45 protein-coding genes, 1 pseudogene and 1 riboswitch (2 of these 47 running past the window's edge) are annotated in these 57,671 nt (G+C 70.9%); of the genes and pseudogenes, 9 read left to right on the forward strand and 37 right to left on the reverse strand.

The features are described 5' to 3' along the window. The 5 genes from V9U70_RS18835 to V9U70_RS18855 form a co-directional block, all read right to left on the reverse strand. Nucleotides 1–138, reverse strand: the beginning of a protein-coding gene (locus tag V9U70_RS18835) for a DUF4073 domain-containing protein (RefSeq protein WP_336676707.1). The gene continues 915 nt to the left of window position 1, outside the view; the window shows 138 of its 1,053 coding nt (coding positions 1–138); its start codon is at nucleotides 136–138; its stop codon lies beyond the left edge, outside the window. A 193-nt stretch (nucleotides 139–331) separates the two neighbouring features. Further along, complete coding sequence (locus V9U70_RS18840) at nucleotides 332–982, reverse strand: thymidine kinase (protein ID WP_336676709.1); 651 nt, start codon at nucleotides 980–982, stop codon at nucleotides 332–334. A gap of 54 nt (nucleotides 983–1,036) precedes the next feature. Next, entirely contained in the window at nucleotides 1,037–2,224 is a 1,188-nt protein-coding gene (locus V9U70_RS18845) for an alkaline phosphatase family protein (RefSeq protein ID WP_336676711.1), read from the reverse strand. Beyond that, nucleotides 2,224–2,817 (reverse strand): DUF5998 family protein, encoded by a 594-nt coding sequence (locus V9U70_RS18850; protein WP_336676712.1) that lies wholly within the window; start codon nucleotides 2,815–2,817, stop codon nucleotides 2,224–2,226. The genes V9U70_RS18845 and V9U70_RS18850 overlap by 1 nt, the downstream gene beginning before the upstream one ends. A 58-nt stretch (nucleotides 2,818–2,875) precedes the next feature. After that, entirely contained in the window at nucleotides 2,876–5,794 is a 2,919-nt protein-coding gene (locus V9U70_RS18855; protein ID WP_336676713.1) for a bifunctional acetate--CoA ligase family protein/GNAT family N-acetyltransferase, read from the reverse strand. A gap of 170 nt (nucleotides 5,795–5,964) precedes the next feature. Between V9U70_RS18855 and V9U70_RS18860 the strand changes: the two genes are divergently transcribed. After that, a complete protein-coding gene (locus V9U70_RS18860) occupies nucleotides 5,965–6,246 on the forward strand; it encodes an HPr family phosphocarrier protein (RefSeq protein WP_336676714.1) in 282 nt (93 codons plus the stop codon). 234 nt (nucleotides 6,247–6,480) lie between these two features. On the opposite strand, the gene V9U70_RS18865 is transcribed toward V9U70_RS18860, so the two are convergent. The 4 genes from V9U70_RS18865 to V9U70_RS18880 all read right to left on the reverse strand — a co-directional run bounded on the left by V9U70_RS18865 (nucleotide 6,481) and on the right by V9U70_RS18880 (nucleotide 11,385). Further along, a complete protein-coding gene (locus V9U70_RS18865; RefSeq protein WP_336676715.1) occupies nucleotides 6,481–7,179 on the reverse strand; it encodes a GntR family transcriptional regulator in 699 nt (232 codons plus the stop codon). A 222-nt stretch (nucleotides 7,180–7,401) separates the two neighbouring features. Then, a complete protein-coding gene (locus V9U70_RS18870; RefSeq protein ID WP_336676716.1) occupies nucleotides 7,402–8,217 on the reverse strand; it encodes a M23 family metallopeptidase in 816 nt (271 codons plus the stop codon). 13 nt (nucleotides 8,218–8,230) lie between these two features. Then, a riboswitch (cyclic di-AMP (ydaO/yuaA leader) is annotated at nucleotides 8,231–8,397 on the reverse strand. A gap of 217 nt (nucleotides 8,398–8,614) precedes the next feature. Continuing rightward, entirely contained in the window at nucleotides 8,615–9,985 is a 1,371-nt protein-coding gene (locus tag V9U70_RS18875) for a M16 family metallopeptidase (protein WP_336676866.1), read from the reverse strand. A 26-nt stretch (nucleotides 9,986–10,011) separates the two neighbouring features. Continuing rightward, on the reverse strand, nucleotides 10,012–11,385 hold the full coding sequence (locus V9U70_RS18880; RefSeq protein ID WP_336676717.1) for a M16 family metallopeptidase: 1,374 nt from the start codon (nucleotides 11,383–11,385) through the stop codon (nucleotides 10,012–10,014). 311 nt (nucleotides 11,386–11,696) lie between these two features. Here V9U70_RS18880 and V9U70_RS18885 point away from each other — a divergent pair, with 311 nt between their 5' ends. Further along, nucleotides 11,697–14,147, forward strand: a complete 2,451-nt coding sequence (locus V9U70_RS18885) for a DNA gyrase/topoisomerase IV subunit A (RefSeq protein WP_336676719.1) — start codon at nucleotides 11,697–11,699, stop codon at nucleotides 14,145–14,147. A gap of 93 nt (nucleotides 14,148–14,240) precedes the next feature. Here the strand turns inward: V9U70_RS18885 and V9U70_RS18890 are convergent, their stop codons facing one another. Both V9U70_RS18890 and V9U70_RS18895 read right to left on the reverse strand, forming a co-directional pair. After that, a complete protein-coding gene (locus V9U70_RS18890) occupies nucleotides 14,241–15,374 on the reverse strand; it encodes a CobW family GTP-binding protein (RefSeq protein WP_336676721.1) in 1,134 nt (377 codons plus the stop codon). 24 nt (nucleotides 15,375–15,398) lie between these two features. Further along, nucleotides 15,399–16,544: a citrate synthase/methylcitrate synthase gene (locus V9U70_RS18895; RefSeq protein WP_336676722.1), complete on the reverse strand. Its 1,146-nt coding sequence runs from the start codon at nucleotides 16,542–16,544 to the stop codon at nucleotides 15,399–15,401. A gap of 135 nt (nucleotides 16,545–16,679) precedes the next feature. Here V9U70_RS18895 and V9U70_RS18900 point away from each other — a divergent pair, with 135 nt between their 5' ends. Further along, on the forward strand, nucleotides 16,680–17,948 hold the full coding sequence (locus V9U70_RS18900) for a citrate synthase (protein ID WP_336676724.1): 1,269 nt from the start codon (nucleotides 16,680–16,682) through the stop codon (nucleotides 17,946–17,948). Nucleotides 17,949–18,718: 770 nt separating this feature from the next. Here V9U70_RS18900 and V9U70_RS18905 read toward each other — a convergent pair. Next, entirely contained in the window at nucleotides 18,719–20,845 is a 2,127-nt protein-coding gene (locus V9U70_RS18905) for a DNA gyrase/topoisomerase IV subunit B (protein WP_336676725.1), read from the reverse strand. 445 nt (nucleotides 20,846–21,290) lie between these two features. On the opposite strand from V9U70_RS18905, the gene V9U70_RS18910 reads away from it, so the two are divergent. Next, the gene (locus V9U70_RS18910) at nucleotides 21,291–21,524 is read left to right on the forward strand and encodes a DUF7455 domain-containing protein (protein ID WP_336676727.1); all 234 of its coding nucleotides are present in this window, start codon (nucleotides 21,291–21,293) and stop codon (nucleotides 21,522–21,524) included. 187 nt (nucleotides 21,525–21,711) lie between these two features. On the opposite strand, the gene V9U70_RS18915 is transcribed toward V9U70_RS18910, so the two are convergent. The 6 genes from V9U70_RS18915 to V9U70_RS18940 form a co-directional block, all read right to left on the reverse strand. Beyond that, nucleotides 21,712–22,542: a S1 family peptidase gene (locus V9U70_RS18915; RefSeq protein WP_336676729.1), complete on the reverse strand. Its 831-nt coding sequence runs from the start codon at nucleotides 22,540–22,542 to the stop codon at nucleotides 21,712–21,714. Nucleotides 22,543–22,766: 224 nt separating this feature from the next. Continuing rightward, nucleotides 22,767–24,317 (reverse strand): RNA polymerase sigma factor, encoded by a 1,551-nt coding sequence (locus V9U70_RS18920; RefSeq protein WP_336676731.1) that lies wholly within the window; start codon nucleotides 24,315–24,317, stop codon nucleotides 22,767–22,769. A 331-nt stretch (nucleotides 24,318–24,648) separates the two neighbouring features. Beyond that, complete coding sequence (locus tag V9U70_RS18925) at nucleotides 24,649–25,536, reverse strand: FadR/GntR family transcriptional regulator (RefSeq protein ID WP_336676732.1); 888 nt, start codon at nucleotides 25,534–25,536, stop codon at nucleotides 24,649–24,651. A 160-nt stretch (nucleotides 25,537–25,696) separates the two neighbouring features. Further along, nucleotides 25,697–27,424, reverse strand: a complete 1,728-nt coding sequence (locus tag V9U70_RS18930) for an ATP-binding cassette domain-containing protein (protein WP_336676733.1) — start codon at nucleotides 27,422–27,424, stop codon at nucleotides 25,697–25,699. Between the two features lie 235 nt (nucleotides 27,425–27,659). Continuing rightward, nucleotides 27,660–28,418 (reverse strand): NUDIX hydrolase, encoded by a 759-nt coding sequence (locus V9U70_RS18935; RefSeq protein ID WP_336676735.1) that lies wholly within the window; start codon nucleotides 28,416–28,418, stop codon nucleotides 27,660–27,662. Nucleotides 28,419–28,929: 511 nt separating this feature from the next. Beyond that, entirely contained in the window at nucleotides 28,930–30,333 is a 1,404-nt protein-coding gene (locus V9U70_RS18940; protein ID WP_336676737.1) for a DUF4192 domain-containing protein, read from the reverse strand. A gap of 110 nt (nucleotides 30,334–30,443) precedes the next feature. On the opposite strand from V9U70_RS18940, the gene V9U70_RS18945 reads away from it, so the two are divergent. Continuing rightward, nucleotides 30,444–32,615, forward strand: coding sequence for a RecQ family ATP-dependent DNA helicase (locus V9U70_RS18945; RefSeq protein WP_336676738.1), 2,172 nt, complete (start codon nucleotides 30,444–30,446; stop codon nucleotides 32,613–32,615). A 215-nt stretch (nucleotides 32,616–32,830) separates the two neighbouring features. Further along, nucleotides 32,831–33,481: a hypothetical protein gene (locus V9U70_RS18950; protein ID WP_336676739.1), complete on the forward strand. Its 651-nt coding sequence runs from the start codon at nucleotides 32,831–32,833 to the stop codon at nucleotides 33,479–33,481. Nucleotides 33,482–33,933: 452 nt separating this feature from the next. Here the strand turns inward: V9U70_RS18950 and V9U70_RS18955 are convergent, their stop codons facing one another. The 6 genes from V9U70_RS18955 to V9U70_RS18980 all read right to left on the reverse strand — a co-directional run bounded on the left by V9U70_RS18955 (nucleotide 33,934) and on the right by V9U70_RS18980 (nucleotide 40,115). Next, nucleotides 33,934–34,569: a hypothetical protein gene (locus tag V9U70_RS18955; protein ID WP_336676868.1), complete on the reverse strand. Its 636-nt coding sequence runs from the start codon at nucleotides 34,567–34,569 to the stop codon at nucleotides 33,934–33,936. 55 nt (nucleotides 34,570–34,624) lie between these two features. Further along, nucleotides 34,625–35,335: a ribonuclease HII gene (locus V9U70_RS18960; RefSeq protein WP_336676740.1), complete on the reverse strand. Its 711-nt coding sequence runs from the start codon at nucleotides 35,333–35,335 to the stop codon at nucleotides 34,625–34,627. A 149-nt stretch (nucleotides 35,336–35,484) separates the two neighbouring features. Further along, the gene (locus V9U70_RS18965; RefSeq protein ID WP_419723999.1) at nucleotides 35,485–37,428 is read right to left on the reverse strand and encodes a DUF4153 domain-containing protein; all 1,944 of its coding nucleotides are present in this window, start codon (nucleotides 37,426–37,428) and stop codon (nucleotides 35,485–35,487) included. A 277-nt stretch (nucleotides 37,429–37,705) separates the two neighbouring features. Continuing rightward, a complete protein-coding gene (locus V9U70_RS18970; protein ID WP_336676741.1) occupies nucleotides 37,706–38,614 on the reverse strand; it encodes an ADP-ribosylglycohydrolase family protein in 909 nt (302 codons plus the stop codon). 12 nt (nucleotides 38,615–38,626) lie between these two features. After that, nucleotides 38,627–39,286, reverse strand: coding sequence for a histidine phosphatase family protein (locus V9U70_RS18975; protein ID WP_336676742.1), 660 nt, complete (start codon nucleotides 39,284–39,286; stop codon nucleotides 38,627–38,629). Nucleotides 39,287–39,509: 223 nt separating this feature from the next. Then, complete coding sequence (locus tag V9U70_RS18980) at nucleotides 39,510–40,115, reverse strand: YdbC family protein (protein ID WP_336676743.1); 606 nt, start codon at nucleotides 40,113–40,115, stop codon at nucleotides 39,510–39,512. 307 nt (nucleotides 40,116–40,422) lie between these two features. Here V9U70_RS18980 and V9U70_RS18985 point away from each other — a divergent pair, with 307 nt between their 5' ends. Continuing rightward, a complete protein-coding gene (locus V9U70_RS18985; protein ID WP_336676744.1) occupies nucleotides 40,423–40,959 on the forward strand; it encodes a TerD family protein in 537 nt (178 codons plus the stop codon). 174 nt (nucleotides 40,960–41,133) lie between these two features. Here V9U70_RS18985 and V9U70_RS18990 read toward each other — a convergent pair whose 3' ends face one another. Beyond that, nucleotides 41,134–41,838: a class I SAM-dependent methyltransferase gene (locus V9U70_RS18990; protein ID WP_336676745.1), complete on the reverse strand. Its 705-nt coding sequence runs from the start codon at nucleotides 41,836–41,838 to the stop codon at nucleotides 41,134–41,136. Between the two features lie 491 nt (nucleotides 41,839–42,329). Here V9U70_RS18990 and V9U70_RS18995 point away from each other — a divergent pair, with 491 nt between their 5' ends. After that, on the forward strand, nucleotides 42,330–42,875 hold the full coding sequence (locus V9U70_RS18995; RefSeq protein ID WP_336676870.1) for a restriction endonuclease: 546 nt from the start codon (nucleotides 42,330–42,332) through the stop codon (nucleotides 42,873–42,875). Here V9U70_RS18995 and V9U70_RS19000 read toward each other — a convergent pair. From V9U70_RS19000 to nrdR, 8 genes and pseudogenes are all read right to left on the reverse strand, one after another. Beyond that, nucleotides 42,866–43,133: pseudogene (locus V9U70_RS19000) on the reverse strand (ISL3 family transposase); the annotation flags it as partial. The gene V9U70_RS18995 and the pseudogene V9U70_RS19000 sit on opposite strands and share 10 nt — an antisense overlap. Before the next feature lie 1,188 nt (nucleotides 43,134–44,321). Next, nucleotides 44,322–44,645, reverse strand: a complete 324-nt coding sequence (locus V9U70_RS19005) for a helix-turn-helix domain-containing protein (RefSeq protein ID WP_336676746.1) — start codon at nucleotides 44,643–44,645, stop codon at nucleotides 44,322–44,324. Then, the gene (locus tag V9U70_RS30710) at nucleotides 44,642–45,034 is read right to left on the reverse strand and encodes a tyrosine-type recombinase/integrase (protein ID WP_473828702.1); all 393 of its coding nucleotides are present in this window, start codon (nucleotides 45,032–45,034) and stop codon (nucleotides 44,642–44,644) included. Before V9U70_RS30710 ends, V9U70_RS19005 begins: the two co-directional genes overlap by 4 nt. 34 nt (nucleotides 45,035–45,068) lie before the next feature. Next, the gene (locus V9U70_RS30715) at nucleotides 45,069–45,767 is read right to left on the reverse strand and encodes a hypothetical protein (RefSeq protein ID WP_473828703.1); all 699 of its coding nucleotides are present in this window, start codon (nucleotides 45,765–45,767) and stop codon (nucleotides 45,069–45,071) included. A gap of 108 nt (nucleotides 45,768–45,875) precedes the next feature. Continuing rightward, nucleotides 45,876–46,013 carry a hypothetical protein gene (locus V9U70_RS19015; protein WP_329268144.1) on the reverse strand — a complete coding sequence of 46 codons (138 nt, stop codon included), beginning with the start codon at nucleotides 46,011–46,013 and terminating at the stop codon, nucleotides 45,876–45,878. A gap of 176 nt (nucleotides 46,014–46,189) precedes the next feature. Further along, the gene (locus V9U70_RS19020; protein ID WP_336676747.1) at nucleotides 46,190–46,987 is read right to left on the reverse strand and encodes a DUF1883 domain-containing protein; all 798 of its coding nucleotides are present in this window, start codon (nucleotides 46,985–46,987) and stop codon (nucleotides 46,190–46,192) included. Between the two features lie 208 nt (nucleotides 46,988–47,195). Further along, a complete protein-coding gene (locus V9U70_RS19025; RefSeq protein WP_336676749.1) occupies nucleotides 47,196–50,093 on the reverse strand; it encodes a vitamin B12-dependent ribonucleotide reductase in 2,898 nt (965 codons plus the stop codon). Between the two features lie 170 nt (nucleotides 50,094–50,263). Next, nucleotides 50,264–50,776, reverse strand: coding sequence for a transcriptional regulator NrdR (gene nrdR / locus V9U70_RS19030; RefSeq protein WP_336676751.1), 513 nt, complete (start codon nucleotides 50,774–50,776; stop codon nucleotides 50,264–50,266). Nucleotides 50,777–51,278: 502 nt separating this feature from the next. Between nrdR and lexA the strand changes: the two genes are divergently transcribed. Then, on the forward strand, nucleotides 51,279–52,076 hold the full coding sequence (lexA, locus tag V9U70_RS19035) for a transcriptional repressor LexA (RefSeq protein WP_336676752.1): 798 nt from the start codon (nucleotides 51,279–51,281) through the stop codon (nucleotides 52,074–52,076). A 166-nt stretch (nucleotides 52,077–52,242) separates the two neighbouring features. Here the strand turns inward: lexA and V9U70_RS19040 are convergent, their stop codons facing one another. The 4 genes from V9U70_RS19040 to V9U70_RS19055 form a co-directional block, all read right to left on the reverse strand. Next, entirely contained in the window at nucleotides 52,243–54,213 is a 1,971-nt protein-coding gene (locus V9U70_RS19040) for an ATP-dependent DNA helicase (protein ID WP_336676753.1), read from the reverse strand. A 38-nt stretch (nucleotides 54,214–54,251) separates the two neighbouring features. Further along, complete coding sequence (locus V9U70_RS19045) at nucleotides 54,252–56,222, reverse strand: IucA/IucC family protein (protein WP_336676755.1); 1,971 nt, start codon at nucleotides 56,220–56,222, stop codon at nucleotides 54,252–54,254. A 60-nt stretch (nucleotides 56,223–56,282) separates the two neighbouring features. Then, nucleotides 56,283–57,056, reverse strand: a complete 774-nt coding sequence (locus V9U70_RS19050) for a GNAT family N-acetyltransferase (protein WP_336676757.1) — start codon at nucleotides 57,054–57,056, stop codon at nucleotides 56,283–56,285. Between the two features lie 78 nt (nucleotides 57,057–57,134). Continuing rightward, nucleotides 57,135–57,671, reverse strand: partial view of an IucA/IucC family protein gene (locus V9U70_RS19055; RefSeq protein ID WP_336676759.1) — the 3' portion only. 1,485 nt of this gene lie beyond the right edge of the window; only the last 537 of its 2,022 coding nucleotides appear in the window; the start codon falls outside the window, past its right edge — the gene reads right to left on this strand; the stop codon is at nucleotides 57,135–57,137.

Raw genomic sequence — 57,671 nt, forward strand, 5'->3', positions numbered from 1 at the left:
CCCGCGGCCGTGGCCGCGCTTCTCGTCCTTCGGGGCGGCCGTGGCCGACGGGTCCGTCAGGACTGCGCCGGCGGTGAGAGCCCCGCCCGCCAGCAGTGAGGCACGGCCCGTCGTGGACATGAACGATCTGCGGTCCATCAGGAGTACGCCCTTCGTCGCGCGGCCCCTGTACGGGGCCGGACGCAGGAAGCGTCGCCGGTCACGGTGGCCTCTCGGCGTAGCGGAGGTGGCTGTGGGCTGAAAGCCCGGGGACCGCCGACGGAGGACCGGCCGGGGCCGCCCAGCCCCGCGCTGCCGGGGCGGCGAGGCGGACGGTGCTCCTCAGTGCTCCTCAGTCGGAGGCCACCGGCAGAACGTCCGGCGAGAGCGCTCCGGCGTGGGCGGAGCCGCTCGTCATGCGGCGACGGTGGTGGCGCCGGCACAGCACCTCGTAGCCGACCTCCGCAGCGGGTCTGCTCACGTCTCCGACGACGACCTGCTCGCCCGCCAGCACCATCTCACCGCCCACCGTCCGGGCGTTGTGCGTGGCACGGGCGCCGCACCAGCACATCGCCTGGACCTGCAACGTCTCCACGCGGTCCGCCAGCTCGATCAGCCGCCGCGAACCGGGAAAGAGCTCCGTGCGGAAGTCGGTGGTGATTCCGAAGGAGAAGACATCCAGCCCCAGATCGTCCACGACCCGCGCCAACTGGTCGATCTGCTCCGGCTCCAGGAACTGCGCCTCGTCCACGATCACGTAGTCGACCCTGCCACCCTGGGTGACCCGGTTGACGACATAGGCGTACAGGTCCATGCCCTGCACCGCCTCGACCGCGTCGGTCACCAGTCCGAGCCGGGACGAGAGCTTCCCCTCCCCCGCGCGGTCGTCCCGGGCGAAGTTCAGACCCTGCAACCCCCTCGCCGACCGGTTGTGGGCGATCTGCAGGGCCAGCGTGCTCTTTCCGCAGTCCATGGTTCCGGAGAAGAACACCAACTCGGGCATGAGGGGTCGAGCACCTTTCACAGGGGATTTTGTTCCCCGGAAGGGGAAACGCGGTTACGAGCGTACTTCGAGCAGCGGGACGAGCTGTTCCACGGGGGTCAGGGAACCGTGTACGCCTGCCATCGCCGACTCGTTCGGCTCGTTGACGGAGGCGGTGATGATCACGTCGTCGTGAGCCGCGGCGACCACGTCGCCGATCCGGCCGTACACCCGCTCGTCGATCCGCGGCCCGAACCAGCCCGCCGCGATGGCCTCGTCCCGGCCCGCCACCCAGAACTGCTCGCCGAGCACCTCGCGCCAGACGGCGAGGACGTCCGCCTGTGCGCCGGGGACGGCGTAGACGTGGCGGGCCCGGCCCTCGCCGCCGAGGAGCGAGACGCCCGCGCGCAGCTCCCAGTCCTCGTCGAAGTCGATCCGGGACTGCTCGTCGAAGGGGATGTCGATCATGCCGTGGTCAGCGGTGATGTAGAGCGCCGAGCGCGGCGGGAGCTGTTCCGCCAGCCGCCGGGCGAGACCGTCGACGTACATCAGCTGGCCGCGCCAGGCATCCGAGTCGACGCCGAAGCGGTGGCCCTTGCCGTCGACCTCGCTGTAGTAGGTGTAGACGAGCGAGCGGTCGCCGGCGGCGAGGCGCTGGGCGGCGACGTCCATCCGGTCCTCGCCGGAGAGCCGGCCGAGGAAGGAGCCGCCGCTGAGCGCCACCTTGGTGAGGGGGGTCCGCTCGAAGGTCGGCGCGGAGACCTGTGCGGTGTGCACGCCCGCGGCGTCCGCGAGCCGGAAAACGGTGGGATACGGCTGCCAGGCCTTCGGCGGGGTCCACGGCTGCCAGCGGAGCTGGTTCATCAGCTCGCCGGTCTCCGGGTTGAGCGCGGTGTAACCGGCCAGTCCGTGCTCGCCGGGGGGCAGCCCCGTGCCGACAGAGGCGAGCGAGGTCGCGGTGGTGGAGGGGAAGCCGGCGGTGATCGGGCGGCCGGTGCCGCCGCGCGAGGTCGGCAGCAGCGAGTGGAGGAAGGGCGCCTCGTCGGGGTGCGCCGTGATCTGCTCCCAGCCGAGGCCGTCGATGAGGAAGACGCAGTTGCGGTCGGCCGGGGCGAGCTCGGGGATCACGGCGGAGAAACCCGGTACCTCCTGGCCGGCGGCGAGCGTCGGCAGCAGGTCGGCCAGCGAGCCGCCGCCGTACTCGGGCACGGGCGCGGTGTCCAGGGGCAGCGGCGCGGGGTCCTGCCAGGCGGGCTGGGCCATCAGCGGCCGGACGCCGTGGCGGCCGTGGCCTCGGAGAGCGACTGGGCGAAGGCGAGGGTCTGCCGGACCGCGTCGGGGCCGTCGCCGGCCTCGCTGACCCGCAGGCTCAGGTCATCGGCGGTGGAGCTGCCCGTGTAACCGTGGTCGGCCTCGCAGTTGGGATCGCCGCAGGCGGCGGGCTCCAGATCGATGCGGGAGACCGCGCCCCAGCCGATGGTCAGGACGACTTCGCGGGGCAGGGAGCCGGGTACGTACTTCTCCGGGTTGGCCACCACCCGGCTGACCACGACGGAGGAGATCCGGTCGAGCTTGACCGACTCGGTGGAGGTGGTGGCCGACGGGGTCGGCGAGCTGGTGTCGGCGGCCTGCTCATCGGTGTGGCTGACGACGAAACGGTGCTCGGTCAGGACGAGGACCGTCACATGACGGCGCACCTCGTTGGAGTCGAAGGTGGTCTCCTGATGCACCAGATACGAAGCGACCGGCTCTCCGCCGACGGCGGCCTCCACCGCCTCGGCCACGAGGGCCGGGTAATAGCCGCTGCGCTCGATCGCCGCACGCAGCCCCTGGGTCGTCGTACCGGTCTTTGCCATGAGCACCATCCTACGGCGGGCCGCTGCCCGCCGGGGACGCCCCTGCGGGGAGCGGCGGTCAGTAGCTCGGGAGACGGCGGGGACCGAGGTCGCCGCGGGCGGGCGGCGGGGCGAGCCGGACGCTCGCACCCAGCACGCTCAGCCCCTGCGGGGCCACCACGACCGGTTCGAGGGCGACGGAGACCACCTCGGGGTGGTCGTCGACCAGCCGGGAGAGCCGCAGCAGCAGCTCTTCGAGCGCCGCCGTGTCCACGGGGGCCGCGCCGCGCCAGCCGAACAGCACCGGGGCCGCCCTGATCGACCGGATCAGCTCGGCGGCGTCGCGGTCGGTGGCCGGAATCAGCCGGTGCGCGGTGTCACCGAGCAGTTCGGAGGGCGCCCCTGCCAGGCCGAAGGAGAGCACCGCTCCGGCGGCCGCGTCGATGGAGGCCCGGACGACGGTGTCGACGCCGCGCGGGGCCATCGCCTGGACGACGGGAAGCAGCTCGGCGGGGGTGCCCAGGAGGTCGGTCAGCTCTCCGTACGCCCGGCGCAGCGCTTCCTCCTCCGCGAGGTCGAGCCGGACCCCTCCCAGGTCGGCGCGGTGGCGCAGGTGAGGCGCGGTGGTCTTGAGCGCCACCGGGTAGCCGAGCGAGTCGGCGGCGGCGACGGCCGCGTCGGCGTCCGGGGCGGGCCGGGTGGGGCGTACGGCGATGCCGTAGCGGCCGAGCAGTTCGCGGGCCTCGTCGTGGGTGAGCGGCCGGCCGCGGGGGTCGGGGGCGTCGGTGAGCTGCGTCTCGATCAGGGCGGCGGCGCCGGGCTCGTCGATGGTGGCGTCGAGCCACTCGGGGATCTTTCCGGGAACGGCCGCCTGACGCTTCCACTGGGCGTACTTCACGGCCTCGGCCAGCGCCCGTACGGCACGTTCGGCTGCGGGGTAGGCGGGGATGCGGCCGGGCTCGGCGGGCTGCTCCGCGTCAGCAGGTCCGGGATGCGTCGGCCCCGCTCCCCGGACGGCCGCGGTCGCTGCCCGGGGCTCCGCGGCCGTCGCCGGGCGGGGGACCGCCTCCTCGCCGGCGGCCGCTGCCGCGTCGGCGGGCGGCGCGGGGCGGGGGCGCGGGGCTGCGGTGCCGGCGGCGGCGGCCAGCGCCTCCGCGAGCCCGCCGATCTCCACGTGGACGACGGCCACCGGCTTGCCCGGCCCGCCGGCCGCGGCTCCGCGCAGGGCGGCGGCCAGCACCTCGCCGTCGCCGCTCTCCGCCTCCCCGTTCTCCCCCACCCACGGGATGGCGGTGACGATCACGGCGTCGCACGTCCCGTCGGCCAGCGCCTCGGCCAGCGCGTCCCGGAAGTCCTGCGGGGACGCGGCGGTCGTGAGGTCGCGCGGCGGGCGCGGGCGCAGCCCTTCGGCCAGGCAGGCGTCGTAAGTGAGAAGGCCGAGCGACTCGGAGTTGCCGAGGATCGCGACCCGGGGGCCGGCCGGGAGCGGCTGGCCGGCCAGGAGGAGTCCGGCGTCGACCATCTCGGTCACGGTGTCGACCCGGATGACGCCGGCCTGGCGCATCAGGGCCGAGACGGTGGCGTCGGGGATGCGGCTGACGGGGACCGCGTGGCCGGGCGGGGCGGAGCCGCTGTGCCGCGCGCCCTTGACCACGACGACGGGCTTCACCGCGGCGGTGCGGCGGGCGAGGCGGGTGAACTTGCGGGGGTTGCCGAGCGATTCGAGGTAGAGCAGGGCGACGTCGGTGTCCGGGTCCTCGAAGGAGTACTGGAGGAAGTCGTTGCCGGACACGTCGGCCCGGTTGCCCGCCGAGATGAACGAGGACAGGCCCGCCCCGCGCCGGTGGAGGCCGGAGAGCAGGGCGATGCCGATCGCGCCGGACTGGGTGAACAGGCCGATCCGGCCGCGGGCGGGCGACTCGGGGGCGAGGGAGGCGTTCAGCCGGACGGCCTCGGCGGTGTTGATGACGCCGAAGGCGTTGGGCCCGATGATCCGCATGCCGTACGAGCGGGCCTGGCGGACCAGTTCGCGCTGGAGCTCGCGGCCCTCCGCGCCGCTTTCGGCGTATCCGGCGGAGAGGACGACGAGTCCCTGGACGCCGTGCTCCCCGCAGTCGGCGACGGCCTCGGGGACCCGGTGGGCGGGGACGGCGATGACCGCGAGGTCGACCTGTTCGTCGATCTCGCCGAGCGAGCGGTGGGCGGGCACCCCGTCGAGCGTGGAGCGGGCCTGGTCGAACGCGCGGTTCACGGCGTACGCGCGGCCGGTGTAGCCGGAGGCGAGGAGGTTGCGCAGGACCGTGCGCCCCACGCCGCCGGGGGTGCGGCCGGTGCCGATGACCGCGACGGAGCCGGGGGCGAGGAGGCGTTGCACCGAGCGGGCCTCGGCGCGCTGCTCACGGCCGCGCTGGACGGCGAGGGACTTCTCGGTGGGTTCGAGGTCCAGGGTGAGGTGGACGGAGCCGTCCTCGAAGCTGCGGCGCTGGGTGTAGCCGGCGTCCCGGAACACCTTGATCATTTTGTTGTTGGCGGGGAGCACCTCCGCCGCGAAGCGCCGGATACCGCGTTCACGGGCGACCGCTGCGATGTGCTCGAGCAGCGCGGAGGCGACTCCGCGGCCTTGGTGGGCGTCCTGGACGAGGAAGGCGACCTCTGCCTCGTCGGCGGGGGCCGAGGCGGGGCGGCCCCGGTCGTCGATGCGGTCGTAGCGGACGGTCCCGACGAACTCTCCGCCGATCGTGACGGCCAGTCCCACCCGGTCGACGTAGTCGTGATGGGTGAAGCGGTGCACGTCCCGGTCGGACAGCCGGGGGTACGGGGCGAAGAAGCGGTAGTACTTCGACTCGTCGGACACCTGCTCGTAGAAGCTGACCAGCCGTTCGGCGTCGTCCGTGGTGATGGGTCTGATGCGCGCGGTGCCGCCGTCCCGGAGCACCACGTCCGCTTCCCAGTGATCGGGGTAGGCGTGGTGCGGGCTCTGCTCCGGCGTGGGCTGCATGGGCAAAGCCTACGGCGGACGCCCCGGTCGCGGAGGGGTCGGCGTCGGGGCAGGCTGAGGAGGTCCGGCCGAGGACGGCCGCGGCACGGGGCCGGGCGGGGACGGGCACAGCACCACGCACTGCATGAGAGACTGGTCTAGACAACCGTTGATATGTGAAGGGCAGAACCATGGCTGAGCGCCGCGTAAACGTCGGTTGGGCCGAGGGCCTGCACGCCCGCCCCGCTTCCATCTTCGTCCGTGCCGCCACGGCGTCCGGCGTCCCGGTGACGATCGCCAAGGCCGACGGCAACCCGGTGAACGCCGCCTCCATGCTCGCCGTGCTCGGGCTGGGCGCGCAGGGCGGCGAGGAGATCGTCCTCGCGTCCGACGCGGACGACGCCGAGGTCGCGCTGGACCGGCTGGCCAAGCTGGTCGCCGAGGGGCTCGACGAGCTGCCCGAGACCGTCTGAACCGCCCGGACCCGCACTGCCGGGCCGGGCTCCCGCGCCGCGGTCGTGCGACCGCTTCGGCCCGGGCCCTTTATGCGAAAGAGCTGCGGCTCCCTTCACCGGGCCGCGGCTCTTTCGCTTTCCCCCGTGGGCGACGCATCGGCCCGCCCCTTTTCCATGGGGAAGCATGGGAAATTCGGGCAGCACGCCATTCCCCCTTCGGCCGCGACCCGTCCCTTTTCTACAAGGCGGTTGTTAATGGCGGACTCCGGCGGTGTTTACGCCATGTTGCGAAAGGCTCACCCGGGGCGGCGGCGCGGTGCGCCGCTCCGGGCGTCGGAGCCGGTGGGCCGTGGCGGCGCGCTCCGCGTGGGAGCGGGCCAGGGCCCTGGCGCGCTCGGCGTCACCGCGCGCCACGGCGTCCACGATCGCGCCGCGTTCGGCCCAGGAGTCGGCCGGCCGGGCCGGCTGCTCGACCGTGTACATCCAGGCGATCTTGTGCCGGAGCTGGGTGAGCAGCGCGATGAGGCCGGGGCTCCCCGAGGCCTGGGCGAGGGTCTCGTGGAACCAGCCGCCCAGGGAGCGCAGGTCCTCCCCCTCGCCCCGGCGGGCCCGCTCGTGTCCGAGCCTGACCAGCCCCCTGAGCACCCTGAGGTGGGCCTCCGTACGCCGTCGGGCGGCGCGCTCCGCACTCAGCGGCTGAAGGAGCGTCCGCGCCTCCAGCAGGTCGGCCGCCTCCTGCTCCGTGGGCTCTGCGACAGCGGCGCCTGCGTGTCTGCGGATGACGACGAAGCCCTCCGACTCCAGCGTGCGCAGCGCCTCGCGGACCGGGACGCGGGAGACCCCGAACCGCCGCGCCACGAGCTCCTCGGTGAGACGACTGCCCGGCTCGTAGACACCGGAGACGATGTCATCACGGATTGCCGTGCATACCGAATGCGCGGGAATGCGCATGTCCGAACCTCCGCCTCGATTTCCGCGAAACGCGGCCTCCGACGTCCATTCCGTTGACTCTATGACAATCCGTCGGGATTTCCGATGGCGAGCAGGAATTCATGGATGTCTTTCGGCCGGGGCCGGACGGTTCGGCATCGTGCCGGAGCACGGGCCGCCCCGGCACGCCGAAGACCCCGGCGGAAGCCGGGGCCTTCGGGAAGCGGGGCGGCGCGAGTGCGGTCAGACGCTCAGGCCGTGCAGGCGCAGATAGCCGACCGGGTCCATGTCGGAGCCGTAGTCGGGGGTGGAGCGGACCTCGAAGTGCAGGTGCGGGCCGGTGGAGTTGCCGGTGGAGCCGGAGAGGCCGATCTGCTGGCCGGAGGAGACGCTCTGGCCCACCGAGACGCCGATCGAGGAGAGGTGGCCGTACTGGGTGTACGTGCCGTCCGTCATCCGGAGCACGATGTTGTTGCCGTACGCGCCGCCCCAGCCGGCCTCGACGACCGTGCCGGCGCCCACCGCGACGACGGAACTGCCGGAGGGGGCGAGGAAGTCGACGCCGGAGTGGCTGCCCGAGGACCAGAGGGAACCGCCGGACCGGTAACCGGTGGTGACGTGGGACCCGGCGACCGGAAGATGGAAGGCGTTGAGCCGGGCGCGCTCGGCGGCACGGGCGGCACGGGCCTTCTCCTCGCGCACCTCCTTGGCGCGGGCCTCGGCCTTGCGCTCGGCCTCGGCCTTCGCCTTGGCCTTCGCGGCCCTGGCCTTGGCTTCGGCCGCGGCCTCCGCCTTGGCAGCGGCGATCGCCTCGGCCTGCTGCCGCTGGGCGTGCGCCTGCGCGTCGATCTGCTCGGCGAGGGTGGCGTCGAGGGCGACGGCCTGGATCAGGCCGGTGTCGGCGACCTGGGCGGCCTCTGTGTCCGCGGCGAGGGCCGGGGAGGCCAGCGAGCCGACGACTCCGGTGGTGGCCAGGGCCGCGAGGCCGACGACCTGGGCGCTGCGGCGCGTGAGGCGGCTCGGGGCACGGTGCTTCCCGGTGGCACGGGTGAACGCCATGGAGGGGCTGGTCCTTTCCTTCCTTCTCGCCTACCGGGTTAGCTGACGGGTTCGGAGCAGGAAGGTCTCCTACGGATTCCCGCGCCAGGCCGTGGCGCGGGGCTCCGATTCACCCCAGGGACTGCGTGGGTCCCCGGCTCCCCAGGCTCGCGCCTGACGGGGACTCGGCGATGGCTGCCCGGCGCCGCGGATGCGGCATACGGGTGGCGGACAGCCTCGCCGACGCTAAGCGGGACGGCGTCCCTCCACCAAACGGGCAGGGGGATTTGTCGTACATCCCACAGGGCATACCGTCAGCTCAGCCACCAAAGTGCGCATATTGCACCAACTACACAAAAGAGAAGGCCCCGGCGAACTTCTGTTCGTCGGGGCCCTCTCCGGAGGCGTCGGGTCCGCGTCACCCGGTGACGACGGACACCTCTCCGATGCCGAGGGCCCTCACGGGCTCCTCGATCCGTGTCGCGTCCCCCACCAGGACCGTGACCAGGCGGTCCACCGGGAAGGCGTTGACCACCGCGGCGGTCGCCTCCACCGTGCCCGTCTCGGCGAGCCGGGCGTAGAGGTGGGCCTGGTAGTCGTCGGGAAGGTGCTGCTCGACCTGGTCGGCCAGTGTGCTCGCGACGGAGGCGGCGGTCTCGAACTTCAGCGGGGCCACGCCCACCAGGTTCTGCACGGCCGTCTCGCGCTCGGCGTCGGTCAGCCCTTCGGCGGCCAGCGTCCGCAGGACCTTCCAGAGGTCCTCCAGCGCCGGTCCGGTGGACTCCGTGTCCACCGAGCCGCTGATCGCGAGCATGGCCGCGCCGCCCGAGTCGGGGCCGCTGGAACGCAGCACCTGGGCGAAGGCGCGCACCCCGTAGGTGTAGCCCTTCTCCTCGCGCAGCACCCGGTCCAGCCGCGAGGTGAGCGTGCCGCCCAGGCAGTAGGTGCCGAGCACCTGCGCGGGCCACACGCTCTCGTGCCGGTCGGCCCCGATGCGGCCGATCAGCAGCTGGGTCTGGACCGCGCTCGGGCGGTGCACGATCACCACGCGGCCGGTGTCGTCGGCGGTGATCGGCGGCACCGGGCGGGCCTGGCCCGCGTCGCCCGACCAGTCGCCGAGAGTGTCGGCGAGCAGGGCGTCCAGATCGACGTCGGTGAGGTCGCCGACGATCACGGCCGTCGCGGTGGAGGGGCGGACATGCGCGTCGAAGAAAGCGCGCACGGCGGCCGCGTCGATCCGGCGGACCGTCTCCTCCGTGCCCAGGCGCGGACGGGACATCCGCGCCGTGGCCGGGAAGAGCTCCTTGGAGAGCTGCTTCGCGGCGCGCCGGGACGGGTTGGCCTTCTCGTGCGGGATCTCGTCCAGCCGGTTGCCCACGAGACGCTCGATCTCGCTCTCGGAGAAGGCCGGGGCCCGCAGCGCTTCGGCGACCAGCCCGAGGGCCTTGGCCAGCCGGGAGGCGGGGACCTCCAGGGAGACCCGGACGCCGGGGTGGTCGGCGTGCGCGTCGAGGGTGGCGCCGCAGCGCTCCAGCTCGGCGGCGAACTCCTCCGCGCTGTGCTTGTCCGTGCCCTCGGAGAGCGCCCGCGACATGATCGTGGCGACGCCGTCCAGCCCCTCGGGCTCGGCCTCCAACGGCGCCTGCAGGAAGATCTCCACCGCGACGACCTGCTGGCCGGGGCGGTGGCAGCGCAGCACGGTCAGCCCGTTGGGCAGGGCGCCCCGCTCAGGCGCCGGAAAGGCCCAGGGGCGGGCCGTCCCGGGGGTGGGCTGCGGGTGGTACTGCATGGCTACTCCAGTCACGGCGGCGTCGCTCACTTGTCCGCCCCCTCGTGCGCCTCGACGCCCGGCGCGTCTTCGGCGCCTTCGGCGGGCTCTTCGGACGGCTCGATCGGCTCGTACACCAGCACCGCCCGGTTGTCGGGGCGCAGCGCCGCCTCCGCGGCCGCGCGCACCTCCTCCGCGGTGACGTCCAGCACCCGGCCCACCGCGCTCAGGGCGAGCTGCGGGTCGCCGAACAGGACCGCGTAGCGGCACAGTTCGTCGGCGCGGCCCGCGACAGTGCCGAGCCGGTCCAGCCACTCGCGCTCCAACTGCGCCTGGGCCCGCTCCATCTCCTCCGGCGTGGGCCCCTCGGCGGCGAACCGGGCCAGCTCCTCGTCGACCGCGGCCTCGATCTGCGCCACCTCGACGCCGCCGGACGTCTTGACGTCCAGCCAGCCCAGCGAGGGTGCTCCGGCGAGCCGCAGCAGCCCGAATCCGGCCGCCACCGCCGTACGGTCGCGGCGGACGAGGCGGTTGTGCAGCCGGGAGGACTCGCCGCCGCCGAGCACGGTCAGCGCCAGGTCCGCGGCGTCGCAGGCCCGGGTGCCGTCGTGCGGCAGCCGGTAGGCGGCCATCAGCGCGCGCGCCGGGACCTCCTCGTGGACCACTTCGCGCAGCTCCTCGCCGATGATCGGAGGCAGGGCGCCGTCGCGCGGCGGCTGCTTGCCGTCGTGGGACGGAATGGAGCCGAAGTACTTCTCGATCCAGGCGAGGGTCTGCTCGGGATCGATGTCGCCGACCACCGAGAGCACCGCGTTGTTGGGGGCGTAGTACGTACGGAAGAAGGCGCGGGCGTCCTCCAGGGTGGCCGCGTCCAGATCGGCCATGGAGCCGATCGGGGTGTGGTGGTACGGGTGGCCCTCGGGGTAGGCCAGGGCGGTCAGCCTCTCGAAGGCGGTGCCGTAGGGCACGTTGTCGTAGCGCTGGCGCCGCTCGTTCTTGACGACGTCGCGCTGGTTCTCCATGGACTCCTCGTCGAGAGCGGCGAGGAGGGAGCCCATACGGTCGGCTTCCAGCCAGAGGGCCAGCTCCACCTGGTGGGTGGGCATGGTCTCGAAATAATTGGTCCGCTCGAAGCTGGTCGTCCCGTTGAGCGAGCCGCCGGCCCCCTGGACGAGCTCGAAGTGGCCGTTCCCCTTGACCTGGCCCGAGCCCTGGAACATCAGGTGCTCGAAAAGGTGAGCCAGACCGGTGCGTCCCTTGACCTCGTGGCGCGAGCCGACGTCGTACCAGAGGCAGACCGCGGCGACCGGGGTCAGATGGTCCTCGGAGAGCACCACACGCAGACCGTTGGCCAGGCGGTGCTCGGTCGCTGTTCTGCCGCCGGAGCCGGCCTGTGCGGTGGCCGTGTGACCCATGGGCATGTACGTCCCTTCGATCGCGATACTGGACTTCCTGCCAGACCTGCCACTCTAGGCAAGCGCGACGCCCCCTGGCGAAGTTCCCGTTCCGACGATGTTCTCGTGGATGGTTCCCTGGTGGGGCGGGATTCGCGCGCCCCGCGGACGGTATCCGTCGATGCTGTCGTAGATGCTGCCGTAAACGTGGCCCGTCATGGGCCGCTCGGGCCGCTACGGACGGGTCGAGGTCGGCGTTGTCAGTGCGGCGGTCCACAATGGTCCGCGTCAGCACCCCAGGTTGTCCGAACAGAATCCGTGAAGGAGTCGCAGCCGCGATGGCCCGCCGTAGCACGAAGACCCCGCCGCCGGATGACTTCGAGGAGAAGATCCTCGACATCGACGTCGTCGACGAAATGCAGGGCTCCTTCCTCGAGTACGCGTACTCGGTGATCTACTCCAGGGCCCTGCCCGACGCCCGCGACGGCATGAAGCCGGTGCACCGCCGCATCGTGTCCCAGATGAACGAGATGGGGCTGCGTCCCGACCGCGGCTATGTGAAGTGCGCCCGCGTCGTCGGCGAGGTGATGGGCAAGCTGCACCCGCACGGCGACGCCTCGATCTACGACGCTCTGGTGCGGATGGCCCAGCCGTTCTCGATGCGGCTGCCCCTGGTCGACGGCCACGGCAACTTCGGTTCCCTCGGCAACGACGACCCGCCCGCGGCGATGCGTTACACCGAGTGCCGGATGGCCGACGCCACGTCGCTGATGACGGAGGCGATCGACGAGGACACCGTCGACTTCCAGTCGAACTACGACGGTCAGGAGCGTGAGCCGGTCGTCCTCCCGGCGGCTTACCCCAACCTGCTGGTCAACGGAGTGTCCGGGATCGCCGTGGGCATGGCGACCAACATGCCTCCGCACAATCTGGGCGAGGTCATCGCCGCCGCCCGGCATCTGATCAAGCACCCCGGCGCCGACGTCGAGACGCTGATGCGTTTCGTCCCGGGCCCCGACCTGCCCACCGGCGGCCGCATCGTCGGGCTCAACGGCATCAAGGACGCGTACACGTCGGGCCGCGGCTCGTTCAAGATCCGCGCCACCGTCTCCGTGGAGAACGTGACGGCCCGCCGCAAGGGCCTCGTCGTCACCGAACTGCCCTTCACCGTCGGCCCGGAGAAGGTGATCGCCAAGATCAAGGACCTGGTCTCGGCGAAGAAGCTCCAGGGCATCGCGGACGTCAAGGACCTCACGGACCGGGCGCACGGCCTGCGTCTGGTCATCGAGGTGAAGAACGGCTTCGTGCCGGAAGCGGTGCTGGAGCAGCTCTACAAGCTGACGCCGATGGAGGAGTCCTTCGGCATCAACAACGTGGCGCTGGTCGACGGCCAGCCGCTCACCCTGGGCCTCAAGGAACTGCTGGAGGTCTACCTCGACCACCGCTTCGAGGTCGTGCGCCGGCGCAGCGAGTTCCGCCGCACCAAGCGCCTGGACCGACTGCACCTGGTCGAGGGCCTGATCGTCGCGCTGCTCGACATCGACGAGGTCATCCGGATCATCCGGGACAGCGACAACTCGGCGCAGGCGAAGGAGCGCCTGATGGCGCACTTCTCACTGAGCGAGATCCAGACGCAGTACATCCTGGACACCCCGCTGCGCCGGCTCACCCGTTTCGACCGGATCGAGCTGGAGAGCGAGCGGGACAAGCTCAGCGGCGAGATCGAGGCGCTGACGGCGATCCTGGAGTCGGACGCGGAGCTGCGCAAGCTGGTCTCCTCCGAGCTGGCCGCGGTGGCGAAGAAGTTCGGCACGGACCGGCGCACGGTGCTGCTGGAGTCGGCCGGCTCTCAGGTCGCCTCCGTGCCCCTGGAAGTGGCGGACGACCCGTGCCGGGTGCTGCTCTCGTCGACGGGGCTGCTGGCCCGTACCGCGAACGCCGATCCGGTGGAGATCTCCGAGGACGCCCGGCGGGCGAAGCACGACGTGATCGTGTCGGCGGTGGCGGCGACGGCGCGCGGCGATGTCGGGGCGGTGACGTCCACAGGCCGGCTGCTGCGGCTGGCGGTGATCGACCTGCCGCAGCTGCCGGACACCCACGCGGAGCCGAATCTCTCGGGCGGGGCGCAGATCTCCGAGTTCCTCACCCTGGAGGCGGGCGAGGAGCTGGTCTGCCTCACCACGCTCGACGAGTCCTCCCCGGGCCTGGCGATCGGCACGCTCCAGGGCGTCGTGAAGCGCGTCGTTCCGGACTACCCGGCCCACAAGGACGAGTTGGAGGTCATCAGCCTCAGGGACGGTGACCGCATCGTGGGGGCGAGAGAGCTGCGGACGGGCGAGGAGGACCTCGTCTTCATCACCTCGGACGCCCAGCTGCTCCGGTACCCGGCGACCCAGGTGCGTCCGCAGGGGCGGCCCGCCGGAGGCATGACGGGCGTCAAGCTGGCGGAAGGGGCCGAGGTGCTGTCGTTCACGGCGGTGGACCCGGCGTCGGACGGGTTCGTCTTCACGGTGGCCGGCTCGCACGGCACGCTGGATGACTCGGCGCTGACGGCCAAGCTCACCCCGTTCGACCAGTACCCGCGCAAGGGCCGCGCCACCGGCGGGGTCCGCTGCCAGCGGTTCCTCAAGGGAGAGGACGTCCTGGTGTTCGCCTGGGCGGGCTCCTCCCCGGCGCGGGCCGCCCAGAACAACGGCGCCCCGGCCGAGCTCCCGGAGCCCGACCCGCGGCGCGACGGTTCGGGCACACCGTTGCTCCAGCCGGTGGCCGTCATCGCCGGACCGTCGTAATCCCGGTTCCTCCGCCCGGACCGTGCGGGGCTCTTCAGCTCCGCACGGTCCGGGCGGAGGGGCGCGGGCAGGACACGCGCCTCCCCCGAGGCCTCAGGCCCCGGGGGAGGCTTCCTCGCCGCTCACGGGGGCCGCTTCTTGCACGTAGCGGAGCACGCCCCACATGGCGCGTTCCGCGTCGCCCGCGTCCGGCCTGTCGGCGGGGCCCGGAGCCGGAGCCCCCGGGGCGGGGTCGGCCCGGCAGGCGGCCAGGGCGTGCCGCAGAGCCTCGGCGTCGAGGCCCGCGCCGATCATGACGAGTTGGGTGAGGCGACGCTCGCTCCCCGCCCACGGTTGCGGCACGAAGCGCAGGAAGCGGCCGACCGCGTGCAGGGCGTACCTGTTCGCCGGGTCCCCGGCGCCGAAGTCGGCGAACCCCTTGATCCGGTAGAGGCCGTCGGGCCGGGAGTCGAGGAACGCGATGAAGCGGCGGGGGTCCAGCGGCACGTCGGAGGTGAAGTCGACGCTCTCGTACGCCGCGTGCAGATGCCCCGCGTGCCCCCCGCCGTCCCTCTCGCGCTCCGACTCCCGCAGCAGGTCCTCGAAGGTGAGCTGGCGGGTCTTCTCCTCCCGGTCGGGCCGCAGGGCCGGGTCGAAGAGGAGCGCCGGGTCGATCCGTCCGTGCGTCACGGAGACGACGGCGGCGGGGCCGCTCAGGGCCGTGACGGTCTCGCGCAGCTCCTTGTGCTCCGCGGCCCCGATCCGGTCGGTCTTGTTGAGGACGACGAGGTCGGCCACGGCGAGATGGCGGTCGATCTCGGGGTGCCGTTCCCGGACGCGGCCGAACTCCGCCGCGTCGACGACCTCGACGAGCCCTCCGTACAGGACGTGCGGGTTGTCGCTGGCCAGGAGCATGCGTACCAGCTCCTGGGGCTCGGCGAGCCCGCTCGCCTCGATGACGATCACGTCCAGCCGTGCCGAGGGCCGGGTCAGCGTCTCCAGGAAGGCGTCCAGTTCGCTCGCGTCCACCGCGCAGCACAGGCAGCCGTTGCCCAGCGAGACTGTCGAGCCGACCTGCCCCGAGACGGTCATGGCGTCGATCTCGATGGCCCCGAAGTCGTTGACGATCACGCCGATCCGGGTGCCTTCACGGTTGCGCAGCAGGTGGTTGAGGAGCGTGGTCTTGCCTGATCCGAGGAACCCCGCGAGAACGACGACCGGGATCTGGGAAGCGCGGGGCGGAGTCAACGGGAGGCCTTTCCGGGGGCGTCGTCAGGGAGCCGGGACCGGCTGCGGCGGGGGTGCGCCGACGTAGCGGGCCGCGGGGCGGATGATCTTCGTGTCCTTTGCCTGTTCCAGGATATTGGCGCTCCAGCCGATCATCCGTGCCGCGCAGAAGGTCGGGGTGAACATCGAGCGCGGCAGCCCGCACAGCTCCATGACCACTCCGGCGTAGAACTCCACGTTGGTGTGCAGCTCGCGGCCCGGCTTGAGCTCGGCGAGGATGGCCTCCACCCGGCGCTCCACCTCCACGGCGAAGTCGACGAGCGGCCCGCCGAAGGCCTGCGCGACGGACTTGAGCATCCGGGAGCGCGGGTCCTCCGTGCGGTAGACGGGGTGACCGAAGCCCATGATGCGGCGGCCGGCGAGGACCTGGTCACGTATCCAGCCGTCGATGCGGTCAGGACTGCCGATGGCGTCCAGGGTGTCCAGGGCCCGGCTGGGCGCTCCACCGTGCAGCGGTCCGGAGAGCGCGCCCACCGCGGCCACCAGGCAGGCGGCCAGGTCCGCTCCCGTGGAGGCCACGACCCGGGCGGTGAAGGTCGAGGCGTTGAAGCCGTGGTCGACGGTCGAGACGAGGTACTGCTCGATGGCCCGGACCCGCGCGGGCTCCGGCTCCGCCCCGGTCAGCATGTAGAGGTAGTTGGCGGCGAAGGGCAGGTCCTCGCGGGGTTCGACCGGTTCGAGGCCTTCGCCCAGGCGGTGGAGGGCGGTGAGGACGGTGGGGACGGCCGCGCAGAGAGCGAGCGCGTCCGACCGGCGGCGCTCGGCCCCGACGTCGTACACCGGGGACAGGCCGGCCGAGGCTCCGAGCAGGGACAGCGCGGTGCGCAGTCCGGCGAGCGGACCGGAGACCCGGCTCGCGCGGGCCACGGCGGGCAGCGCCTCGCGCACCTCGGCCGGCAGCGCGCGCAGGCTCTCCGTGCGGGCGGCGAAGCCGGCGGCGGCGACCCGGTCGGGCAGCTCGCCGTGGAGCATCAGGTACCAGACGTCCTCGAAGCCGCGGGTGCGGGCGAGCTCGATCGCCGAGTACTGGCGGTAGTGGTAGAAGCCCTCGCGGCCTCGGACATCGCCGAGCGCGGTGTCGGTGACGACGACGCCGGCGAGTCCGCGCGGCGTGGCTGGGGTGGTGGTCATGGCAGGCCTCTCTTCCGTGCATGAAACATTGATGTGACTGTCTATGCTTGACGTAATCTCTGTCAATATTGATTGAATCAATACATAAGGGCGGCGGCGGTCGCACAGGATTCGAGGACGGATACGGTGCTCGGCATGACGGATGAACCAGCGCCCGGACCGCGGGATGCGCACCGGCTCACCACCCGGGAGGCGGCCGACCTGCTGGGCGTGAAGCCCGAGACGGTGTACGCCTACGTCAGCCGCGGCCAGTTGAGCAGCGTGCGGGCCGCCGGAGGGCGGGGCAGCACGTTCGACGCCGACGAGGTGCGGTCCCTGGCCCGGCGTTCGGGGCGGCGGGAGGCCTCACAGGGCGGCGGCGACCTGGTGTTCCGCACCGGCATCACGCTCATCGAGGCGGACCGTTGCTACTTCCGGGGGGTCGACGCCGTGGAGCTGGCCCGGCGGCACAGTTACGAGGAGGTCGCCGAGTGGGTGTGGACGGGCGAGCTGCGGCCCGGCGCGCGGTTCACCGCCCCCGGCGGGGCCCTGGCCGCGGCCCGCCGGGCAGTGGGCGCGCTGCCCGCGCACAGCGGGTCCACGGACCGGCTGCGGGTGGCGGTGACGGCTGCCGCGGCCACGGACCCCCTGCGGTTCGATCTCGCGCCGGGGGCCGTGCTGAACAGTGCGCGCAGCCTGGTGCCGACGCTGGTGGGCGCCCTTCCCGTGCTGGGCGGCCCGGACCCGGCGGACGGAGAAGAGCCGGCGCCCCTCGCGCGTGCGCTGTGGTCGCGGCTCACCGCCGAACCGGCCGACGCCCCGTCCCTCGCCGTGCTGGACGCGGCACTGGCCCTGCTGATCGACCATGACCTGGCCGCCTCGACCCTGGCCGCCCGGGTCGCCGCCTCGGCACACGCCCACCCCTACGCCGTGGTCTCGGCGGGCCTCGGCGTCCTGGAGGGGCCGCTGCACGGTGCGGCGAGCGGGGCGGCGCACCGGGTGCTGCGGGAGGCGGTGGACCGGGGCAGCGCCGTCCCCGTGGTGGCCGACCATCTGCGGACCGGTCGCCCTGTGCCGGGCCTTGGCCACCGGCTGTACCGGGGTGAGGACCCCAGGGCGACCGCCCTGTTCGCCCTGCTGGAGGACGTGCCGCAGGCGGCCGGTGCGCTGGCTGCGGCGCGCGAGGTGGTCAGCACCACCGCGCGGCACGCCCCGCTGCACGCCAATGTGGACCTGGCCCTGGCCGTGCTGTCCGTCTCCCGGGGCATGCCGGTGGACGGCGGTGAGACCGTGTTCGCGGTGTCCCGCACGGCGGGCTGGATCGCCCACGCACTGGAGGAGTACGGCGAGCGTCCGCTCCGCATCCGGCCCAGCGGGCAGTACACGGGCCCTCGGCCGCCGCGGCCCTGGCCGTCCACGCCGTGACGGCCACGCCGCCCGCGGGCCGGGGGCTGCGGCGGCCCGGCCGGCGGCGGGTCCTCTCCCAGGCACCGCCGGGCCCGCCGGCCGTCATCGCCGGTGGCCTCGTCCTGGTCGCCGGGCTCTTCCCGGCGCTCTCAGCGCCCAGGTGGAGGACCGGGCGACGTGCCGCGACCGGCCACCGCCCGGGGCGCCGCGCACCCGGCCGCGTCTCGCCACGGGCCTGCGCACCACCGGCCCGGGCCCCGTTCAGTAGGCCGCCGAGCGGGCGAGGAGGGCACCGGGTGCGAAGGATGCCGCCGGCAGGGAGCGGCGGGGCGCCGGGCGCCGTCCCGAGGCCGGCCGGGCCGGCGGGGTGGTCTCCGCAGGTCCCGGCGAGGCGCTGCGCGGCCGCGAGGTGAGGGAATTCGACAACGGGACCCTCGGCCGCTCGGGGCGGGCCCAGGCACCGCTGTCCGATCCTTCGGCGACGTGGTCGGCGCGGTACCGGTGGGCGTCGCCTGCGACAGCGTCCGCGCCCGGTTCCTCGCGGCGCTCCCGAGGCTGCTCCCGTACGCGGGCGCGGTCCCGCCCGGCGGCGCGCCCGCCGCGTGCCCCCTATCCCGCCGCCCGCGACGGCAGGCCCATGACCTCGCGTTCTTTGGGCGCCTCCGCGCTTCCGGCCGAGCGCGAGGCCATGCTGCGCGGTGTCAACGAGGGCGCCGTCGCGGACACCGCCCGGGCCCAGAGCCCCGCTCGGCCCGCGCCCCGGAGAACGCTCACGTACATCCTCACTGTCAGGCGTCGATGCGCGAGCGGTCCAGGGTGGCCGCCGAACTGGTGATGAACTCCTTGCGGGGGGCGACCTCGTTGCCCATCAGCAGGTCGAAGACCTGCTCGGAGGATTCCAGGTCCCCGATGTTGATCCGGCGCAGCGTGCGGTGGCGCGGGTCCATCGTCGTCTCGGCCAGCTGGTCGGCGTCCATCTCGCCCAGGCCCTTGTAGCGCTGGATGGACTCCTTGATCCGGACGTTCTTGCGCCGGAACTCCAGGAGGGTCTGGCGCAGCTCGCTGTCGGAGTAGGTGTAGACGTACTTGTCCTGGCCCTTCTTGGGCTGGACCCGCTCGATCCGGTGCAGCGGCGGCACGGCGGCGAAGACCCGCCCCGCCTCGACCATCGGGCGCATGTAGCGCTGGAAGAGGGTCAGCAGCAGGCAGCGGATGTGAGCGCCGTCGACGTCGGCGTCGACCAGCAGCACGATCTTGCCGTAGCGGGCCGCGTCGAGGTCGAAGGTCCGCCCGGACCCGGCTCCTATGACCTGGATGATCGCCCCGCACTCGGCGTTCTTCAGCATGTCCGACACGGACGACTTCTGGACGTTGAGGATCTTGCCGCGGATCGGCAGCAGCGCCTGGAACTCGCTGTTGCGGGCCAGCTTGGCGGTGCCGAGGGCCGAGTCGCCCTCCACGATGAACAGCTCGCTGCGCTCCACGTCGTCGCTGCGGCAGTCGGCGAGCTTGGCGGGCAGCGAGGAGGACTCCAGCGCGGTCTTGCGCCGCTGGGCGTCCTTGTGCTGGCGGGCCGCGATCCGGGTGCGGGCGGCGGCAACGGCCTTCTCCAGGACGGCCCTGGCCTGCGCCTTGGCGTCCCGCTTCGTCGAGGTCAAAAACGCCTTGAGCTCCTTGGCGACCACGGCGGCGACGATCCGGTTGGCCGCAGAGGTGCCGAGCACCTCCTTGGTCTGCCCCTCGAACTGCGGCTCGGCGAGCCGCACGGTGACCACCGCGGTGAGGCCTTCGAGGGCATCGTCCTTGACGATGTCGTCCTCGGCGACCCGGAGCATCTTGGCGGAGCGCAGCGCCTCGTTCACCGTCTTGGTGAGGGAGCGCTCGAACCCGCTGACGTGGGTGCCGCCCTTGGGGGTGGCGATGATGTTGACGAACGACCTGACGGTGGTGTCGTAGCCGGTGCCCCAGCGCAGCGCGATGTCGACGCCGAGTTCGCGGGTGACCTCGGTCGCCGTCATGTGGCCGCGGTCGTCGAGGACGGGGACGGTCTCCTTGAACGTGCCCGTGCCGCTGAGGCGCTGGACGTCGCAGACCGCCTTGTCCTGGGCCAGGTACTCGCAGAACTCACTGATGCCGCCGTCGAAGCGGAACGTCTCCTCGGTCTTGCCCTCGCCGCCCAGGCCGCGCTCGTCGCGGACGATGATGGTGAGGCCGGGGACGAGGAAGGCCGTCTGCCGGGCCCGCTGGTAGAGCGTCTCCAGGTTGAGTCTGGCGTCCTTCAGGAAGATCTGCTGGTCCGCCCAGTAGCGCACCCTGGTACCCGTACGGGTCTTGGGGACGCGCTTGATCTTGCGCAGCCCGTTGGCCGGGTCGAACGGGCTGTCGGCGCCCCGGTCGGTGAACATGCCCGGGACGCCGCGCCGGAAGCTGATGGAGTGGGTCGCGCTGTTGCGGTCGACCTCGACGTCGAGGCGGGCGGAGAGGGCGTTGACCACGGAGGCGCCGACGCCGTGGAGTCCGCCGGAGGCCGCGTAGGAGCCGCCGCCGAACTTGCCCCCGGCGTGCAGCTTGGTCATGACGACCTCGATGCCGGAGAGTCCCGTCTTGGGCTCGACGTCGACGGGGATGCCCCGGCCGTTGTCGCGGACCTCCACCGAGGCGTCGTCGTGGAGGATGACCTCGATCTGGTCGCAGTGACCGCCGAGGGCCTCGTCGACGGAGTTGTCGATGATCTCCCAGAGGCAGTGCATCAGGCCACGGCTGTCCGTGGACCCGATGTACATCCCGGGGCGCTTGCGTACCGCTTCGAGCCCTTCGAGGACGAGCAGGTGCCGCGCGGTGTAGTTGGAGCTGTCCCGGTCGCCGCCTGCTCCGGTCAGCATCGCGGTGGACGGCACGGACGTTTCGGCGGTCACGCGGTTCGCTCCTCGCTGAATTTCATCTGGGGCCCCGTGGGTACGGGTCTCGGCTTCGGTTGCCGCTGAGAGCCTACAGAGGCCTGGTAGAGCGGTTGTAACGCCACCCTCGGGGAATCCTCATGCTAGTCGAGCCTCATCCGGACTCGCATGAGTGTTCGATCATTCGTTGGAGTGACGTGCACATCACGTTCCCTTCGACGCATGAACCATTTAGGCTCCGGGCACGTCCTCAAGAACAAACCGGCAAGCCGGCCGGCGGGACCCACCCCGAGACAAGCAATGCGAAACCGTGGCGCTCCGCCTACGGCACCTTCGCCGCCAACCGGCAACAGACAGCCACACCGAGAAGAAGTTTCGAATAAAAGCCACGAGCGGGAACGTTTTCGGCCTGGTTGGATGTTGACCCTGGTACGACAGCTCGTCGAGCTAGAGAAGAGGCGACGTGACTACTGTTCTGACCCCCGCGAGCCCGCTGACCGCAGCAGACCGCTGTGACCGTTGCGGCGCCCAGGCCTATCTGCGCGTCGTCCTGATCAGCGGCGGTGAACTGCTCTTCTGCGCCCACCACGGGCGCAAGTTCGAGCCGGAACTCAAGAAGATCGCCGCGGAAATACAGGATGAGACGGATCGGCTCACGGCCGTGCAGACGGCCGGTGCCGACGAGGACCAACACTGATACCTCGCACCCACGACGAGCCAGGGGCCGGTCCTGGACCGGCCGACGGGCGGCTTCCCCTCACCGGGGGAGCCGCCCGTTCTCGTCGTCGCGTACGCGGGCGGCCCTCCGGAGCCGCCTGAGGGGCCCGCGACCCCCTCCCACGGCCCTCGGCCCCGACGGCCCCGCAGAAGCCCAGCAGGCTGCCTCAGACCCGGCCCGCGGCCCATTCCACGGCGGCGGAGACCCGGGTGTACACGCCGGGGCTGCCCGGACGCCCGCAGCCGCTGCCCCAGGACACCAGGCCGATCAGCCGCCCCCGGGCCACCAGCGGTCCTCCGCTGTCCCCCTGGCAGGCGTCCCGGCCGCCCGCCGGATCACCCGCACAGACCATCGCTGAAGCCTCGTACACGCCCTCCCGGCCTCCCGGGTAGGCGTGCTCGCAATCACTGTCCGGCAGCACCTGGACCCGGGCGGAGCGCAGGACGGCGGAGTACGTGCCGCTGCCCGTCGTGTCGCCCCACCCGTAGACGTCCGCGGCGGTCCCGGCCCGGTAGGCGGCGTCCCCGTTTCGGGCCATCGGGACCACGGCGCCCTCGGGCAGCGGCCTCGCCAGAGTGAGCACCGCGAGGTCGCCGGCGTTGGTGCCGGGGTCGTACGCCGGATTCACCCAGATGTGCCGGACCGGGATCTCCTGGCCGTCGGACCCGCTCAGCCGCTCCCGGCCCGCGATGACCAGAAGGTCCTTCACCCGGCTGACGGGGCCGCCGAGCGCCTCGTCACCCAGACAGTGGGCAACGGTGAGAACTTTCGTGGGGGCGACGGCGACCCCACCGCAGAACTGGCCCGCCCGTGCTCCGCCGAACCGGTCACGGCTCGACAGAGCCACCGCCCACGGGCTGTCCGCCACGGTGGCGCGCTGACCGCCGACGACGATGCTGTCCGCCGCCGCCGAAGAGGGCAGGGCGAAAGGCGTCACGGCCGCCGCAGCGGCCAGGGCGAGCAGCCCGGTCAGGACACGGACGAGGGGGCGGGGCATGAGGACTCCTGACGCTGCGGAGGGAATGATTCACCCAGCGTGATCCAGCCCGTCGGCGTACGCACCCGAGGACACGCCGGAGGGCCCGGACGCCCTGGGGGTCATCCGGGCCCTCGGCCGGTGTTGTTCCGCTTCCAGCGCCTCTTCCGGCGAGCTTCGCCCCGTCGCACCGCCCCACACGCTGGGACGACTCTCGGGCCCGGCTCAGAGCCGCCGGTCACCCCCTAGTCCAGGTAGTCGCGCAGTACCTGGGAACGGGACGGGTGACGAAGCTTCGACATCGTCTTCGACTCGATCTGACGGATGCGCTCACGCGTCACGCCGTAGACCTTGCCGATCTCGTCCAGCGTCTTGGGCTGGCCGTCGGTGAGGCCGAAGCGCATCGAGACCACGCCGGCCTCACGCTCGGAGAGCGTGTCCAGCACCGAGTGCAGCTGCTCCTGGAGAAGCGTGAAGCTGACCGCGTCGGCCGGGACCACTGCCTCGGAGTCCTCGATCAGGTCGCCGAACTCGCTGTCGCCGTCCTCACCGAGCGGGGTGTGGAGGGAGATCGGCTCGCGACCGTACTTCTGGACCTCGATGACCTTCTCGGGGGTCATGTCGAGTTCCTTGGCCAGCTCCTCCGGGGTGGGCTCGCGGCCCAGGTCCTGGAGCATCTGGCGCTGCACACGCGCCAGCTTGTTGATGACCTCGACCATGTGCACCGGGATGCGGATGGTGCGGGCCTGGTCGGCCATCGCGCGGGTGATCGCCTGACGAATCCACCAGGTCGCGTACGTCGAGAACTTGTAGCCCTTGGTGTAGTCGAACTTCTCGACCGCGCGGATCAGACCGAGGTTGCCCTCCTGGATCAGGTCCAGGAAGAGCATGCCGCGACCGGTGTAGCGCTTGGCCAGGGAGACCACCAGGCGGAGGTTGGCCTCCAGCAGGTGGTTCTTGGCGCGCCGGCCGTCCTCGGCGATGATCTCCAGTTCACGCTTGAGCTTCGGCGCGAGCTTGTCGGAGTTCGCCAGCTTGTCCTCGGCGAAGAGACCCGCCTCGATGCGCTTGGCGAGCTCGACCTCCTGCTCGGCGTTGAGGAGCGGAACCTTGCCGATCTGCTTCAGGTAGTCCTTGACCGGGTCCGCGGTGGCGCCGGCGACGGCGACCTGCTGAGCAGGTGCGTCGTCCTCGTCGTCGTCGGAGAGGACGAAGCCCTTGTTCTCGCCCTCGCCCTCCTCTTCCTCGCCCTTGCCGGCGGCCTTGACCTCCTCGACCGGCTCATCGCCGTCGAGGAGGTCGTCGTCCTGCTTGCCGGCCTTCTTCGCCACCGTCTTCTTGGCCGCCGTCTTCTTCGCGGCGGTCTTCTTGGCAGCCGTCTTCTTGGCTGCGGTCTTCTTCGCCGGAGCAGCCGCGACGGCGTCGTCCGCCACCGCTTCCGTGCTCTCGGCCGCCGGGACGGCGGGGGCCGCGACGGTCCGCGTCACGGTGGTCTTCGCCGCGGCGGACTTGGTGGCGGTGCGCTTGACCGGGCTCTTCGCTGCGACGCTCTTGCGGGCGCGTTTCGGCGACTCCGCGGCACTGACCATCAGCGTCACACCCTCTTCCTCGAGGATCTGGTTGAGGCTGCGCAGAACGTTCTTCCACTGGGTTGGCGGAATCTGGTCAGCCTCGAAGGCCCGACGCACGTCATCGCCGGCGATCTGCCCATCAGCCTTTCCCCGCTCGATGAGCGCCATCACAGACTCGGACTCGGCGATCTCCGGCGGGAGCGTACGGGATGTGCTGGCCGACACGAACAACCTCTCGGAACGATGGAAACGGCTTCCGGCCCTGCCCTGAAGAGGGCTGGAACCGACGACCGCCGACTGGGGATGTCGTCGACGGCGCGGGTTTGGCCTCAGAACTGCACAGCGCGCTCAAAAGCTGCTGTATTCCTTCCGCGACGGTCACCTCTTAGGTCATCGCGCTGCTTCGAGGAGTGTTACGGCCCATCCACGTGGCCCGAGTCACACCTCATTCGCGACGAACGGTCCAGAGGTGACATACCCCCGCAATTGTGCCGTCGGACCCTGCGGTCCGACGGCACAGGGCCCCGGCGCCCCCGGCCGACCGGCCGCGCTCGGGTCAGTGCTCGCGCGGGGCGGGGACCACGCGTTCGACGTCGGGATGGACGACGAGCAGCTGCCGCATGGCCGCCTCGGCGGCGGAGGCGTCGCCCGAGGCGAGGGCGTCGGCGATGCGCGCATGGTGGGCGAGCGAGGACTCTCCGGGCCGGTCGCAGCCGGTGACCGGACCTCCGGAGATGTGCAGGGCGGCCGAGACGATGCCGGAGAGGTGTTCGAGCATCCGGTTGTCGGCGGCCTGGATGAGCAGGGAGTGGAATTCCGCGTCGGCGCGGGAGAAAGTGATCGTGTCCCCCTGCCCCATCGCGTGCCCCATGATCTCCACCATGTCACCGAGGCGCTGCTGTAGATCGTCCCGGCCGTGCCCGGCGGCGAGGCGGGCCGCGAGCGGTTCGATGGTCCAGCGCAGCTCGGCCAGCTCGCGGCGCTGGTCGTCCCGCTGCGGGCCGAAGGCCCGCCATTCGATGATGTCGGGGTCCAGCAGATTCCAGTCGCTGACGGGACGGACCCGGGTGCCCACATTGGGGCGCGCGCTCACCAGCCCCTTGGCTTCGAGGACGCGCAGGGACTCGCGTACGACGGTGCGGGAGACCTCGAACCGCTGGCCGATCTCCTCCGGAACGAGAGGGCGGTCCGCGCCGAGGTCCCCGGAAACGATCATCTGCCCCAACTGCTGGACGAGTTGGCCGTGGAGACCGCGCCCGCGGCTGGCAGCCCCCCGTCGGCTCGCCCGCCCCAGCTCGGAATCGGAACCGCCCCAGGCCCGGGCCGCGGCACGCTCGCCGGCCGGCGCCTCCGTATAGGGGTAGCGGTCGCGTTCGCCCGGGGCGGCCAGGCCGGAGTCGGCGGAGCGGGCGGCGGTCATCATGGTGTGCGCAAGGGTACTCACGCATCCTTTGTCGGCGCGGCTCGCCCGGCCCTTGAGGTCTTTGGTGAAAAGCACACGAAAGGGTGATCGCCGCTCGCTCAGCAATTGACGTCATATACCTACAAATCAGCCATTTTTTAGAGAGTCGCCGTCCTCTCTCCTGGGCGCGAGGTCGCAGCGGTCACCAACGCACCTTCCCTCGAAGGCTGGTGAACAGATACGCGCAGACCAACGCGGACAACGACAGGGCGAGAGCGCTGCCCACGGGGTGCGCCACCATCCGCCCGACGGCCAGAACCCACCGGTCCGCCTCCTGTGGGAACTGCCACCAGACCAGATCCCGCAGTCGGCCGGGGAGCCCGGCGACCGACCGTGCGGACGGCGCGGCGAAGACCTTCTGCACGAGCGGAACGACCAGGACCGGCACGGCCAGCACCGCGGCGACACCGGCGCCGGCCACCCGGAAGACCCCGGCCGCCAGCAGCCCGGCCCAGGCGCAGCCGACCGTGAGGCCGAACCAACTCGCCCCGAGCGCCGGCAGGTTTTCCGGCACCGTGACCAACTCCGGCCCGTACACGAGACGGAGGCTCTGGGCGTCGCACACGACCACGAGGCCCGCGAGCAGGAGCGCGAAGCCCGCGGTCACGACGAGTTTTGCCAGCAACAGCCCGATCCTCCGAGGCACGGTGCCCCGGCCGGCGGCCAGCGCCGGGTAGCGGAACTCGTCCCCGAAGGACAGCGCACCGAGCAGACCCGCCCCCAGAGCGGCCGGGGGCAGGGGCAGCAGTGTGGGCCAGGCTGCGAGCAGGTGGGGCAGCGCGGTGCCGTCCGTACGTGCGAGCAGGAGGGAGAGCGCCACGGACAGCAGAACAACGGCCGCCGCGATCAGGACGGTTGTGCGCACACCGAGAGAACGCCGCAGTTCGTAGCGGAGCGGACGCAGCGGGCCGCGCGCGGGGCGCGCCCTGGTCGGGGGCGGCAGCTCGGAGAGGCCGACAGCTGCGGCCGGCCGCGCCGCTCCCGTAAGGGACTCCGGCCCGGTGTCGCCGGTCTCTTCGGCGAGCCGGTGCACCGGGATGCCGTGCCGGTGGGCGGTGTCGCCGATCTCCGCGCAGTTGCTGCCGTAGACCGTCAGCCGGCCGCTCGCCTCTTCGACCACCTCGACGGAGCGCCGGGCGGCGCGCGCCTCCCTGCCGACGACGGCGGCCAGCCGGGCGGCGTGCGGCGTGCGGACGGCGACCCTGGGCCTCAGTCGGGTACGGGCGAAGTCGGCGACGTCCTGGTCGGCGACGAGGCGTCCGTCATGGAGGGTGATGACACGGTCGGCGGTACGGGCCGCCTCCTTGGGGTCGGCAGTGGTGCACAGGACCGTGCCGCCCTGGGCGGCGTGGGCACGCAGCAGCCCGTACAGCCAGGCGTTCTCACGCGGAGAGAGCCCTTCGGCGGGCTCGTCGAGGACCAGGGTGTGCGGATCGCCGAGCAGAGCGGAGGCGAGGCCGAGCCGCCGGTCCATGCCCACCGAGAGGACGCCCAGGCGCTGGTCCCCGAGCCCGGCGAGCCCGACGACCTCGAGCACCTCGTCGGCCCGGGTCGCCGGCACGCCCACCGCCGCGCAGAGCATGCGGAGCTGCCCGCGGGCCGTCCGCGAGGGGTGCCCCGGAACGTCGCCGAGCAGCACGCCGACCTCTCGCGCCGGGTGGGCGATGCGGTGCAGCGGGCGCCCCCGGAAGTAGGCGACGCCGCGTCCCGCGTCGAGTTCGAGCATGAGGCGCAGGGCCGCGGTCTTGCCCGAACCCGTGGCGCCGAGCAGTGCGGTGACCTGACCGGGCGGAGCCTCGAAGGTCAGATCGTGCACGGCGGGCGGAGCGTCGCGACGGGGGGTGCTGGTGAGTCCGATGGCCTGGAGCATCGCTTCTCTCGCGTCTCTCGCGGAAGGTGAGACCGCTCGGCGGCAGGGGTACCGCAGCAACATAACGCGACATTTAGGACTTTTTGCGCAGGGGTGGTTCAACGGGCGTTCCGGGGACCATCACCTCGGGGCACCCGGCTTCTCCGAGAGGCCCGGATCTCGGGGTGCCGACGCCTTCACAGGGCCCGGCGTCTTCGCAGTGCCCGGCGTCTTCGCAGTGCCCGGTTCGGCGACCTCAGACCTCGGGCCGCAGCATGGGCGGATTGAGCACCGTGGCGGCCCCGGCCCGGAACAACTGCGCGGGCCGCCCGCCCTGCCGCGTGGTCGTCCCTCCTGAGGGCACCAGGAAACCAGGGGTGCCGGTGACCTTGCGGTGGAAGTTGCGGGGGTCGAGGACCACGCCCCACACCGCCTCGTACACCCGGCGCAGCTCGCCGACCGTGAACTCGGGCGGGCAGAACGCCGTGGCCAGCGAGGAGTACTCGATCTTCGATCGGGCTCGCTCCACTCCGTCGGCCAGAATCCTCGCATGGTCGAAGGCCAGCGGTGCCGCCTGCTCGCCGTCCCGCCCCGCGCCCGGACGCAGCAGGTCCTCGACCGGTGCCCACCGTGCGCTGTTGGCATCGCCGCCTGCCCGGGGCGCGGGCAGGTCGGGCGCGAGGGCGAGGTGCGCGACGCTGACCACCCGCATCCGGGGGTCGCGGGCGGGGTCGCCGTAGGTCGCCAGCTGCTCCAGATGCGCACCGTTGCCGAGGGACGGCCTCGCCGGGTCGTGCGCGCAGAGGCCGGTCTCCTCGACGAGTTCACGCGCAGCCGCCGAACCGAGGTCCTCGTCGGCCCTGACGAAGCCACCGGGCAGCGCCCAACGGCCCTGGAACGGAGTCTCTCCTCGCCGGACGACCAGCGCGCAGAGCGCGTGACGACGCACCGTGAGCACGACCAGATCAACGGTGACAGCGAAGGGCGGGAAGGTCGACGGGTCGTAGGGCGGCATGCCGCGATCATAGTCGTCTGCCTGACGATAAACACTCCCTTCAGCATCCTGACGATCGGTCGTCCGCCCGGTGTGGCAAGATCCGGGCGGTCCCGCACGGCCGCTCGGCCAAGCACCCGCCTTTCGCCGCTCCTCGCCCTCCCCGCTCCCCCTCGCGGCTCCCCGGTCACCCCCGTCCCACTCGCCCCCCTCGCTCCCTTCCCTCTCGGGTTGCCTGCCCGCCTTCGCCGTCTCCCCCGGCTCCCCGCCCTTGGGAGCGGGCCCCCTCCAGTCGCCCGGGAGCGACCGCCCCGTGTTCGCGGGCACTCCCTGGGACGCCGGGCCGGCGGCGACGGAGGGCCGAGGCCTGCGGGACCGGTCGCCCCTGGCCGGTCGTGTCACCGGCTACGCGATCGGGAACCCGGGCACTCCTCCTCCCCGCTCCGGGCGGCGGGGTCCGCCGTGACACCAGCCGTACGGCTACCGCGCCGACACCGCGGGAACGCCTCCGCACGGCGTGTGCTCACGCTCGTCACCGGCGGGTCCTCGTCCCGCGTCGGCCGTAGCGCCGGGCCTCCCGCATCCGCCGCCGGGTGGCGGCCCCGGGCGGGACGGGGCCGTGGGGCGGGGCCCCCTGCCCGGTGCCTGCCGGCCGGAGGACACCGCCTCGTCGCCGCCCCCCGCTCGGCAGCGGACGGGCCTTGCGGACGCGCGGGGCCACCGCCCTGCCGGCGACCGCGCCGGCCACTGCTCCGCTGGCCGCCGCTCCGGTGGCCGGGGCCCCAGTGGCCGGAGGTTGCGGGCCCGCCTCTTCCGTCAGCGCTTCGCGCAGGCAGCGGCGCAGGGCTTCGGGGTCGAGCCCTTCATTGCAGGCCCGGTGCAGCAGTTGGGCGAACGTGTAGGCCGGGTCGGCACGCAGGGCCAGCGTCAGAGCGACTCGCGCGCCCGGCTCGTCTCCCGTGGACCAGGACACCCAGCCCGCCAGGGTGAGCGGAGCGGCGGCGTGCTCCCCGTATGCTCCGACGCAGCGCCGCGCCAGCGTCCGCCACAGACGCAGTGCCGACTGCGCTGTCGGTCCTTCCATCCATGCGGCGGCCTTGTCCCGCGTCTCCCGGTCCTGGAGCCCGAGGATGACGGCGGCGGCCTCGCCCGGGCCGATCAGCTGGTCGTCCCCCGCGTCCGCCAGGGCCGGTGGCGCGGGCTGCGCCTCCGCGATGCGGCTCATGAGCGCACGTGCCAGCTCCAAGGTCTCGGCTGCGACCTGCTGCCTGGCCCGGTCGTCGAGCATTCTGGCCACCAGGGACGGCCCGGCCTCGTCGAGCGCCCTCTCCTGCACGGACACCGCTGACGGCGCCCGCCAGGGCTGGAGCCGCGCTTCCATGTCGCGCAGCGTGCCCCGCACATGGACTCCGGCGTAGGCGGCCGCCGCCGCCATGACCGTGGTGCCGGGCATGGCCAGCGGTGTGCCCTGGTCCGGGCAACACCGGGCGTCGGGGCAGCAGTAGGACCAGTAGCGCCCGTCGGAGATGCAGAGCGCTTCGAGGACCGGGACGTCGAGCGCTCCGCACGCCGTGCGCAGGCGCTGGGCGAACGGACGGAGGCGCTCCATGGTGCGCTGGCCGCCCGCCCCGTCCGGCGAGTCCTGGCAGAGGAAGAGCAAGATCGCGTCGGGCCGCCCCTCGCGGCGCTCGCTCCCCGAGACCAGGCACTCCGCGAGCTGGTCGGCGACCGGCCCCCACTCGCCCGGCGCCTGCGGAATCCCGAGCCGGAGCCGGCCGCCGAAGCGGCCGCGGCCTCCGTGCAGGGCCACCATCACGACGCTGTCGTTGGGGTAGAACCCCATGAGGTAGGGGAGGGCGTCGGCGAGCTCGGCGGGACCGCGCAGGGTGACCTGCTGCCCGTCGGCCGGGCCAGTGGATTCTCGGTGCTTGTTCATGGCTCGACGGTCCCGCGCTCCGCCGAATCCCGCGACCCCTGTGGATAACGTTATCCACAGGCTCGCCCCGTCGTTCGCGGTTTGCCGTGGCCATCGGGTTGCATGGGGGGATGACCAACACAGATCGTGCGGCGCTCAGAGCTACGGCCGACTCCGTCCTCGCCCGTCTCGTCGGCGACGCCACCGGCAGGGCCAAGCTGCGCGAGGACCAGTGGGTGGCCATCGAAGCCCTCGTCGCCGACAAGCGCAGAGCGCTGGTGGTCCAGCGCACCGGGTGGGGCAAGTCCGCGGTCTACTTCGTGGCGACATCCCTGCTCCGCGCCCAGGGCAGCGGGCCGACCGTGATCGTCTCCCCTCTGCTCGCCCTGATGCGCAACCAGGTGGCGGCGGCGGCCCGTGCCGGTATCAGCGCCCGGACGATCAACTCGTCCAACACGGAGGAGTGGGAGAGCGTCCAGGAGGAGGTGGCGGCCGGCGAGGTGGACGTGCTGCTGGTCAGCCCCGAGCGGCTGAACAACCCCGACTTCCGCGACCAGGTTCTTCCGAAGCTCTCCGCCGCGACCGGGCTGTTGGTGGTCGACGAGGCGCACTGCATCTCCGACTGGGGCCATGACTTCCGGCCCGACTACCGACGGCTGCGGACCATGCTCGCCGATCTGCCGAGCGGAGTGCCGGTGCTCGCGACCACTGCCACAGCCAACGCGCGGGTGACGGCGGACGTGGCGGAGCAGTTGGGCACCGGCGTGGGCACCGACGCTCTGGTCCTGCGGGGGCCCCTGGACCGGGAGAGCCTGAGCCTGAGCGTGCTGCGACTGCCCAACGCGGCTCACCGGCTGGCCTGGCTGGGCGATCACCTCGGCGAGCTTCCCGGCTCCGGCATCATCTACACCCTGACGGTCGCGGCGGCCGAGGAGGTCACGGCCTACCTGCGGCAGAACGGGCACCAGGTCGCCTCCTACACCGGACGGACCGAGAACGCCGAGCGGCAGCAGGCCGAGGACGATCTGCTGGCCAACCGGGTCAAGGCGCTGGTCGCCACCTCCGCGCTGGGCATGGGTTTCGACAAGCCCGACCTCGGCTTCGTCGTGCATCTGGGCTCGCCCTCCTCCCCCATCGCCTACTACCAGCAGGTCGGACGTGCGGGCCGTGGCGTCGAGCACGCGGAGGTGCTGCTTCTGCCGGGGAAGGAGGACGAGGCGATCTGGCAGTACTTCGCCTCCGTCGCCTTCCCTCCCGAGGAGCAGGTGCGGCGCACCCTGGATGTGCTGGCCGGCTCGGAGCGGCCGGTCTCCCTCCCGGCGCTGGAGCCGCTGGTCGATCTGCGGCGGACCCGGCTGGAGACGATGCTCAAGGTGCTGGACGTCGACGGTGCGGTGAAGAGGGTCAAGGGCGGGTGGACCTCCACCGGCGAGCCCTGGGTCTACGACGCCGAGCGCTATGCATGGGTCGCCCGGCAGCGGGAGGCCGAGCAGCAGGCCATGCGGGATTACGCCTCGACGACGGCGTGCAGGATGGAGTTCCTGCGCCTGCGGCTCGACGACGAGGAGGCCACGGCCTGCGGACGCTGCGACAACTGCGCGGGGGCCCGGTTCGACGACAAGGTCTCCACCGCCGCCCTCGACGGGGCACGTCACGAGTTGGGGCGGCCGGGCGTCGAGGTGGACCCCCGCAAGATGTGGCCGACCGGGCTGCCTGCCGTGGGCATCGACCTCAAGGGGCGCATCCCCGCGAGTGAGCTGGCCTTCACCGGCCGGGCGCTCGGCCGCCTCTCCGACATCGGCTGGGGCAACCGGTTGCGTCCCATGCTCGCGGCCCAGGCCCCGGACACCCCGGTGCCGGACGACGTGACGGACGCCGTGGTCACCGTGCTCACCGACTGGGCGAAGGGACCGGGCGGTTGGGCCTCGGGCTCGGCGGACTCGGCTCCGCGCCCGGCCGGTGTGGTGACCGTCGCCTCGCGCCGCAGACCGCAACTGGTCCAGTCGCTCGGCGGCCGTATCGCCGAGATAGGTCGGATGCCGCTGCTGGGGACGGTCTCCTACGCACCGGGGTCCGAGGACGTACGGATGTCGCAGACCAACAGCGCTCAGCGGGTACGAGCCCTGCACGACACCCTGGTCGTCGAGCCCGCCCTGGCCCAGGCACTGGCCGCGACGGACGGCCCCGTCCTGCTGGTGGACGACCTGTCCGACACCGGCTGGACCCTTGCCGTCGCCGCGAGGTTGCTGCGACGGGCCGGAGCGCGGGGGGTGTTTCCGCTGGTCCTCGCGGTTCAAGGGTGACGAGGGGAGTCATCCCGGGTCGGCCTGGGCAGGGATATCTCTAGCATTCCGCCAGATTTCCGTCAGCCACAACAATTGCTCGTTGCCGCCCGTCGACAGGCCAGGAAGAATTGGAGACGCCCCCGCACAGTTCCTGATCGGGCCCGGAAGGGCTGTGTTGCGGCGCGCCCTCACTCGACCCTGCCCGTCCACGGGCGCGTAGCGAAGGGAGGACCGTGACCTTCGGATTCGCTCCGTCCGCAGCCACTTCCACAGCGGCGACCTCGGTTTCCGCAGACCCCGTCAACCGCCTGGCCCGGACACTCGAACCCGCCGAGTGGGCCTCGGCCGGCATACCGCTCCTCCGTAGCCCGCGGGAGGTCGTCAGCGGCCTGCACTCCCGGCACCGGCCGACGCCGGCCACCGCGGTCGTCGCGGTCCTCGACCATGAGGAACGGCTCACCGCCAGCGCGTCGTTCGTCCGCCGGGCGACGGTGTCCGCGGACGGCTGGGAGTTCCGCAATGCCCTGCTCTCCCACCTGCGGCGGGTCGTCCCGCACGATCTGCGGCGGCGCACTCCCGTCCGTACCGCGGTGCTCATGTACTGCCGGGACGGCGATGAACGCTGGACCGAGGAGGACGGCGCGTGGATGTGGGGGCTGCGGGACGCCTGCACCCTGCACGGGCTTCGGTGCGGGGCCTACATCACTTTGACCCGCGGAGGCTGGCAGGTGCTCGGAGAGGGAAGGGGGGGCCGACGGCCCAGTTCGCTGTCGGAGCCGGTCCGCCTGGCCGACGCCGTTGCCGCCGACGTGGCTGCCGGGCCCGCTCCGTCCCGGACGGGCGGCGGTGCGGCGAACGCGCTGCGCCACACGGCCGCCCGCTGATCTGAGCACCCCCGGACCCAGCGGGGACTGATCCGGATCGGTCCTGGCCGTGCGGGGCGCTGTCCCGGACCGGGCTCGTACAGGGCCGAGTCGGTACGGAGCCGAGTCCGTACGGGACCGAGCCGGTACGGGGCCCGTGGGGGCCCGGCTTGTCCGTGACGGACTGGGGTCGTGGGAGCCGGGGCGGAGCTGAGTCCATCGACTGAGGTGGCGCGGGATGCCTTGGTGGGAGGGGCACTACTGGCCGGACCGCATGCGGGCTCGACTGGGGTGCGACGACGACCGGGCCCGCTCCACCCCGAGGCGCCGGAGCAGACGGGACCCGGGGCGGGCCGGACGTGGGCACCGGCAGACGGAAGCCGTTCACGTGTTGCGGTGGTGCGGGCGCAGCACCGTCCGGGAGACCACCGCGCGCCCCGGGCAGGGCGCCGCGGTCTCCCGGACGGAGGGGTTCAGACCCCGGCGCCCAGGACGGAGTTGACCGTCTGCGGGGCTCCGCAGACGATCAGCAGGGCGGTGGCCCGATCGCGGGCGACGGGCAGGGCCCGGGCCACGGTGTCGTCGGCGTCGCTGTTGACCGCGACAACGACCACGGGACGGGAGACCGCCCGGCCGGCCGCCGCGGCGTCCGCGAAGAAGACATCGTCGCGAGCGTCGTGCTGGGCCCAGTAGGCGCTCTCGCCGAAGGACAGCTCGTGGGCCGCCCACGGGTGCTGCTCCCCGGTGGTGAGCACCAGGATGTCGCCCGGTGCGCGACCGGATTCCAGCAGCAGGTCGACCGCTTCTTCGGCTGCGTCGAGTGCGCCGGCGGGAGGCGACGGAATCAGCTGGACCTGCGGCGCGGTGCCGTTCTCCGCCTGCTGCGGACGCTTCGGCGCCGGGGCTGCGGGAGCGGGCGCCGCGGAGGCGGGGCGGGCGCGCTGCGCCGGGGGCGCGGGGCGCGGGGGGCCGGGGCGCGGTGTGGCCGCGGAACGCGGGCCGGGTACGGGACGGGGGGTCGGCGTGGTCCGGCCGGCGGCCGGAGTGACGCGGGGACCCTGGGCACTCTCGGGAATCTGAGGCTCCTCGGAGATCAGAGGCGTGACGATGGTCTGTGTCGCACGCCGACGACGTCGGCGTCAGGAAAGGGGCGCGTGTGCGCGATCAGAATTCGAAGCCGAGCTGGCCCCCGCTTTCGAGTGCGGCCGCCTCGGCGGAAAAACGGACCTTCTTCAGGTGCTGCCACCGGGGCAGCGCGTCCAGATACGCCCAGGAGAGGCGGTGATGGGGCGTGGGACCCCGCTCCTCCAGTGCGGCCCGGTGCACGGGCGAGGGGTACCCCGCGTTGGCACCGAAGGCGAAGTCGGTGTAGTCCTCGGACGGGCCGCCCAGGTCGGCCATCATCCGGTCCCGGTACACCTTCGCGATCACCGAGGCGGCCGCGACCGCGATGCAGGACTGGTCGCCCTTGATCACGGTGCGGACCTTCCACGGATCGCCCAGGTAGTCGTGCTTGCCGTCGAGGATCACCGCGTCGGGCCGCACCGGCAGCCCTTCCAGGGCCCGCACGGCGGCCAGCCGGAGCGCGGCGGTCATACCGAGGGCGTCGATCTCCTGGGGTGAGGCGTCGCCCAGCGCGTGGGCGGTGACCCAGTTCTCCAGCACGGGAGCGAGCTCCGCACGTCGCCGGGGGGTCAACAGCTTGGAGTCGGTGAGGCCTTCGGGCGGTCGACGCAGTCCGGTGATCGCCGCACACACGGTGACGGGACCGGCCCACGCACCGCGTCCGACCTCGTCGACACCGGCGACGGTCCTGGCACCGGTGGTAGCGCGCAGCGAGCGCTCGACGGTGTGCGTGGGTGGTTCGTACGGCATGGCGCCAGCCAGCGTACGCCGAGAGCCGCGGCAGCAACACCCCGGGGCGCCGTACATGCCGAGAATCCGTGCCGAGAGGCGCGTTCAGCGGCCGGGGCCGCCGGCTCCAGGCACTTGCGGGCCTGGGGGGCGCAGCGCGTCCGGCGGGATCAGTACGGGTCGTAGTCGCCTCCGCCCGGTCGGTCACCGTCGCGGACACCGTCCGCGCCCAGGGAGAAGCAACTGCGGCCGGCCAGGGCCACCGGACGCTTCTTCAGGATCTCCTTGGCACGCGCCTCTCCCCAACTGGTGGCGTACCAGGGCGTGTTGGCGGAAAGGATGTCGGCCTGCACGAGACGCAGCGCGCAGGAGCGCTCCGGTTCGGGGAGCCGGTCCAGGGCCGGGACGGCGTCGGCGGACAGGTCCTCCACGTAGTCGATGTCGATCGAGCCGCCGTCCTCGAAGCGCTGGACGTTCTGTTCGGCGACCAGTCCGTCCGGCGAGAGGAGCCCGAACGCCAGGACCCCGGCTGCCGCGCTGACAGCGATCGCCCGCGGCAGGAAGCGCGCTCCGAAGACGCCGGCCGCCAGGATCAGGACCAGGACGACGCCGAGCCAGAGCTCCATCGCGGCCACGGAGATCCGGAGCCTGGTCAGGCCGTACTCCTCCACATACAGGTCCATCCGCCGCAGGGCTGAGGCGACGACGACGAGAGTGAGCACGCAGAGGGGGCCGAGCACCGCGCGTACCAGCGTGCGGTCCCGACGCCCGCCGCGGGGCGCCCAGCGCCGGGCCAGGGCGATCACGAGGAGGGTGAGCAGGGTGGCCCAGAGCAGTTGCCAGAAGCCCTGACGGGCATAGTCCGCGTGGCTGAGCCCGGTCTCCGACCGCACCTTGTCGTATCCGCCGAAGAGCACGACGAGCTGGAGGGCGATGAACGCGGCGAAGAGCAGATTGAGCACGATCAGCGGAAGAGCCCACTCCGCCCGCCCCCGGGGCTTGCCGGGGCGCACGGTGATCCGGTCCCAGCGGACCGGGGCCGCAGCGGTGTAGGCGGCCGCCAGCGCGCCGGTCAGTCCCAGCACGAACAGGAAGCCCCGCCATGGCCCGTCTCCGACCGAGGCGTCGGGGACGAGGCCGCTCAGCAGATCGGCGAAGGCGGGGTCCGCGCTGGCGAAGAGCGTTCCGAAGACCACCAGCAGCACGAGGGCCACCGCCGTGGTGCGCACGGCGGTTCCCCAGCGCGCCCGGGAGCCGCCGGCCCGTTCGCGCACGGCCCGCCAGCCCCAGACAGCGCCCGGGACGATCGAGTCGAGCATGCCCATCGAGCCGATCAGGACGCCCGGCCAGCTGCGGCTCCCGTGCAGCGCGAGCGAGCCGAGGGCGAAGGCCGAGACCACGGCCAGGAACGTCGGCCAGCCGGCGTCCCGGAGTGCTGGCACCCCGAGCAGGGCGAGGCCTCCGACCGCCCAGGCGGCGGTCCACGGCCGCAGGCGACGGCCCGCCGACCGCGCCGAGAAGAAGGCGGCCAGCGCGGCGGGGGCCGCCACGATCAAGAGGTTGAGCGCGAGGCCGTCGCCCAGGAGGAGCGCGCTGAGAACAGCGGTGGCCAGCACCGACCAGAGGACCGCGGGCCGCATCGATGAGGGCGCGGCCGGCCGGATCAGCTCCGTCACCCCGCCGTTCTTGCGGGGCGTCCCGGCCCCGTACTGCCAGGGGTCGCCCCGCTGGCCGGGCGAGAGACCCGTTCGTGTCCCCGGGCGCTGCGTCTGGGCGCCAGGGGCATCCCCTCCAGGGCCCACCCCCTCCGCTACGGGTGCGCCGGCGCCCGGCGCACCCGGCGCGCGGTCGTCGTCGGTCCGCGGGCGCGGTACAGACACGTCGGCGGCCGGCGCTTGCGCAGCGGGTGTGTCGGCGGCAGGCCTCCCGGGGGCGGGTGCGTCGGCGGCGGGCGCGTCGGTCTCCCGCTCGCTCTCGGCCGCTACGTCCGCCTCCTGCCCCTCCGCGGGCAGCGGGCCGGAGCTCCGGGCTGACGTCGGCTGCGGCGACCGCGACACGGCGGCCTCCCCGGTCTTCTCCGGCGGGCCGGAGGCCTCGGACTGCTGATCGGACATGGGGCCCCTCCCGCACCGGGCCCGGGCGCGGCCACGGGGGCCCGCGCTCGTCCCGGTGTCTCATTCGGCGCACGCCCCTCAAGATCAACGAGGGCGGCGTGGCCGAAAGGGTAGTCCCGAACCCGCGTTCGTACGCACGCGGCGTGCTGCTGTGGCAGGACCGTGACAGTCCACCGATCCCGCCCGCCGGCCGACGACGAGCCGCCGAACCGACGAGCGGCCGTGCAGGTCAGCAGGTCAGCAGGTCAGCAGGTCAGCAGGTCAGCAGGTCAGCAGGTCAGCGCAGGGTCGTGGCCAGCCACGCCGGCGGTTCCTCGGTCTGCGTCAGCCAGTCGGCCGGCGGCGCTCCGGCTCGCCCGGAGGCGACGACCCCGCCGACGATGGCGCAGGTCGTGTCGATGTCGCCGCCCGCCTGGGCCGTCACCCAGAACGCCTCCTCGAAGTCGCAGAGGCTCCGGGCCGCCGACCAGAGGGCGAACGGCACGGTGTCGTGGGCGCTGGTCCGGCGTCCGTTGCCGAGGACCGCGGCCACCGTCCCCGGGTCCTGGTAGTCCAGCATGTCGCGGGCGCGGCGCAGCCCCGCGCCCACGGCGCTGCGGGGGACGAGGGCGATGACGCCGTCGAGGAGGGCCTCCGGGCCGGGCGGCCCGTCCGGAGCCGCGGCGAGCGAGGCGGCGGCCGCCACGGCCATGGCGCCGACGACGGCCTCGCGGTGCTGGTGCGTGGTGTACGAGGAGATCTCGGCCTGGTGCGTGGCCTGTTCCGGATCGTCCGCGTACCAGGCGCCGAGCGGCGCGATGCGCATCGCCGAGCCATTGCCCCAGGAGCCCTGGCCCTGGAACAGCGCCGAGGCCAGCTCCCGCCAGTCGCCGCCCTCCCGGACCAGTCTGAGGAGCCGGTTGACGGCGGGGCCGTAGCCCCGGTCGAAGTCGTGGTGCTCGGCGAAGGAGTGGGCAAGGGCGTCCTGGTCGACGCGGCCGTGCGAGGCCAGCACAGCCAGGACCGAGCAGGCCATCTCGGTGTCGTCGGTCCACTGCCAGGGGCCGGGCGGCAGGGTCCGCTCCTTCAGCAGGGGGTAATGAGCCGGAACGAAGAACTGGGAGCCCAGGGCGTCTCCCACGGACAGCCCACGCAGGCTGTCCAGGGCGCGTTCGAAGCGCCGCTCGGAAGCAGAATCAACGGTCATCGCCCTGCCACTCTATCCGGTGATGCCGTAGGGCTCCGGGGTACGCCAGCGCTGGAAGGGCCGATCGAGCGTGTAGCGGCCGTTCGCCCCGAGGAGCAGGGTTCTGGACTCGCCGTTGCCCGGGTTGGACAGCGATTCGAACTCCGCGACCGACCAGTGGAACCAGCGCATGCAGAACAGCCGCATCGTCAGCCCGTGGGTGACGAGCAGGACGTTCTCCGGATGGTCGCGCTCCTCGAAACTGCGGTGCAGACTCTCCAGGAACGCCCCGACCCGGTCATAGACGTCGGCACCGGACTCGCCCTGGGCGAAGCGGTAGAAGAAGTGCCCGTAGGCGTCCCGGTACGCCTTCTGCAGCTGTACGTCGTCCCGGTCCTGCCAGTTGCCCCAGTCCTGTTCACGCAGTCGGGGCTCCTCCCGTATCCGGACCCGTGCGAGGTCCAGGCCGAAGGCCCGGAACGTCTCGTGGGTGCGGCGGTACGGCGAGACGTAGACGCTCACCCTTTCCTCGCCGAACTGCTCGCGAAGCCGCTCTCCGGTCTCCCGGGCCTGCCGCAGGCCCGTGGCGGTGAGCCGCAGCGCGTGGTCGGGCTCCCGCTCGTACACCGTGTCGTCGGCGTTGCCCTCCGACTCGCCGTGCCGGACGAGGACAATGCGCTGCGGTCGTGCCATACACCGACCCTAGTGCCCCGCCGCGCCGGCTTCAGCGTCCCGCCGGGCGGGCTGCACCGCTCGTGGAGCCGGACGACCGGGCCCCGGGGCCGTCCCCGAGCCTGCCTCGGGCTCCGGCAGGCGCTTGCGACAGACGGGAGGCCCCCGCGCGGGCCATACGGACGAAACGCCCGGACCAGGGGGCGTCCGACGGATCAGGGGCGGGCGCCCCTGGACCGCGGGGTCAGACCGTCCAGGAGGGTTCGAGCTCCACGACGTCCCCCGTGAGGTCGGCCACGTCCGTCTCGGTCTGCGCGCGGGCGGCCAGGCGTTCCGCACCGCCGGCGCGGTACTTGCCCCGCTCGGCGCTCGACTTCCACAGGGAGAGCACCAGGAACTCGTTGCCGGGGGCCTCGCCGAAGACCCCGCGCAGCATCCCGGGCGATCCGGCCATCGCCGGGTTCCACACCTGCTGCTGCATCAGCACGAAATGTTCGGCCCGGTCCTCGTGCACCCGGCTGTGCGCGACCCTGGCGACGTCCGCTTCGGCGAAGTGGGGTTCGAAGCCCGTCTTCACATCGAATCGACGCTCGAACAGCGCCACCTGCATATCGCGGAACATGCCGGCCTGGCCGGCCGCCAGCCGGTCGTGCCCGCGGGCCATGAAGGAGTCGTAGAAGACCCGGTTCTCCCAGAACGCGAAGACATGGGCGACACCGGGGCGCGTGCGGCTCCATCCGCCGCTCTGCCCCCTGAAACCCGGCTCGCCGAGCAGCCCCGCCCACTCTCGCTGACCCCGATCGAAACCATGACGGTCCACCACGGAGCAGCGAATCCACTTCACCAGCACCGCGCCATCGTACGGCGCGAAGCGTGGCCCGGGTCACCCTCCCGGGAGAGGGGGGCGCCCCGCACCGGCGCACGCTCCCGGAGCCCGGCCTCCGGGCCCCCGCCTTCGCCCGCGGCCGGCTCGGCCGTACCGCTGCTCGGCCCCCGGGCGTCCCACCCTTTCCCGGTCACCCGTGGCCGGCCCGTGGCCCGAATCCGCCGTCCGAGAACGGGACAGTTGGCTCCGCGGCCGGTTCCGTACATGATCGGGTGGACAGGTATCGGGTGAGGGGAACGGTCGGTGGGCCGTCGGCCGGGAGGGAAGTCCGTTGAGCACTCCTAACAAGGACATCGAGAAGGTCGAAGTGCGGGTCAAGTGGGACCCGAGCCCCCACGGGGCGCCGGCCAACGACCTCGACATCATCGCGGCGACCTACCCGATCCAGGAGCCGTACGGCGGCCCCGCCTACCTGGTGCACTTCGACCGGCGCTCGCCCGACGGCACGATCACGCTGAACCGTGACAGCAGGAACGGCCAGGGGTTCGGTTTCGATGAGGTCATGACCATCGAGCTGAACCGGCTGGCGGAGAGGTACGGGCGGGTCGTGGTCGGCGTCGCCATCCAGCAGCGCGAAGGCCGCAAGACCTTCGGCGACATCGCGAACACGGCCATGGAGATCCTTGAGGGCTACACGCGTCTGGTCGAGGACGACTTCGCGGGCGTCGCCGGGGCGACAGCGGCGGTCATCGGCGAGTTCGTCCGTGACGGCTCCGGGCTCTGGCAGTTCCGGTCGGCCGTGCGCGGCTTCGACGGAGACCCCGACTCGTTCGCCATGGAGATGGGCAGCCGGCCCGCCGAAGCCTGACCCTCACCGGCCGGTTCCGGCCAACCCTGTGAGGGCGAGCGGCCGAACTCCGCGGAGAGCCGGCACCCCGGCTGCCCCTTCGGTGAACAGCCTGGCGACGGTGAGCAGCCTGTCGGCCAGGCGGCCGGGGTTCGTCGGCCCCGGAGGCCGGCCACCAGGGCCTCCGCTCGCCCGTCAGGCCCGGCAGCGCAGCATCTCCATTGGGGGGGGTTGGCCCGGAAGCCCGCCCACCTCCAGGGGTTCCCAGGTCAGCTCGGTGAATCCGGCCGCCCGCAGGCACTTCTCGTAGACCTCTCGGCGCGGAAGGGTGCTGACGAACGCGATCGGCGGGTCGAGCAGCGCCGTCACCCGGACGCGGGGCCCGGCCTCGGCTTCCTCCCCGGTGTGCTCGGCGAGAAAGCCGTACGCGCTCGGGGACGGCCCGTCGAAGCGGAAGCCGGGCGCCATGGCGAGGAGGAAGAACCCGGCTCCGGTCGCCAGGCTCCGGTGGATGGCGCGGCACATCCGCTCCATGGCGGCGACGTCCTTCGCGTAGTTGAGCAGCTGGACCGCCACGGCGACGTCCAAGCGCCGCCCGAGGGGCCGCAGCGCGGACACGTCGCCCACCTCGTAGCGCACGCCCAGCGGATCACGCCTCTCCGCCTCCTTGGCCGCGGCGACCATCGCCCCTGAGATGTCGATGCCGAGGACCTCTCTCGCGCCGCGCCGCATGAACTGCCTGCTGTAGAAGCCCGTGCCGCAGGCCAGGTCGAGAACCGACTTGCCGCGCACGTCCCCCACCAGCCCCAGGAAGCCGGGCACCTCCGCGTAGTGCGCCAGAGGCAGGGTCTTGAAGCCCTCGAAGGCCTCACCGATCTCGTCGTACTGCTGCGTGCCCATCGTGCCGTCGTTCCCCCCTGCCTCGTCATGCCCTCGGCTTCGGCGGCTCCGGTCAGGGGGCGTGCCGAAGCCCGTGGCCGGCAGTCTTACGCGTTCCCGGCCACGGGCCGTACTGCCGGAAAGCACGAAGTTTGGGGGCCCGTCCGTCCTCCGGAACGACGAAGGGGACCGGCCCGGGCCGGTCCCCTTCTGGCGTCGCAGCTCAGTCCGCTGTACTGGTGGAGAGCACTTATTCCTGACGTGCGCTATTCCCCTCGTCTCGGCCTGTCGTGCCGTAGGGCCACGAGTTGACTTCCGATACCACAGCGCAGAGACGACTGGTTTGGGGCAGCGTGTAGGGCTCGCTGCCGAGGACGGTCGACTCACACGACTGGCAACGATCGAGGTGAAGGCCAGGGAGTGAGCGGCCGACTGCCCGTCGACTTGAGGGAGGGGCAGACTCTCCAAGGGAGAGTGTCAGTCCCTGCGCCTACTCTTGCCGCGTGGGAAACATGATGAGCATCCGGATGCCGTTCTGGTCCACCGAGGCCGACGATTGGCGGTCGTTCGAGCGACTGGTCGCGCAGCAGGTCCGCGAACTCGACGCCAACGCAACCGTGCACCACGACGCTAAGCTGACCGGCATCCACAGCAAGGCCGAACGCCAGATCGACGTACTCGCATCGGTGCCAGCCATCGGTGGAACCCTGCGCATCGCCTTTGAGTGCAAGCTCCACAAGCGCGCTGTAGGTATCGCCACTGCCGAGGAGTTCATCGGCAAGCTCCTCGACCTACGCGTCGACCGTGGCATCCTCTGCGTGTTTGGAGGGGTAACACCCGCCGCCCTACGGCGCCTTGGCTCGGTCGCACACCCCAGCATCGACCTATACATGTGGCATCGAGATGAACCATCCGAAATGGACCGAACATTGCACTTTCAGGGATGGTTGGACGGCTACCTGACCGACATGGAAATGCAGGATTTCGAGCAGCGTGAAGCGCAGGCAAAGAGAGCCAAGCGCTGGACTTACAGGAGTTTGCAGGCTCTTCAGAGTTGAGAGTACGGCTGCGGTCTGAACCCGCCAGCTTCGAGCACACCTGGCGATGTAACTTGTGAGGGCGCGGAACACGAGGGCGGAGCCGCGCAGGTGCTCAAGTCGACCGTTGGCTGCCCTCGTTCGGTCCGGGCTGGCCGAAGTAGGCCAGGACATCGGCGGTGGGCGTGACCAACGTCCGGCTCAGTGTTATGACCTCGGTCAATGCGCCGGCACACCGTCACTGACAGCGTCGATCAACTTCTGCACCATCTCGCGGCCGCGGGGTCAGGTTGCGATAGGCGGCAGCCATGTCGCATCAGACCCAACCGCCAGTCGCAAAGAAGCCCGAGGGCAGTAGTTCCGAAGTCCAGTTCACTTTCCTGACCAACTGTTCCACACGTCGATGACGTCCGAACACTGATGCAGAGCACCTACTGCTGCCCACGGGTATTGCTCTCCGCATCCTCAACACGAGCCGCCACGTACCCTCCCCAGTCACGCTTTGCGAAGCGAACCCACCGAACTGCCGTGTTGATATGCATGCCGAAGAGTTCGGCAATCACAGGCGCCGGCAGGTCAGTCGCGAGAGACATTCGAGCAGCGTTACGAGGGCCCGGGGGCGTGATTCCGAATCTCCTCAGCCTCTGAGCAAGGGTTCCAGCGGCAAGATGCATGCCAGCCCTTCTTCCCGGGAACAGCCAATGCGACGCCCCCGCTGCCGCCCCAATGACCGACAAGCTCCGGGGAGTGTCAGCGAGTTCCACAGCAAGGCAGGCAAGCTGTGGAGGTAGGAGCAGTGGCTTCCTGCCGAGAGAAACGTAACTCTCCCCATCCTCATGAATTAGGTCACCGACGGTCAAGCAAACAATCCGAGCGAGAGTGGCCCCGAAGACAAGAACCAGCGCTCCGGCCACCCGAACATCCAGCGGAATTTCACCATCATTTACGCATCGGTGAATCTGCCGGATGTGGTCATACTCGTCAAGGACAACTTCAGGATTCGCTTGCGTGCGGCATGGCACGAATACCGGATCAATCAAATGCCGACTCACAGCCCAACCAATAAAGTATCGAATCTGATATCGCATAGTCGAACCTTCTGCGAGCCAGCGGTCGACGTCTTCCTGGCTGATCTCCTCAAATAAACGACCTCGTCGATCTAGCCAATCCAAAAACTGAAAGGCAATGCTAATTCGTCGCCGAGTCGATTGAGCCGCACCATAACTGAGTTGGTGACGCTGAACCTTACGTCGAACTCGGAGGATGATGTGCCATTGGATGAATGGGCGCACCAAGCGCACGTGATGAGCAGGCTTGCCCACTAGCAGGTTCTTTGACCAAGTCTCAAGGCGTTAGCAGTCCGAAGAATCTCCGCCGCACCCTCTTCATCGAGGCTAGGCAGCGTTGACGAAATATGCTGTAGCACTCGCTGCCAACGCTTCTCGGACAGCTGACGATCGCGGCTGCTCATCGTTGGCCAGGGCGACGGATAGTGGTACGCCGCATCAGTGGAACAGGATTGGCGTCAGCCCCAGAAACCTTTCGTACCTCCGAATGAACAACCTCAACGCCGATGAGGTCGTTGGGAGTGCATCCAAGGATGTCACAGAGAGCAGCCAACGTATCCATAGACAACCGCTGCGGTGGTTGAGTCACTAGGCGAAATACCTGCTCGCGAGAGAGGTGGATTCCCCTCTCCGCAAGCAAGGGAACCAAGTCCGTGGTTTGAAACATCTCGCGAGCTGCCATAAGTTGGCGCAGGTTCCATCGGATCCCCATCTTCTTGATCACGACGAGGTCCCCCACAGGTCGGAGTACCTGGCCTTCAGGGATCTCTGAACTAGGCGATTCCGATATTCGTCAGATACGCCTGAGTAGATGGCTGTAGTGGAAGCATATTCATGACCTACCTGATCCTGCACGAATCGCTCCGGGTAATCGAATTCGATGAGATGCGTAACATAGCTATGCCGAAGGCAGTGGAGATTTAGCTCTTCAGGCAGCCCTGCCATGGTTCGAGCCGTTTCGAATACCTCGTCCAGTCGGCGCATAGAGATACGGCTTAGACGCTCGGTAATCCACAGGGCTGGGTGCTTACCTGGTGACGCAAGCGGCCGAACCTCTTCAATGTAGTGATCCAGTAATTCAACCACCCAGTCGGACTTGGGAACCGTGAGCACGGTTCGCCGCTTCGGCGGACCGCCCTTTGAAGATTTACCGTAGCGAATAAAAATCGCTCCGAAGCGCCCATACGAGGGAGCCTTGGGATTCCTTTCTCAGATCATGTAGATCTAGGCGCACAGCCTCCTGCCGACGCAGCCCGTATGCGTATACCGTTTTGAGTAATACGGCATCCCTCATGGCCGCCAAAGCGCCCTTGCGGCGACGGGCTCTGATGTCCTCGACCCGTCCATCCGCTGCGTCGAATAGAGCTTGCACCTCGTCATAAGTGAGGGGGCGCCGCTCCGAATCACCTTCATATTCGCTAGAGTGGCCGATGGTGTTCCACTCGTGCAGAATCTGCGCTGGCGCTTGACCAAAGGAATCAAAGCACTTTACCGGCCAGCCATAACGAGCATCCGTGACGTAACCGCAGAACATTCGCAGCGCGTTCTGATAGCTCCGCCCAGTTGACGCCGCGAAAGTTGGCCGCCTATCCCGAAGGGAATTCATGAAGGCGTCGACTTCGGCAGGCTGCCATTGCCATGGGTACTCATTGGTGAAGTCGGCAAATCGCCTGATAAGGGCGAGGCGCGGTTTGATCGTTCCATCCCAGTCCAGAAACCTGGCCCGCTGCTGCCGGGCCCACCCCTCCAGCATCGCCTCGAAGACGGCTGTCTCGGGGTCCAGATGTACGACCCCGTCAGCAAGCATCAGATGCGCAGCACCTGGCAGGCCCACCCCACTGCTCATGTTGCGTCTAACGCAACGCATCATCGTTGAGTTGGTTACGCTGGGCCTGCCATGGGTGCCCTTGAGGATTGGGGTGCCCAGGGCGCAGGCCCTGGGCACCTTCAGGTGTTACTTCTTCTTGGACGGCGTCTGCGACAGCGCGCTTGCCGCCGCAGACTTCTCGGCCTTGGTCGACTTCGGGTTGGCCAGGACCTTGGCTGCGGCCGACGCGGCCTTCTTACCTGTCTGGCGTGGGTTCTTGGACATGATCACAGTTCCTTTCGTGCCACTTTGCGTTGCAGCTCAGAACGTGATGTCATGCATGCCTGGATGCGGTACAGGACGTCTCGTTCTGGCTGCGGTGATCGGCTGACCCCTCCGAAGGGTCAGCCGATCACAATCCGGCGGCTTTTCCGCCGGAATTCTCAGGTATGAGATTCGAGTTACCCAGCATCACGCTGGGCACCACCCTCTCGGCTCTCTCGAATCACATCAGCAATCTCGCTGGCGATCTCCTCGACCGTGAACTGAGCGGTGCTTCTCGCCAACTTGTCGGCCAGGGACGGGCTTTGCGCCATGACCTCGTCTTTGGTGACGTTGTGCCAGATGGGCAGCAGGTTCTGTTGCCCCGTCACGTACCTCGTCACCAAGCCGTCAAGTTCATACTGGGGCCACCCCTTCTCGAAGAAGGGGCGCGAGAGAATTACGATGCCGAACTGGCTGTTAGCCAACCCGTGGTCGATCTTGCGGCGGAGGCTGTCGCCGATCCTCAGTTCGAGAACGTCGAGCCACACAGAGATGCCGGCTTCTTGCAGATACTGCGCCAGCGGTCGAGCCACGGTCTCTTTGTCTTCACTGGCATGGGAGATGAAGACATCTCGTACGGGCTCACCACGGCCTGCGGAGTAAGGCGGCGGCTCATGCCTGATCTCGGTCAGAGAACCAGCGCTACTCGGGCGCAGCACGGGCAGTGGCGGCGGTTCGACGGAGACCGAGGACCTGACTTTTCCCTTGAGGCCCATCAGGTCGACGGTCACGTACCAGTGGCCGCTACTCGGAATCACAAGACGTACTGGTGAGCGCCTTGCCAGCCCACCGATACACCGGTGGTTTCGTCCGTTTTTGTACTTCTGATAGTTGCTGGAGTCCATCAGGCGCACATTGGCTGCACTTCCGGACAGGTTGATGACTGCGGTCGCGCCCTTGGGCTGACGGCCGAGATCGTGGACTGCGTAGTCCATGGGTTTTCCTCTGTATCACCTTCACCGGGGACCTGTAGGCGGTTGCGCTGGATGCAACATTGTTGCGTGCGCTTGAGCGGCGGGTGTATCCCCAGGCCAGCCGCTACGCGGGAGGGGCGTCAGCACGAGGCTGACGCCCCTCTCATCAGGGATTACTTGTCAGGGTTGCGGTTGCCGAGTGATGCACTCGATGCAATTCCGCCTAGTTTCAGCTGCAACCGCTGGTCGAGCCGCAGCCCTCGCAGATGTAGCAGGAACCGGCGCGCTGCATCTTCGTCCCGCAGGAGAAGCAGAGCGGGGCGTCGGCGCTGATGCCGAGCTGCATCTCGACCAGCTCGGCCGAGGTGTGCGCCGTCGCCGGAGCGGTCTTCTCCGCGGACTCGCGGGGGGCCGCCACCGCCTTCAGCGGCTCCTCCTGAACCGGCGCGGACTGGGCCAGGCTCTCGGCGTCCAGTCCGTCCGTCTCGTAGGACGGCTCGTAGGAACCGGTGTCCAGGTGGCGCTGCCGCTCCTCTGCGGAGTGGATACCGAGGGCCGAACGGGTCTCGAAGGGCAGGAAGTCCAGCGCCAGGCGACGGAAGATGTAGTCGACGATCGACTGCGCCATCCGCACGTCGGGGTCGTCCGTCATACCGGCCGGCTCGAAGCGCATGTTCGTGAACTTCGAGACGTACGTCTCCAGCGGGACGCCGTACTGGAGGCCGACCGAGACGGCGATGGAGAAGGCGTCCATCATGCCCGCGAGCGTCGAGCCCTGCTTGGACATCTTCAGGAAGACCTCGCCGAGCCCGTCGTCCGGGTAGGAGTTGGCGGTCATGTACCCCTCGGCGCCGCCCACCGTGAACGAGGTGGTGATGCCGGGGCGGCCCTTGGGCAGGCGCTTGCGGACCGGGCGGTACTCGACGACCTTCTCGACCGCCGTACGGATGGTCTCCTCGGCCTTCGCGGTGACCTCTTCCTTCTCCTTGTCCCGGGTCTTGGCGGAGAGGGGCTGGCCGACCTTGCAGTTGTCGCGGTAGATCGCGAGCGCCTTGACGCCCATCTTCCACGCCTCGAAGTAGACCTCCTCGACGTCCTCGACGGTGGCCGTCTCGGGGAGGTTCACCGTCTTGGAGAGAGCCCCGGAGATCCACGGCTGGATGGCCGCCATCATCCGGACGTGACCCATCGCGGAGATGGAGCGCTCGCCCATCGCGCAGTCGAAGACCTCGTAGTGCTCGGGCTTCAGGCCGGGGGCGTCGATCACGTTGCCGTTCTCGGCGATGTGGGCGACGATCGCCTCGATCTGCTCCGGCTGGTAGCCGAGGCGGCGGAGCGCCTGCGGGACGGTGCCGTTGACGATCTGCATCGATCCGCCGCCGACGAGCTTCTTGAACTTGACCAGGGCGAGGTCGGGCTCCAGGCCGGTGGTGTCGCAGGACATCGCGAGACCGATGGTGCCGGTGGGGGCGATGACCGATGCCTGCGCGTTACGGAAACCGTTCTTCGCGCCCAGCCGGAGCACGTCCTGCCAGGCCTCCGTGGCCGCGGCCCAGATCGGCGAGTCCAGGTCGTCGATGTGCACGGCGGCGGCGTTGGCGTCGGAGTGCTGCTTCATGACGCGCTGGTGCGGCTCGGCGTTGCGGGCGTAGCCGTCGTACGCGCCGACGACTGCCGCGAGCTCCGCGGAACGCTTGTACGAGGTGCCCGTCATCAGCGACGTGATGGCGCCGGCGAGCGCGCGGCCGCCGTCGCTGTCGTAGGCGTGGCCGGTCGCCATCAGCAGGGCGCCGAGGTTGGCGTAACCGATGCCCAGCTGACGGTAGGCGCGGGTGTTCTCGCCGATCTTCTGCGTCGGGAAGTCCGCGAAGCAGATCGAGATGTCCATCGCGGTGATGACCAGCTCGACGACCTTGGAGAAGCGCTCGGACTCGAAGGACTGGTGGCCCTCGCCGTCGTCCTTGAGGAACTTCATCAGGTTCAGCGAGGCCAGGTTGCACGAGGTGTTGTCCAGGTGCATGTACTCGCTGCAGGGGTTCGAGCCGTTGATCCGGCCGGACTCCGGGCAGGTGTGCCACCGGTTGATGGTGTCGTCGTACTGGATGCCGGGGTCGGCACAGGCCCAGGCCGCCTCGGCCATCTTGCGGAAGAGGGACTTGGCCTCGACCTCCTCGATGACGTCTCCGGTCATCCTGGCCCGCAGCCCGAACTTGCCGCCGGACTCCACGGCCTTCATGAACTCGTCGTTCACGCGGACCGAGTTGTTCGCGTTCTGGTACTGGACGGACGTGATGTCGTCCCCGCCCAGGTCCATGTCGAAGCCCGCGTCACGCAGGGCGCGGATCTTCTCCTCCTCCTTGACCTTGGTCTCGATGAAGTTCTCGATGTCGGGGTGGTCGACATCGAGAATGACCATCTTGGCCGCACGGCGGGTGGCGCCGCCGGACTTGATCGTTCCGGCGGACGCGTCGGCGCCGCGCATGAACGAGACCGGGCCGGAGGCGTTGCCGCCGGAGGAGAGCAGCTCCTTGGAGGAGCGGATGCGGGAGAGGTTCAGGCCGGCGCCGGAACCTCCCTTGAAGATCATGCCCTCTTCCTTGTACCAGTCGAGGATCGACTCCATGGAGTCGTCGACGGCCAGGATGAAGCAGGCGGAGACCTGCTGCGGCTGGGGCGTGCCGACGTTGAACCAGACCGGGGAATTGAAGCTGAAGACCTGGTGCAGGAGGGCGTAGGCCAGCTCGTGCTCGAAGATCTCGGCGTCCGCGGGAGACGCGAAGTAGCCGTGGTCCTCGCCGGCCTTCCGGTACGTCTTCACGATCCGGTCGATCAGCTGCTTGAGGCCGGTCTCGCGCTGGGGCGTGCCGACCGCCCCGCGGAAGTACTTGCTGGTGACGATGTTGACCGCGTTCACCGACCAGAAGCCGGGGAACTCGACGCCACGCTGCTCGAAATTGACCGAGCCGTCGCGCCAGTTGGTCATGACGACGTCCCGGCGCTCCCACTCCACCTCGTCGTACGGGTGCACGCCGGGGGTGGTGTGGATGCGCTCGATACGCAGACCCTTGCTCGTCTTGGCGCCCTTGGTGCGGGAACCTCGTGCCGGGCCGCTCGCCGTCTCTGTCATGCCGCCTCCCATATGTGGGCAAAAACGCCCTGAAGTGCCCAGATCTTCCCAGGCACAGTGTGTGCGATGCCCCGGCGGCCTCCCTCGGCCTCCGGTAGCAAGTCTCATGTCGCCCCGACGTCGGGTCCGCAGACACGTCTGCGGACCCGGCCACCCGGGGCGGGTACCGCTCAGTCGGCGGCGATGGCGGGGGCGGGGACCTCAAGGGCCTCGCCGCTCCCGCTGTCCTCTGCACGAGGCCGCTGCGCGCGCAGCTCCACGATGGCGGCCTCGAAGTCTTCCAAGGAGTCGAACGCCCGGTACACGGACGCGAAGCGCAGGTACGCGACGAGGTCGAGCTCCTGCAGCGGGCCCAATATGGCCAGACCCACGTCGTGGGTGGTCAGCTCGGCGCTGCCCGTGGCGCGCACCGCCTCCTCGACCCGCTGGCCGAGCTTGGCGAGGGCGTCCTCCGTGACAGGCCGGCCCTGGCACGCCTTGCGCACACCGGAGATCACCTTGGTGCGACTGAAGGGCTCGGTCACCCCGCTGCGCTTGACCACCATCAACGAGCAGGTCTCCACCGTGGTGAAACGGCGGGAGCAGTCGGGGCACTGCCGGCGGCGACGGATCGACGTCCCGTCATCGGTCGTGCGACTGTCGACGACGCGGCTGTCGGGGTGCCTGCAGAAGGGGCAGTGCATGGCTCCCAACCCTCCTTCGTGCGTACGACTGAATAGCCTCTTCAGGGCCCGTCGCGGGCCCCTGGAGGCAGTCCCCAGCATAGGCGATGGCCACAGCCCGGATGAACCGAGACCACAACCTCTGGGCGACAGAGGCGATCCAACCACTAGATCTAGGGTTGAGCCGCCTTTTCGACCCCATCGCGTGTCGCGCCTTCGACGCCCTGGACGGGCGGTCGGGGGGAAGCGGGGGTCAGGACAAGAGGGTACGGGAGACGCGCGGCCGCCGAGGGGCCGGGGCAGGGCCCCGCACTCGGGCGCCAGGTGGGGATGAAAGGCTGGGGCGGGGTACCGCGGAGCACCGGCCCGAGCGCGCCACGGAGCCTGGCTCCGTTAGCTCATACACCTGCGAGAAGCATCCCGGCAGCCCTTTATTCGTTTTTCACTCGAACGTGTGTTTGGCGCAACCTTTCGAAAGCTACTACCGTTGTCCAGCTAGGGAGAACATTCGAGAGGGGCCGACGTGACCACCACCGCAGACAGTGCCACCATCACCGCCCGGGACCACCGCTCCCAGAGCCGACTTGAGCCGGTGCACGCCATGAATGACACAGTCACCAACTCGGACGGGCCCGAGCCCGTGCGCTCCGGGCGTTCCCTGCCCGGGAGGCCGCCAGGCATCCGGGCGGACAGCTCGGGGCTCACGGACCGGCAACGACGCGTCATCGAGGTCATCCGCGACTCCGTGCAGCGCCGGGGCTACCCGCCGTCCATGCGGGAGATCGGTCAGGCGGTGGGCCTGTCCAGCACGTCGTCCGTCGCCCATCAGCTGATGGCCCTGGAGCGCAAGGGCTTCCTCCGGCGGGACCCGCACCGCCCCCGCGCCTACGAGGTGCGCGGCTCCGACCAGCCCAGCACCCAGCCCACCGACACGACGGGCAAGCCCGCCGCGTCCTACGTCCCGCTGGTGGGCCGCATCGCCGCCGGCGGACCCATCCTCGCGGAGGAGTCCGTCGAGGACGTGTTCCCGCTCCCCCGCCAGCTCGTCGGCGACGGCGAGCTGTTCGTCCTGAAGGTCGTCGGCGACTCGATGATCGAGGCCGCGATCTGCGACGGCGACTGGGTCACCGTGCGCCGCCAGCCCGTCGCGGAGAACGGGGACATCGTCGCCGCCATGCTCGACGGCGAGGCCACGGTGAAACGCTTCCGCCGGGAGGACGGCCACGTGTGGCTGCTCCCGCACAACGCCGCCTACCAGCCGATCCCCGGCGACGAGGCGACCATCCTGGGCAAGGTGGTGGCGGTGCTGCGTCGGGTCTGAAGAGCGCACCGGTCACGGCCGTCGGCCCCGGGGCCCTGCCTAGGACGTCATCCGTTCGACGTCGGCTCCGGGGCTTCGCCATGCCGCCAGAACGACGTCTCGGCCCAGCCGTGCCCTCCGGAGCCGACCAGCCGGCAGGACTCGGGTGGTCGGCAGGGCGCTGCGGCTACGCACCCTCGGCCTTGGCCCGCGCGTCGATGGCTGCCAGGGAGCGGCGGGCCTGGTTGCGGTCCGTCGTGTACCAGAAGTCGGGCAGCGAGGCCCGCAGATAACTCCCGTACCGCGCGTTGGCGAGGCGGGGGTCCAGCACCGCTACGACGCCCTTGTCCCCCGTCGCCCGGACCAGCCGGCCTGCCCCCTGGGCCATCAGCAGGGCCGCGTGCGTCGCCGCCACCGCCATGAACCCGTTGCCGCCGGCCTGCTCCACCGCTCGCTGCCGCGCGCTCATCAGCGGGTCGTCGGGCCGGGGGAACGGAATCCGGTCCATGATCACCAACTGGCAGCTCGGGCCCGGGACGTCGACGCCCTGCCAGAGCGAGAGGGTGCCGAACAGACAGGTCTCCGGGTCGGCCGCGAAATTCTTGATCAACTCGCCCAGCGTCTCCTCGCCCTGGAGCAGAATCGGCTTGTCCAGTCGGCCGCGCAGCTCCTCGGCCGCCGCCTTGGCCCCCCGCATCGACGAGAACAGCCCCAGCGTGCGCCCCCCTGCCGCCTCCACCAGCTCGGTCAGCTCGTCCAGCATGTCCGTCCGCGATCCTTCGCGTCCCGGCGTCGCCAGGTGCCGGGCGACATACAGGATGCCCTGCTTCGGGTAGTCGAAGGGGGACCCGACGTCCAGGCCCTTCCACTGCGGAACGTCCTCGGCCACGGTGCCTTCCGGGGCCAGGCCGAGGGACGCGCCCACGCCGTTGAAGTCTCCGCCGAGCTTCAGCGTCGCCGACGTCAGCACCACGGACCGCTCGGCGAACAGCTTCTCGCGCAGCAGCCCGGAGACCGAGAGCGGAGCCACCCGGACGGAGGCCCCGAACCGGTCGTGCTGCTCGTACCAGACGACGTCGTATTCGGAACCCTGGGTAATGCGCTCGGCGACGCCGTGGATCGACTCGACCGAGGCCAGGGCCTGCTTGCGGACGGCGTCCTCGTCCTGGACCGACTTGTCGCGGGTGGCGCCCATCGCCGAGATCACCGTGCGCGCCGCGTCACGCAGGGCCATCAGCGCGTACCCGAGGTCCTCCGGCACCTCCTCCAGCCGCCCGGGAAGAGCCAGCTCCATGACTCGCTCGAAACCCTCGGCGGCCGTCTGCAGAGCGTCGGCCGCCTTCTCGTCGACCAGCTTCGCCGCCCGGCGGGCCGCCCGGTTGACCTGCGCCGGGGTCAGCTCGCCGGTGGCGACGCCGGTGACCCGCGAGACCAGCTCGTGGGCCTCGTCCACGATCAGCACCTCGTGCTGCGGCAGCACCGGCGCACCCTCGATCGCGTCGATCGCCAGCAGCGCGTGGTTGGTGACGACCACGTCCGCGAGCTTGGCGCGCTCGCGTGCCGCCTCCGCGAAGCACTCCGCGCCGTACGCGCATTTCGTCGCGCCCACGCACTCACGCGAGGAGACGGAGATCTGCGCCCAGGCCCGGTCCGAGACGCCGGGGGTCAGGTCGTCCCGGTCGCCCGTCTCCGTCTCGTCCGACCAGTCCCGCAGTCGCAACAGGTCCTGGCCCAGCTTGCTGGAGGGCGCCGCGGCCTCGAACTGGTCGAACAGCCCCTCCTCCTCGTCCTGCGGAACTCCTTCGTGGAGCCGGTGCAGGCAGAGGTAGTTCGACCGGCCCTTGAGCATCGCGAACTGCGGGCGACGGCGCAGCAGCGGATGCAGGGCGTCGACCGTGCGGGGCAGGTCGCGCTCCACGAGCTGCCGCTGGAGGGCGAGAGTGGCCGTGGCCACGACGACGCGCTCGCCGTGCGCCAGGGCCGGCACCAGATAGCCGAGCGACTTGCCGGTGCCGGTGCCGGCCTGGACGAGCAGGTGGGATTGGTCGTCGACGGCCTCGGCGACGGCTGCGGCCATCGCGGCCTGGCCGGGCCTTTCCGTACCGCCGACGGCGGTGACGGCGGCGTGCAGGAGCTCGGGGAGGGGTGGCTTCGTCATAGCCCGACCAGCCTACGGCGCGCCACCGACAACACCGATCACTCCCGGACGCGTCCGGCGGGGTGCAGCGGGTTCGGGACCATGCCGTGGACGGCCGCGTGAGGGCGGCTGGCCCGGTCGCGGTAGCCGTCGACGAGCAGACGGTTGCGGTTCAGGCAGAGGCGCTCGATCTCCGGAGTGAGCATGTCGAACATCGCGAACCGTTCCGTCAGCTCCGGGAAGCGGGCGTGGTGGCGGAGGATCTCCGCCCGGACGAGTGACCAGAACGCTTCCTCGGAGACGCCCAGCTGCTCCTCGCAGAGCGGGGACAGATAGCGGAAGACGCCGACGAAGAGTCCGGAGTGGATGAACTGGGTGAGGAAGGCCGGCTCCTCTGTGAGGAGCACGGCGCGCACCTCTGCGGACATGCTGGCGTGTTCCGGCAGTGGCTGGGCGCTGATGTTGACGTCGTCGACGAAGTCCTTGATGGCCAGCCGTACGGGCACGTCGTTCTCGTCGAAGACGACGATGGCGTTCTCACCGTGCGGGGAGAAGACGGTGCCGTAGCGGTACAGGAAATGCAGCAGGGGCGGCAGGAGGGCGGCGAAGAGCCGGGTGAGCCAGGCGGCCGGGCTCATCCGGGACCGCTCGACCAGCTCCGCGGTGAAGGCGCGGCCCGCCGGGTCCGTGTGCAGGAGGGAGGCGAGCGTGCGGGCCCGTTCTCCCGGTTCGAGCCGGGGCGGCAGCGGCTCGCGCCAGATCGCCCCCAGGATCTCCTTGTACTGGTAGGGCGCTTCGGGCAGGTGGTCGTAGAGCGGGTGCTCGACGGTAACGGAGGCGACCTCGCCCAGGAGGACGACCCGGCACGTGTCGCGCAGGAACGGGTCGTCGGCGCACAGCCCCTGGACCCAGGCGGTGACGGCGGGGGCGGCGAGCGTTCGCTCGGTCGGCAGCCCTCGCCAGACGAGGGTGTTGAGGATGGACAGCGGCAGTTTCACGGAGTGGCGTCCGGGGTGCTCCACGTTGGAAAACGTACGGATCGACTGCTGCGGGAGCCGGGCGTCGCCGTCGGTGTGCAGGGCGACGATGTCGCCGTCGGCGATGGCCGGGGCGAAGAGCGGGACGATCCACTCGTCCCACTGCCAGGGGTGCACGGGGAGGTAGAGATAGCGCTCCGGGTCGAGTCCCCTGGCGCGCAGCACGTCGGCGAAGGCGGTACGGACGGAGGGGTCCAGCTCCTCGGCGTAGAGGCGGCCCGGCTCGGTGAGGCGGCCGACGCCCCGGTACTGCGCGATGCGCGTGCTGACCGCGATCCACGGCAGCCGGACGGGGACGCGGGTCTCGGGGGTGAAGTGCGCCGCGTCGGCGGCGGAGAAACCGAGCCGTCCCTTGCTGGCCACCAGCCAGGGGTGGCCGGTCTGGTGACCTTCCAGCTCCGCGTAGTCCAAGGTCGCGAGCCGGTCCGCGGTGAGCGCGGTGTGGTCGAGGCGGGCGTCGGCGGAAAGGGTGCGGGTCAGCTCGCGGATGAGATGGCCGAGCGTGGCGCCGTCGAGGCCGAGCAGGCCACGGGCCCGGGTGAGGAAGCGCAGGGGGTCGCGGAAGGGCCGGGGGCCGGGCGGCGAGCCGTTGGCCAGGGCCTCCGGGAAGCCGTCGGAGAGTACGAGCGCGGATGGATCACCGGCGGGGGCGGCGGCGGACGAGCCGTTGGAGTGCGCGGACGGGGACGCCCCGGCCGCTCGGGGCGCTTCGGTCACCTCGATCGAGTCCGGGTCGACGCGCCAGCTGCCGTAGACGCCGCGGCGGGCCGTGAAGCCGATCACGCCCCCGTCGTCGAGGGTCAGCCGGTGGCGTCCGCCGTCGCCGGGCTGCCGGACGGGCTCGATGATCTTCTCGTAGGCGAACTCGCCGAGCATCTTGGCGAGCAGCCGGGCCGCGGCCCGGTCCCAGTCCCGCCGGTTCAGTTCCGGAGGGCTGAGCAGTTGCGGGGACACGGCCGCATCAGGGCTCGCGGAATATGGATATGTCGACACGGGGACTCCTCCGGAAGGAACCTATGAGGTTCGAGCGGTGTGGACGGTGCGGCGAGTAGGTCACAGGTGGGCTCGGTACGGTCGGTCGCGCATCATCAGGGCGGCACGCTTGTCGGGGAGGTCCACTTCGGCGGAGAAGCGGAAGCCGGCGCTGAGGAACGCGGATACGGACGGGGTGTTGCGCAGATCCGGCTCGGCGACGACCCGCCCGCACCGCGGGAGGTTGTCCAGGACGAGGTCGGCGACGGCGCGGAGCAGGGTGGCGCCCACGCCCCGGCCCCGGTTCTCCACGCCTCCGATGAGGAGGTGCAGGCCGGTGTCGTGGGGGCGGGCCGGGTAGTGGCGGGCCAGCGGATCGAGGTCGGCGCGGTAGATCTCCCAGTAGCTCATCGGAGCACCGTCGAGCACGCCGAGGCAGGGGATGCTGCGGCCGTCTCCTTCGAGCTGTCGCCCCAGGTGCTCGGCGGTGACGGACTCGGGCCCCGCGAGCTCCCAGAAGGCGGCCACGGCGGGGTCGTTCATCCAGCGGCTGAGAAGGGCGAGATCGCGCTCCGGCCGTACCGGGAGGAGCCGGAACTCCCCGGCGCCGGTGGCGGCGGGCGGCCAGGCCCCGGGGTCGCCCAGCAGCTCGTCCCCGGGGGCCGGCCGGGCCGCCCGTACGTCGCGCGGCTCCGGGTCCCGCTGCTGCGCGATGAGGGCCAGGAGCTCTTCGGTCAGCTTCAGGTCGAGGGTGTCCTCGACGCCGGCGCCGACGGCCCTGCCGCCCGGCGGAGCGGCGGGGCCTTGGTCGTCCGGTGCGGCGTCGGGTTCCGCTGAGGCGTCGGCGGGAGGCACGGCGGCGCTCTCCTCTCTGGACCTGGTGCGGCCGGTGAGCTTCTCCGGTGCGGGCGCGGCCGGAGTCTCTCGGGGGGCTCAGCTGTGCAGCGGGTTGGCGATGCTGACGTAGACGGACTGGGTGTCGACCGGCCCGACCAGCTCGTCGAGGCCGTGCAGACGGGTCAGCAGGTTGGCCTTGCAGCGCAGCCGGGGGTTCTCCAGGAGGTACGCGGGCAGGGGCGAGCCCAGTTCCGCGGTCTCCGTGAGGAATCGGCGCAGGACGGCGAGGAGTTCCCGCTCGTCGGCCAGGCGTTGGGACCCGAACGCGCCGATCAGACCGAGCACGTTGTTGATGCCGAGGTAGTAGGCGAACCGTTCGTCGGTGACCGGGTCGGAGACGAACGTGTCGCTGACCGCGCCGATGCCGGGAAGCCGCTGTTCCAGTTCGGCGCGGCGGGACGAGCGGAAGTAGTAGCCCTGGTTGTCCCGGTAGCGTCCGCCGACGGGCCAGCCGTCCCGGTCGAGCAGGACCAGGGTGTTCTGCTGGTGGGCTTCGAGCGCGACCCCGGCGTGGGCGTCGAGCCACAGGACCGGGCGCACGACGCGGTCCAGGTAGCGCCGGAACCACTCGGC

The organism is Streptomyces pratensis, from assembly GCF_037137275.1.
GTDB classification, from domain to species: domain Bacteria; phylum Actinomycetota; class Actinomycetes; order Streptomycetales; family Streptomycetaceae; genus Streptomyces; species Streptomyces pratensis_B.

Coding starts and splice junctions, on each gene's coding strand:
- V9U70_RS18840 (WP_336676709.1), bottom strand. CDS start 982: ATGCCCGAGTTGGTGTTCTTCTCCGGAACCATGGACTGCGGAAAGAGC.
- V9U70_RS18845 (WP_336676711.1), bottom strand. CDS start 2,224: ATGGCCCAGCCCGCCTGGCAGGACCCCGCGCCGCTGCCCCTGGACACC.
- V9U70_RS18850 (WP_336676712.1), bottom strand. CDS start 2,817: ATGGCAAAGACCGGTACGACGACCCAGGGGCTGCGTGCGGCGATCGAG.
- V9U70_RS18855 (WP_336676713.1), bottom strand. CDS start 5,794: ATGCAGCCCACGCCGGAGCAGAGCCCGCACCACGCCTACCCCGATCAC.
- V9U70_RS18860 (WP_336676714.1), top strand. CDS start 5,965: ATGGCTGAGCGCCGCGTAAACGTCGGTTGGGCCGAGGGCCTGCACGCC.
- V9U70_RS18865 (WP_336676715.1), bottom strand. CDS start 7,179: ATGCGCATTCCCGCGCATTCGGTATGCACGGCAATCCGTGATGACATC.
- V9U70_RS18870 (WP_336676716.1), bottom strand. CDS start 8,217: ATGGCGTTCACCCGTGCCACCGGGAAGCACCGTGCCCCGAGCCGCCTC.
- V9U70_RS18875 (WP_336676866.1), bottom strand. CDS start 9,985: ATGCAGTACCACCCGCAGCCCACCCCCGGGACGGCCCGCCCCTGGGCC.
- V9U70_RS18880 (WP_336676717.1), bottom strand. CDS start 11,385: ATGCCCATGGGTCACACGGCCACCGCACAGGCCGGCTCCGGCGGCAGA.
- V9U70_RS18885 (WP_336676719.1), top strand. CDS start 11,697: ATGGCCCGCCGTAGCACGAAGACCCCGCCGCCGGATGACTTCGAGGAG.
- V9U70_RS18895 (WP_336676722.1), bottom strand. CDS start 16,544: ATGACCACCACCCCAGCCACGCCGCGCGGACTCGCCGGCGTCGTCGTC.
- V9U70_RS18900 (WP_336676724.1), top strand. CDS start 16,680: ATGACGGATGAACCAGCGCCCGGACCGCGGGATGCGCACCGGCTCACC.
- V9U70_RS18915 (WP_336676729.1), bottom strand. CDS start 22,542: ATGCCCCGCCCCCTCGTCCGTGTCCTGACCGGGCTGCTCGCCCTGGCC.
- V9U70_RS18930 (WP_336676733.1), bottom strand. CDS start 27,424: ATGCTCCAGGCCATCGGACTCACCAGCACCCCCCGTCGCGACGCTCCG.
- V9U70_RS18935 (WP_336676735.1), bottom strand. CDS start 28,418: ATGCCGCCCTACGACCCGTCGACCTTCCCGCCCTTCGCTGTCACCGTT.
- V9U70_RS18940 (WP_336676737.1), bottom strand. CDS start 30,333: ATGAACAAGCACCGAGAATCCACTGGCCCGGCCGACGGGCAGCAGGTC.
- V9U70_RS18945 (WP_336676738.1), top strand. CDS start 30,444: ATGACCAACACAGATCGTGCGGCGCTCAGAGCTACGGCCGACTCCGTC.
- V9U70_RS18960 (WP_336676740.1), bottom strand. CDS start 35,335: ATGCCGTACGAACCACCCACGCACACCGTCGAGCGCTCGCTGCGCGCT.
- V9U70_RS18965 (WP_419723999.1), bottom strand. CDS start 37,428: ATGTCCGATCAGCAGTCCGAGGCCTCCGGCCCGCCGGAGAAGACCGGG.
- V9U70_RS18970 (WP_336676741.1), bottom strand. CDS start 38,614: ATGACCGTTGATTCTGCTTCCGAGCGGCGCTTCGAACGCGCCCTGGAC.
- V9U70_RS18975 (WP_336676742.1), bottom strand. CDS start 39,286: ATGGCACGACCGCAGCGCATTGTCCTCGTCCGGCACGGCGAGTCGGAG.
- V9U70_RS18990 (WP_336676745.1), bottom strand. CDS start 41,838: ATGGGCACGCAGCAGTACGACGAGATCGGTGAGGCCTTCGAGGGCTTC.
- V9U70_RS18995 (WP_336676870.1), top strand. CDS start 42,330: ATGATGAGCATCCGGATGCCGTTCTGGTCCACCGAGGCCGACGATTGG.
- V9U70_RS30715 (WP_473828703.1), bottom strand. CDS start 45,767: ATGAGCAGTGGGGTGGGCCTGCCAGGTGCTGCGCATCTGATGCTTGCT.
- V9U70_RS19015 (WP_329268144.1), bottom strand. CDS start 46,013: ATGTCCAAGAACCCACGCCAGACAGGTAAGAAGGCCGCGTCGGCCGCA.
- V9U70_RS19020 (WP_336676747.1), bottom strand. CDS start 46,987: ATGGACTACGCAGTCCACGATCTCGGCCGTCAGCCCAAGGGCGCGACC.
- V9U70_RS19025 (WP_336676749.1), bottom strand. CDS start 50,093: ATGACAGAGACGGCGAGCGGCCCGGCACGAGGTTCCCGCACCAAGGGC.
- nrdR (WP_336676751.1), bottom strand. CDS start 50,776: ATGCACTGCCCCTTCTGCAGGCACCCCGACAGCCGCGTCGTCGACAGT.
- V9U70_RS19040 (WP_336676753.1), bottom strand. CDS start 54,213: ATGACGAAGCCACCCCTCCCCGAGCTCCTGCACGCCGCCGTCACCGCC.